Source organism: Pantoea sp. (genome assembly GCF_032114055.1).
Classification (GTDB): Bacteria; Pseudomonadota; Gammaproteobacteria; order Enterobacterales; family Enterobacteriaceae; genus Pantoea.
Genome location: NZ_DAMCTB010000002.1, coordinates 402,030 through 459,497, shown reverse-complemented (window position 1 = coordinate 459,497; position 57,468 = coordinate 402,030). Strand labels below are relative to the sequence as shown.

The 57,468-nt window shown below is 56.6% G+C and carries 54 protein-coding genes (2 of these 54 running past the window's edge); 28 read left to right on the top strand and 26 right to left on the bottom strand.

The features are described from left to right. The 7 genes from dksA to panD all read left to right on the top strand — a co-directional run. Positions 1-380 carry the 3' portion of an RNA polymerase-binding protein DksA gene (gene dksA, locus RT657_RS06260; protein WP_111140281.1) on the top strand. 76 nt of this gene lie to the left of the window's left edge, so 380 of the gene's 456 nt are visible here — the last part of the coding sequence; its start codon lies beyond the left edge, outside the window; its stop codon occupies positions 378-380. 73 nt (positions 381-453) lie between these two features. Continuing rightward, positions 454-1,332 (top strand): tRNA glutamyl-Q(34) synthetase GluQRS, encoded by an 879-nt coding sequence (gene gluQRS / locus RT657_RS06255; RefSeq protein WP_313653135.1) that lies wholly within the window; start codon positions 454-456, stop codon positions 1,330-1,332. 86 nt (positions 1,333-1,418) lie between these two features. Next, positions 1,419-2,837: a polynucleotide adenylyltransferase PcnB gene (pcnB, locus tag RT657_RS06250; RefSeq protein WP_313653217.1), complete on the top strand. Its 1,419-nt coding sequence runs from the start codon at positions 1,419-1,421 to the stop codon at positions 2,835-2,837. Beyond that, the gene (folK, locus tag RT657_RS06245) at positions 2,834-3,319 is read left to right on the top strand and encodes a 2-amino-4-hydroxy-6-hydroxymethyldihydropteridine diphosphokinase (protein ID WP_313653133.1); all 486 of its coding nucleotides are present in this window, start codon (positions 2,834-2,836) and stop codon (positions 3,317-3,319) included. The genes pcnB and folK overlap by 4 nt, the downstream gene beginning before the upstream one ends. An 83-nt stretch (positions 3,320-3,402) precedes the next feature. Further along, positions 3,403-4,197 carry a 3-methyl-2-oxobutanoate hydroxymethyltransferase gene (gene panB / locus RT657_RS06240; protein WP_313653132.1) on the top strand — a complete coding sequence of 265 codons (795 nt, stop codon included), beginning with the start codon at positions 3,403-3,405 and terminating at the stop codon, positions 4,195-4,197. Between the two features lie 15 nt (positions 4,198-4,212). Further along, positions 4,213-5,067, top strand: coding sequence for a pantoate--beta-alanine ligase (gene panC / locus RT657_RS06235; RefSeq protein ID WP_313653130.1), 855 nt, complete (start codon positions 4,213-4,215; stop codon positions 5,065-5,067). A 47-nt stretch (positions 5,068-5,114) separates the two neighbouring features. Continuing rightward, positions 5,115-5,495 (top strand): aspartate 1-decarboxylase, encoded by a 381-nt coding sequence (gene panD, locus RT657_RS06230; RefSeq protein WP_090964354.1) that lies wholly within the window; start codon positions 5,115-5,117, stop codon positions 5,493-5,495. 52 nt (positions 5,496-5,547) lie between these two features. Here the strand turns inward: panD and RT657_RS06225 are convergent, their stop codons facing one another. From RT657_RS06225 to RT657_RS06215, 3 genes are all read right to left on the bottom strand, one after another. Next, on the bottom strand, positions 5,548-6,561 hold the full coding sequence (locus RT657_RS06225) for an acyltransferase family protein (RefSeq protein WP_313653129.1): 1,014 nt from the start codon (positions 6,559-6,561) through the stop codon (positions 5,548-5,550). 421 nt (positions 6,562-6,982) lie between these two features. Continuing rightward, on the bottom strand, positions 6,983-7,753 hold the full coding sequence (locus tag RT657_RS06220; protein WP_313653127.1) for an ABC transporter permease: 771 nt from the start codon (positions 7,751-7,753) through the stop codon (positions 6,983-6,985). Next, positions 7,750-8,679, bottom strand: a complete 930-nt coding sequence (locus RT657_RS06215; RefSeq protein WP_111140290.1) for an ABC transporter ATP-binding protein — start codon at positions 8,677-8,679, stop codon at positions 7,750-7,752. The genes RT657_RS06220 and RT657_RS06215 overlap by 4 nt, the downstream gene beginning before the upstream one ends. Positions 8,680-8,787: 108 nt before the next feature. On the opposite strand from RT657_RS06215, the gene can reads away from it, so the two are divergent. Then, on the top strand, positions 8,788-9,444 hold the full coding sequence (gene can / locus RT657_RS06210) for a carbonate dehydratase (RefSeq protein ID WP_313653126.1): 657 nt from the start codon (positions 8,788-8,790) through the stop codon (positions 9,442-9,444). 82 nt (positions 9,445-9,526) lie between these two features. Here the strand turns inward: can and hpt are convergent, their stop codons facing one another. Then, positions 9,527-10,063 carry a hypoxanthine phosphoribosyltransferase gene (gene hpt, locus RT657_RS06205; protein WP_313653125.1) on the bottom strand — a complete coding sequence of 179 codons (537 nt, stop codon included), beginning with the start codon at positions 10,061-10,063 and terminating at the stop codon, positions 9,527-9,529. A gap of 234 nt (positions 10,064-10,297) precedes the next feature. On the opposite strand from hpt, the gene RT657_RS06200 reads away from it, so the two are divergent. Continuing rightward, positions 10,298-11,581, top strand: a complete 1,284-nt coding sequence (locus RT657_RS06200; protein ID WP_313653124.1) for a cystathionine gamma-synthase family protein — start codon at positions 10,298-10,300, stop codon at positions 11,579-11,581. On the opposite strand, the gene cueO is transcribed toward RT657_RS06200, so the two are convergent. Next, positions 11,582-13,192, bottom strand: a complete 1,611-nt coding sequence (gene cueO / locus RT657_RS06195) for a multicopper oxidase CueO (protein WP_313653123.1) — start codon at positions 13,190-13,192, stop codon at positions 11,582-11,584. Positions 13,193-13,373: 181 nt separating this feature from the next. On the opposite strand from cueO, the gene RT657_RS06190 reads away from it, so the two are divergent. The 3 genes from RT657_RS06190 (at position 13,374) to speD (ending at position 15,525) form a co-directional block, all read left to right on the top strand. After that, positions 13,374-13,721, top strand: a complete 348-nt coding sequence (locus RT657_RS06190) for a YacC family pilotin-like protein (protein ID WP_111140856.1) — start codon at positions 13,374-13,376, stop codon at positions 13,719-13,721. 102 nt (positions 13,722-13,823) lie between these two features. Beyond that, on the top strand, positions 13,824-14,687 hold the full coding sequence (gene speE / locus RT657_RS06185) for a polyamine aminopropyltransferase (protein ID WP_313653121.1): 864 nt from the start codon (positions 13,824-13,826) through the stop codon (positions 14,685-14,687). Positions 14,688-14,715: 28 nt separating this feature from the next. Next, the gene (gene speD / locus RT657_RS06180) at positions 14,716-15,525 is read left to right on the top strand and encodes an adenosylmethionine decarboxylase (RefSeq protein ID WP_313653120.1); all 810 of its coding nucleotides are present in this window, start codon (positions 14,716-14,718) and stop codon (positions 15,523-15,525) included. A 43-nt stretch (positions 15,526-15,568) separates the two neighbouring features. On the opposite strand, the gene RT657_RS06175 is transcribed toward speD, so the two are convergent. The 3 genes from RT657_RS06175 to dtnK are packed head-to-tail and all read right to left on the bottom strand — an operon-like array spanning position 15,569 to position 18,572. Continuing rightward, a complete protein-coding gene (locus RT657_RS06175) occupies positions 15,569-16,333 on the bottom strand; it encodes a DeoR/GlpR family DNA-binding transcription regulator (protein WP_313653119.1) in 765 nt (254 codons plus the stop codon). A 6-nt stretch (positions 16,334-16,339) separates the two neighbouring features. After that, the gene (locus RT657_RS06170; protein WP_313653118.1) at positions 16,340-17,320 is read right to left on the bottom strand and encodes a D-threonate 4-phosphate dehydrogenase; all 981 of its coding nucleotides are present in this window, start codon (positions 17,318-17,320) and stop codon (positions 16,340-16,342) included. Then, positions 17,313-18,572: a D-threonate kinase gene (dtnK, locus tag RT657_RS06165; protein ID WP_313653117.1), complete on the bottom strand. Its 1,260-nt coding sequence runs from the start codon at positions 18,570-18,572 to the stop codon at positions 17,313-17,315. The genes RT657_RS06170 and dtnK overlap by 8 nt, the downstream gene beginning before the upstream one ends. A gap of 187 nt (positions 18,573-18,759) precedes the next feature. On the opposite strand from dtnK, the gene RT657_RS06160 reads away from it, so the two are divergent. The 5 genes from RT657_RS06160 to RT657_RS06140 all read left to right on the top strand — a co-directional run bounded on the left by RT657_RS06160 (position 18,760) and on the right by RT657_RS06140 (position 24,189). After that, the gene (locus tag RT657_RS06160; RefSeq protein WP_313653116.1) at positions 18,760-19,908 is read left to right on the top strand and encodes an iron-containing alcohol dehydrogenase; all 1,149 of its coding nucleotides are present in this window, start codon (positions 18,760-18,762) and stop codon (positions 19,906-19,908) included. A gap of 11 nt (positions 19,909-19,919) precedes the next feature. Further along, on the top strand, positions 19,920-20,804 hold the full coding sequence (locus RT657_RS06155; RefSeq protein WP_313653115.1) for a dihydrodipicolinate synthase family protein: 885 nt from the start codon (positions 19,920-19,922) through the stop codon (positions 20,802-20,804). A gap of 79 nt (positions 20,805-20,883) precedes the next feature. Continuing rightward, a complete protein-coding gene (locus tag RT657_RS06150) occupies positions 20,884-22,305 on the top strand; it encodes a sodium:solute symporter family protein (protein ID WP_313653216.1) in 1,422 nt (473 codons plus the stop codon). A 1-nt stretch (position 22,306) separates the two neighbouring features. After that, positions 22,307-23,509 carry a sialidase family protein gene (locus RT657_RS06145; RefSeq protein ID WP_313653114.1) on the top strand — a complete coding sequence of 401 codons (1,203 nt, stop codon included), beginning with the start codon at positions 22,307-22,309 and terminating at the stop codon, positions 23,507-23,509. Continuing rightward, positions 23,509-24,189 carry an SDR family oxidoreductase gene (locus RT657_RS06140; RefSeq protein WP_313653214.1) on the top strand — a complete coding sequence of 227 codons (681 nt, stop codon included), beginning with the start codon at positions 23,509-23,511 and terminating at the stop codon, positions 24,187-24,189. Before RT657_RS06145 ends, RT657_RS06140 begins: the two co-directional genes overlap by 1 nt. Positions 24,190-24,219: 30 nt before the next feature. Here the strand turns inward: RT657_RS06140 and yacL are convergent, their stop codons facing one another. The 3 genes from yacL to RT657_RS06125 all read right to left on the bottom strand — a co-directional run bounded on the left by yacL (position 24,220) and on the right by RT657_RS06125 (position 28,457). Continuing rightward, complete coding sequence (gene yacL / locus RT657_RS06135) at positions 24,220-24,603, bottom strand: protein YacL (RefSeq protein WP_313653113.1); 384 nt, start codon at positions 24,601-24,603, stop codon at positions 24,220-24,222. A 190-nt stretch (positions 24,604-24,793) separates the two neighbouring features. Next, positions 24,794-27,391, bottom strand: a complete 2,598-nt coding sequence (gene acnB, locus RT657_RS06130; RefSeq protein ID WP_313653112.1) for a bifunctional aconitate hydratase 2/2-methylisocitrate dehydratase — start codon at positions 27,389-27,391, stop codon at positions 24,794-24,796. Positions 27,392-27,947: 556 nt separating this feature from the next. Beyond that, positions 27,948-28,457 carry a phenolic acid decarboxylase gene (locus RT657_RS06125; RefSeq protein ID WP_313653111.1) on the bottom strand — a complete coding sequence of 170 codons (510 nt, stop codon included), beginning with the start codon at positions 28,455-28,457 and terminating at the stop codon, positions 27,948-27,950. A 105-nt stretch (positions 28,458-28,562) separates the two neighbouring features. Between RT657_RS06125 and RT657_RS06120 the strand changes: the two genes are divergently transcribed. Continuing rightward, positions 28,563-29,468, top strand: coding sequence for a LysR family transcriptional regulator (locus RT657_RS06120; RefSeq protein ID WP_313653110.1), 906 nt, complete (start codon positions 28,563-28,565; stop codon positions 29,466-29,468). A gap of 200 nt (positions 29,469-29,668) precedes the next feature. On the opposite strand, the gene RT657_RS06115 is transcribed toward RT657_RS06120, so the two are convergent. The 6 genes from RT657_RS06115 to pdhR all read right to left on the bottom strand — a co-directional run bounded on the left by RT657_RS06115 (position 29,669) and on the right by pdhR (position 37,519). Beyond that, complete coding sequence (locus RT657_RS06115; RefSeq protein ID WP_313653109.1) at positions 29,669-30,094, bottom strand: type II toxin-antitoxin system HicB family antitoxin; 426 nt, start codon at positions 30,092-30,094, stop codon at positions 29,669-29,671. Between the two features lie 24 nt (positions 30,095-30,118). Further along, positions 30,119-30,298 (bottom strand): type II toxin-antitoxin system HicA family toxin, encoded by a 180-nt coding sequence (locus tag RT657_RS06110; protein WP_313653108.1) that lies wholly within the window; start codon positions 30,296-30,298, stop codon positions 30,119-30,121. Positions 30,299-30,479: 181 nt separating this feature from the next. Next, on the bottom strand, positions 30,480-31,904 hold the full coding sequence (gene lpdA, locus RT657_RS06105) for a dihydrolipoyl dehydrogenase (protein ID WP_313653107.1): 1,425 nt from the start codon (positions 31,902-31,904) through the stop codon (positions 30,480-30,482). 160 nt (positions 31,905-32,064) lie between these two features. Continuing rightward, positions 32,065-33,972, bottom strand: a complete 1,908-nt coding sequence (gene aceF / locus RT657_RS06100; protein WP_313653106.1) for a pyruvate dehydrogenase complex dihydrolipoyllysine-residue acetyltransferase — start codon at positions 33,970-33,972, stop codon at positions 32,065-32,067. A 14-nt stretch (positions 33,973-33,986) separates the two neighbouring features. Further along, the gene (gene aceE, locus RT657_RS06095; RefSeq protein ID WP_313653105.1) at positions 33,987-36,653 is read right to left on the bottom strand and encodes a pyruvate dehydrogenase (acetyl-transferring), homodimeric type; all 2,667 of its coding nucleotides are present in this window, start codon (positions 36,651-36,653) and stop codon (positions 33,987-33,989) included. Between the two features lie 101 nt (positions 36,654-36,754). Beyond that, positions 36,755-37,519, bottom strand: a complete 765-nt coding sequence (gene pdhR, locus RT657_RS06090; protein ID WP_313653104.1) for a pyruvate dehydrogenase complex transcriptional repressor PdhR — start codon at positions 37,517-37,519, stop codon at positions 36,755-36,757. 515 nt (positions 37,520-38,034) lie between these two features. Here pdhR and aroP point away from each other — a divergent pair. The 3 genes from aroP (at position 38,035) to RT657_RS06075 (ending at position 41,956) form a co-directional block, all read left to right on the top strand. Next, positions 38,035-39,390 (top strand): aromatic amino acid transporter AroP, encoded by a 1,356-nt coding sequence (aroP, locus tag RT657_RS06085; protein WP_313653102.1) that lies wholly within the window; start codon positions 38,035-38,037, stop codon positions 39,388-39,390. A gap of 197 nt (positions 39,391-39,587) precedes the next feature. After that, positions 39,588-41,000, top strand: a complete 1,413-nt coding sequence (locus RT657_RS06080) for an MFS transporter (RefSeq protein ID WP_313653101.1) — start codon at positions 39,588-39,590, stop codon at positions 40,998-41,000. Continuing rightward, positions 40,997-41,956, top strand: a complete 960-nt coding sequence (locus tag RT657_RS06075) for a family 43 glycosylhydrolase (RefSeq protein WP_313653100.1) — start codon at positions 40,997-40,999, stop codon at positions 41,954-41,956. The genes RT657_RS06080 and RT657_RS06075 overlap by 4 nt, the downstream gene beginning before the upstream one ends. Here RT657_RS06075 and ampE read toward each other — a convergent pair. Beyond that, entirely contained in the window at positions 41,938-42,792 is an 855-nt protein-coding gene (gene ampE / locus RT657_RS06070) for a beta-lactamase regulator AmpE (RefSeq protein ID WP_313653098.1), read from the bottom strand. The two genes, RT657_RS06075 and ampE, sit on opposite strands and share 19 nt — an antisense overlap. 16 nt (positions 42,793-42,808) lie before the next feature. Further along, positions 42,809-43,360 (bottom strand): 1,6-anhydro-N-acetylmuramyl-L-alanine amidase AmpD, encoded by a 552-nt coding sequence (gene ampD, locus RT657_RS06065; RefSeq protein ID WP_313653097.1) that lies wholly within the window; start codon positions 43,358-43,360, stop codon positions 42,809-42,811. Positions 43,361-43,557: 197 nt separating this feature from the next. Here ampD and nadC point away from each other — a divergent pair, with 197 nt between their 5' ends. From nadC to hofC, 4 genes are all read left to right on the top strand, one after another. After that, the gene (gene nadC, locus RT657_RS06060; protein WP_313653096.1) at positions 43,558-44,454 is read left to right on the top strand and encodes a carboxylating nicotinate-nucleotide diphosphorylase; all 897 of its coding nucleotides are present in this window, start codon (positions 43,558-43,560) and stop codon (positions 44,452-44,454) included. A gap of 174 nt (positions 44,455-44,628) precedes the next feature. Next, positions 44,629-45,084: a prepilin peptidase-dependent pilin gene (gene ppdD, locus RT657_RS06055; RefSeq protein WP_313653095.1), complete on the top strand. Its 456-nt coding sequence runs from the start codon at positions 44,629-44,631 to the stop codon at positions 45,082-45,084. Then, on the top strand, positions 45,071-46,456 hold the full coding sequence (gene gspE / locus RT657_RS06050; protein ID WP_313653094.1) for a type II secretion system protein GspE: 1,386 nt from the start codon (positions 45,071-45,073) through the stop codon (positions 46,454-46,456). The genes ppdD and gspE overlap by 14 nt, the downstream gene beginning before the upstream one ends. Next, entirely contained in the window at positions 46,449-47,648 is a 1,200-nt protein-coding gene (gene hofC, locus RT657_RS06045; RefSeq protein ID WP_313653093.1) for a protein transport protein HofC, read from the top strand. The genes gspE and hofC overlap by 8 nt, the downstream gene beginning before the upstream one ends. A 27-nt stretch (positions 47,649-47,675) precedes the next feature. Here the strand turns inward: hofC and RT657_RS06040 are convergent, their stop codons facing one another. After that, positions 47,676-48,716, bottom strand: coding sequence for a GMP reductase (locus tag RT657_RS06040; RefSeq protein ID WP_313653091.1), 1,041 nt, complete (start codon positions 48,714-48,716; stop codon positions 47,676-47,678). Between the two features lie 234 nt (positions 48,717-48,950). Between RT657_RS06040 and coaE the strand changes: the two genes are divergently transcribed. From coaE to yacG, 3 genes are read left to right on the top strand one after another with little or no spacing between them, the layout of a single operon-like run. Continuing rightward, positions 48,951-49,559 carry a dephospho-CoA kinase gene (gene coaE / locus RT657_RS06035; protein ID WP_313653090.1) on the top strand — a complete coding sequence of 203 codons (609 nt, stop codon included), beginning with the start codon at positions 48,951-48,953 and terminating at the stop codon, positions 49,557-49,559. 4 nt (positions 49,560-49,563) lie between these two features. Continuing rightward, positions 49,564-50,307: a cell division protein ZapD gene (zapD, locus tag RT657_RS06030; RefSeq protein ID WP_313653089.1), complete on the top strand. Its 744-nt coding sequence runs from the start codon at positions 49,564-49,566 to the stop codon at positions 50,305-50,307. 8 nt (positions 50,308-50,315) lie between these two features. Beyond that, complete coding sequence (gene yacG, locus RT657_RS06025) at positions 50,316-50,513, top strand: DNA gyrase inhibitor YacG (protein WP_313653088.1); 198 nt, start codon at positions 50,316-50,318, stop codon at positions 50,511-50,513. A 30-nt stretch (positions 50,514-50,543) separates the two neighbouring features. Here yacG and mutT read toward each other — a convergent pair whose 3' ends face one another. The 6 genes from mutT to ftsA all read right to left on the bottom strand — a co-directional run. Then, positions 50,544-50,939, bottom strand: coding sequence for an 8-oxo-dGTP diphosphatase MutT (mutT, locus tag RT657_RS06020; protein WP_313653087.1), 396 nt, complete (start codon positions 50,937-50,939; stop codon positions 50,544-50,546). A gap of 167 nt (positions 50,940-51,106) precedes the next feature. Continuing rightward, positions 51,107-53,809 carry a preprotein translocase subunit SecA gene (secA, locus tag RT657_RS06015; protein ID WP_313653086.1) on the bottom strand — a complete coding sequence of 901 codons (2,703 nt, stop codon included), beginning with the start codon at positions 53,807-53,809 and terminating at the stop codon, positions 51,107-51,109. Between the two features lie 74 nt (positions 53,810-53,883). Beyond that, positions 53,884-54,390, bottom strand: coding sequence for a secA translation cis-regulator SecM (gene secM / locus RT657_RS06010; RefSeq protein ID WP_409520974.1), 507 nt, complete (start codon positions 54,388-54,390; stop codon positions 53,884-53,886). 299 nt (positions 54,391-54,689) lie between these two features. Then, positions 54,690-55,607 (bottom strand): UDP-3-O-acyl-N-acetylglucosamine deacetylase, encoded by a 918-nt coding sequence (gene lpxC, locus RT657_RS06005; RefSeq protein WP_313653083.1) that lies wholly within the window; start codon positions 55,605-55,607, stop codon positions 54,690-54,692. 101 nt (positions 55,608-55,708) lie between these two features. Beyond that, a complete protein-coding gene (gene ftsZ, locus RT657_RS06000; protein WP_111139411.1) occupies positions 55,709-56,863 on the bottom strand; it encodes a cell division protein FtsZ in 1,155 nt (384 codons plus the stop codon). Positions 56,864-56,934: 71 nt separating this feature from the next. Next, positions 56,935-57,468: the final stretch of a cell division protein FtsA gene (gene ftsA / locus RT657_RS05995; RefSeq protein ID WP_313653081.1), read on the bottom strand. The gene runs 723 nt beyond the window's last position; only the last 534 of its 1,257 coding nucleotides appear in the window; its start codon lies off the right edge, out of view; it ends in the stop codon at positions 56,935-56,937.

The window sequence follows — 57,468 nt, the reverse complement described above, 5'->3', positions numbered from 1 at the left end:
AGGCTGGCGAAGAGTATATGAACGACGCGCAGCTGACCCATTTTCGTAAGATTCTGGAAGCCTGGCGTAATCAATTGCGGGACGAAGTCGATCGTACTGTATCGCACATGCAGGATGAAGCTGCCAACTTCCCGGACCCGGTTGACCGTGCCGCACAGGAAGAGGAGTTCAGCCTGGAGCTGCGTAACCGCGATCGCGAACGTAAACTGATTAAAAAGATCGAGAAGACGCTGAAGAAAGTCGAAGATGACGACTTCGGTTATTGCGATTCCTGTGGCGTTGAGATTGGTATTCGCCGTCTCGAAGCACGTCCAACGGCCGATCTCTGCATCGACTGCAAGACGTTAGCAGAAATTCGTGAGAAACAAATGGCCGGCTGATGCCGCGTCCAGCCTGTTACCACGCAGTGGAGTACCTGCTGTTTCGCTCCCTGCGTGGTCACTTCTGAAACCTATGTCATCCTCCTGTATCGGCCGTTTCGCCCCCTCCCCCTCTGGTGAACTTCACTTTGGCTCGCTGATTGCTGCGCTGGGCAGTTACCTGAGCGCGCGCGCGCAAAACGGTATCTGGCGTGTGAGGATTGAAGATATCGATCCGCCACGGGAAGTACCGGGTGCCGCCAGCCGTATCCTGCAGCAGCTTGAACACTATGGCTTAACATGGGATGGCGAGGTGCTCTGGCAGTCTCAGCGTCATGATGCCTATCGTGAGTCACTGGCCTGGCTCCGGGCCCAGCGTCAAAGCTATTACTGCACCTGTACCCGGCGCCGCATCCAGCAGATCGGCGGCTTCTATGATGGCTACTGCCGTGACCGTCAGCGCGGGCCAGAGAATGCCGCGCTGCGTTTACGCCAGCATGCGCCGGTGCTGGCCTTTGAGGATCGGCTGCGCGGCCGGATAGAGGCAGAGCACGCGCTGGCGCAGGAAGATTTTATCATTCACCGCCGGGATGGCCTGTTTGCCTATAACCTGGCGGTCGTCGTCGATGACCACTTTCAGGGCATCACCGAAGTGGTGCGCGGCGCAGATTTAATTGCGCCGACGGTGCGCCAGATTGCACTCTATCAGCAGTTTGGCTGGCCGGTGCCCGCCTGGATGCATCTGCCGCTGGCACTGAATCGCGATGGCAATAAGTTATCGAAGCAGAATCACGCGCCCGCCCTGCCGGAGGGCGATGCCCGACCGCTGCTGGTGGCGGCGTTGCGTTTTCTCGGCCAGCCGGTTTCCTGCGGCTGGCAGGATTTAACGCAGGAGAAACTGCTGTCTGATGCGGTGGCACAGTGGAATATCGCTTTGATGCCGCAGGAGAACGCCCTGAAACCGGATGCATAGACAACAGCATTCTCAAACGGTTCTCAACAGGCTATGATTAGCCGCTGATTTTACCTACACCCTTATTGCCACTGTCGAGGTGTCCCATTTTTACCCGAGTAGCTAATTTTTGCCGGAAAGTCCTGAAGCGAGATGAAGAGGAAGCCCCAGCAGAGGTTGAACCAGAGCGTCTTATGACCATCATCCCTCGTGAAAGCCACACCATCTCACGTAAAGACATCAGCGAAAATGCCCTCAAAGTGCTCTATCGCCTGAACAAAGCCGGTTATGAAGCCTATCTGGTAGGCGGTGGCGTGCGCGATTTGCTACTGGGGCAAAAGCCCAAAGATTTCGACGTCACGACCAATGCCACGCCTGAGCAGATGCGCAAGCTGTTCCGCAACTGTCGCCTGGTCGGTCGCCGTTTCCGTCTGGCTCACGTGATGTTTGGCCCGGAGGTGATCGAAGTCGCCACCTTCCGTGGTCACCATCAGGCAGACGAGCCCGATGAGGATCGCAACAGTTCGCAGCGCGCCCAGAGCGGCATGCTGCTGCGCGACAACATCTTTGGCTCTATCGAAGATGACGCCCAGCGCCGCGATCTGACGATCAACAGCCTCTACTACAGCGTGGCCGATTTCACCGTCCGTGACTATGTGGGCGGCATCAGCGATCTGGAAGCGGGCATTATCCGTCTGATTGGCGATCCGGAAACCCGCTATCGGGAAGATCCGGTCCGGATGCTGCGCGTCGCGCGCTTCGCCGCCAAACTCAATATGCGCATCGCGCCGGAAACGGCCGAGCCGATTCCGCGTCTGGCTTCGCTGCTGCGGGATATCCCACCAGCACGCCTGTTTGAAGAGTCTCTGAAACTGCTGCAGGCGGGTTACGGCTACAGCACCTATCTCAAACTCTGTGAATATCAGCTGTTCCAGCCGCTGTTCCCGACGCTGGCACGTAACTTTACGGAAAACAGCGACAGCCACATGGAGCGGATGGTGGCGCAGGTGCTGAAAAATACCGATAACCGCATTCACAATGAGATGCGCGTTAATCCGGCGTTTCTGTTTGCCGCGATGTTCTGGTATCCGCAGCTCGAAGCGGCAGAACGCATTGCGCAGGAGAGCGGCCTGACCTACTTCGAAGCCTTTGCGATGGCGATGAACGACACGCTGGATGAAGCGTGCCGCGCACTGGCGATTCCAAAACGGATTACCTCGCTGATCCGCGATATCTGGCTGCTGCAGCTGCGCATGTCGCGTCGTCACGGTAAACGCGCCTGGAAGCTGATGGAGCATCCGAAGTTCCGCGCCGCGTACGATCTGCTGGCGCTGCGTGCAGAGGTGGAGAACAACCCGGAACTGCTGCGTCTGAGCCAGTGGTGGGGCGAGTTTCAGGTGGCGGCTCCGCCACAGCAGAAAAACATGCTGAATAACCTGGGCGATGATCCGGTGCCGCGCAACCGCTCACGCCGTCCGCGCCGCCGCTCTTCTGCACCCCGTCGCGATAAACACAACGTCTCATGACACGGGTTTACCTCGCGTTAGGCAGTAATCTGGCCGATCCGCTGCATCAGGTTGATGCAGCACTGACCGCACTTGATGCGCTGCCGCAGACGCAGCGCATTGCGACGTCGCCCTTCTATCGCACGCCGCCCTATGGCCCACCCGATCAGCCCGATTTTCTCAACGCCGCCGTGGCGCTGGAGACCGGTCTCAGCGCAGAGGCTCTGCTGGATCATACCCAGCGCATCGAACATGAGCATGGCCGGGTGCGAAAAGCGGAACGCTGGGGACCGCGCACGCTGGATATCGATCTGATGCTGTTTGGCGATGCCCGAATCAACACGGCGCGTCTGACTGTACCGCATTACGATCTGCTGAATCGCGCCTTTATGCTGGTGCCACTGCTGGCGATTGCACCGGATCTCTGTCTGCCGGATGGCCGCCCTCTTCGCTCCTTCCTGACCTCTCTTGACGCCCGCAGCATCGTGCTGTGGCATGGCTGAAGCGACAAACGCACATCTGTGATTCCGCTCGTTCACGCTATCCAGTAAACTGCGCGCATCAGAATTCCTGAGTTGAGAGCGCCATGAAACCCACCACGATTTCACATCTGCGTCAGGCCAAGGCCAGCGGCAAAAAGTTTGCCACGCTGACCGCGTACGATTTCAGTTTTGCTCGTCTGTTTGCCGAGGAAGGCATTCAGGTTCTGCTGGTTGGTGACTCGTTAGGAATGACGGTGCAGGGGCATGACTCCACGCTGCCGGTTACGGTCAGTGACATTGCTTATCACACCGCGGCAGTCCGCCGTGGTGCACCGCAGGCCCTTCTGCTCGCCGACCTGCCGTTCATGAGTTACGCCACGCCAGCGCAGACTTTCGACAGCGCCGCGCAGCTGATGCGCGCCGGCGCCAACATGGTGAAGCTGGAAGGCGGCAGCTGGCTGGCTGAAACCGTGCAGATGCTGACGGAGCGGGCAGTGCCGGTATGCGGCCATCTCGGCCTGACACCGCAGTCTGTGAATATCTTCGGCGGCTATAAAGTGCAGGGCCGTGACGACGCGGGCGCTGAGCAGCTGCTGGCGGATGCGCTGGCGCTGGAGGCCGCAGGCGCGCAGCTGATGGTACTGGAGTGCGTTCCGGTTTCTGTGGCGCAGCGTATTACCGACGCGCTCTCCATTCCGGTGATTGGCATCGGGGCGGGTAACGTCACCGACGGACAGATTCTGGTGATGCATGACGCGCTGGGCGTGACGGGGGGGCATATCCCTAAATTTGCCAAAAATTTCCTGGCGGAGACTGGCGACGTTCGCGCAGCCATCCGCCGCTATATTGCCGATGTCGAAGCCGGAACCTATCCGGCGGCAGAGCACAGTTTTCAGTAATCCGGGAGAATCATCGTGTTGATCATTGAAACGTTGCTGATGCTGCGCCAGGAAGTTCGTCGCTGGCGTCAGCAGGGTAAACGCATTGCGCTGGTGCCCACCATGGGCAATCTGCATGAAGGGCATCTGACGCTGGTGGATGAAGCCCGGGCGCGTGGCGACGTCGTCATTGTCTCGATCTTTGTGAATCCGATGCAATTTGATCGGGCCGACGATCTGGCGCGTTACCCGCGCACGCTGCAGGAGGATTGCGAAAAGCTGAACCGTCATCAGGTTGATGTGGTCTTTGCCCCCTCCCCGGCCGAAGTCTATCCCCGGGGCGCGCAGAATCAGACTTTCGTTGAGGTTCCGGTGCTCTCTTCCCTGCTGGAAGGCGCCACTCGCCCTGGCCATTTCCGCGGCGTTGCCACCATCGTCAGCAAACTGTTTAATCTGGTCCAGCCCGATATTGCCTGTTTCGGCGAAAAGGATTTTCAGCAGCTGGCCATCATTCGTAAGATGGTGGCCGATATGGGTTTTGACATTGAAATTGTTGGCGTGCCAACCGTGCGGGCAGAAGATGGTCTGGCGCTGAGTTCGCGCAACGGTTACCTGACCGCTGAGGAGCGCAAGCTGGCACCGGTGCTGAGCCAGGTGATGAAACAGATGGCGACGCGGCTGGAGAACGGCGAGCGTCACGTCGAAGAGATCGTTGAGGCAGCCAGTGAGGCCCTGCAGGCACAGGGACTGCGTCCGGATGGTCTGGCGATCTGCGACGCGGAAACACTACAACCGCTGACGGTAGACAGCCAGCGTGCGGTAGTGCTGATGGCCGCGTGGCTGGGGAACGCGCGCCTGATCGATAATCAAACTGTTGACCTGACGCAGTAATTACGCCCGCGGCAGGTTATTTTCTTTCTCTGACAAGGTTTCTGGCTATGATTCGCACAGTTCTGCAAGGCAAATTGCACCGCGTCAAGGTGACACAGGCGGACCTCAACTATGAAGGCTCCTGCGCTATCGATCAGGATTTTCTGGATGCCTCCGGCATTCTGCAATATGAAGCGATCGATATTTATAACGTCACCAACGGTCAGCGTTTTTCTACCTACGCTATCGCGGCTGAACGCGGCTCTAAAATTATTTCGGTCAACGGTGCTGCCGCCCGCTGCGCCTGTGAAGGCGATATTTTAATTATCTGCTCTTACGTGCAGGTTGAGGATGCCGAAGCGCGTCAGTGGCAGCCCAAAGTCGCCTATTTTGAAGGCGATAATCAGATGAAGCGTCTGGCAAAAGCCCTGCCGGTGCAGATTGCCTGATAAAAAAAAGGCCGGCCCGTTAAACGGCCGGCCTTTTTCATGACCTCATGTATTACGCTGTTTTGCTGGTCATCGGCTTCGATGATTTCTTCATCGTAAAGAGGAAATTGAACCAGCCGCGTTTTCTCATCAGACACAATGTCCACGGCAACGCCAGCGCGACCAGAAATGCCGAAATAAACTTCACATCATTTACCCAGGCTGACGGGCTTTCAAATTTCACAATCTTACTGAAGAACTGAATCGCCAGATAATGCGACAGGTAAAAAACAATCGAGTTCACGCCAATGTAGTAGACCAGTTCTGACTTCAGCTTCAGTGCAATCCAGACAAACAGCGGCACCGACAGCAGCGCCAGCGGTGACAATAACGCCTGAGCGTGACGATCCAGCACAAAGATATTCAGGCAGGAGAGCACGATAAAACTGACCAGAGAAATAAGCAGCGTCGGGCCATGCTGAACTTTTTCCGCAATATCAACCTGCTTTCTGACCACGTAATCCCCGAGATAGAAGAAAACAAACAGATAGAGTGACTTGTTGATATGGGTATTATCGAAGCTGGCAAACACGCCATCAGGATCGATCGCCGGCAGAGCCCAGCTCAGCGTCATACAGATGGCAAACACCAGCAGAAACGGCAGGTGACGCGCAAAAATAATCACAATAAAGAAGATAAATAGCGAATGCAGGAACCAGGTCATATCGCCGCCACCGGTCAGGTGGGAGAGAATAATATTCATCGGTGATTGTGGTGTATTCGCCATCGAGCTGAACAGAATTTTTAATCCGCCATAAACCGCAACCCAGACCACAAACGGATAGAGAATACTGCGCACTTTGTTATTAAAAAAAGGACCCAGACCTTTTCTTAATCCCGCATCGACAAATAATCCCGATACAAAGAACATCAGCCCGAGTCTGACCGGCGCCAGCATCTCATTTAACAGCGTGCTGAAGGCGGTAAAATGTCCTGCATTGTTATGTACGGCGATAGTACTGTGCAAAAAAATGATTGCGAGAATGCTCAATCCCCGCAGATTATCGATCCACGTTATACGATTCATCTTACCCTGCCTTTGATTAAAAACTGGCCCTGACTCGCGAGCCATTTTTATTATTGAAAACACCCCGGTTCCACCCTTTTTCCCTGAGCGGAGGAATAAGCTTATTCGCGTCGTATTCTGATAACTCAGATAAAAATAAACAACCGCCTGGCGTTAGGGCTAATCTTAAAAAAAATTTACCATTTTAGAATCATTAAGATAGGGATATGCCCTGTTGTAATATCAGATAAAACTTAGGGTTATTTTCTTGTCATCCGGCAGCAAAGCGAGACAGAGAGCAGCAGCAGGGGAAAAAAGTGACAGATGAACCTGAAGCGAAGGCGATTTTTAAGGCCAGCGACAACCGCACTGATTGCTGTTTTAACAGACAAAAAAAAGCCACGCGCTTATCGCTGCGTGGCCCTGTCATTATTCTTTGTTGTCAGGTGCGTAATCCACGACCGCGCTGAATCAGCGCATAGACCAGCCCGTAAAAGACCACAATGAAAGCCACCAGTACCGAGAGGGTAAAGACCAGCGGCACGTCATTAATGCCGAGAAAACCGTACCGGAATCCGCTAATCATATAAACAATCGGGTTGAGCTTAGAAATTGCCTGCCAGATTGGTGGCAGCAGGCTCAGCGAGTAAAATACCCCGCCCAGATAGGTCAGCGGTGTCAGCACAAAAGTCGGGATCAGGCTGATATCGTCAAAGGTTCGCGCAAAGACGGCGTTCAGCAGACCCGCCAGTGAAAAGAGAATCGCCGTCAGCAGCAGGGTCACTGCCACCATCACCCAGGAGTGGACATGGAACGGTACGAAAAACAGCGAGATTGCCGTGACCAGTATGCCTACACAGACCCCGCGCGCGACGCCGCCACCGACATAGCCCGCAATGATAATGTGAGTAGGAACCGGCGCGACCAGTAATTCTTCGATATTGCGCTGGAATTTGGCGCTGAAGAACGAAGAAGCCACGTTGGCATAGGCGTTGGTAATAACCGCCATCATAATCAATCCCGGCACGATGAACTGCATATAGCTGAAGCCGTGCATCTCACCGATGCGCGAGCCGATCAGGTTGCCAAAGATAATGAAATAGAGCGTCATGGTAATCACCGGCGGCACCAGCGTCTGAATCCAGATGCGGGCGAAACGGTTAACCTCTTTGGCCCAGATGCTTTTCAGCGCCACCCAGTAGAGATGTGTCATGCTTTAACTCCTGTTTTTCCCTGCGTCGTCAGACCCACAAACAGCTCTTCCAGACGGTTGGCTTTGTTACGCATACTCAGTACCTGCACGCCCTGCGCACTGAGCTGGCTGAAGACGCTGTTAAGCCCCTGCTCACGCAGCACTTCGACTTCCAGCGTTGAGGTATCGGTCAGACGATACTGGAACCCCTCCAGCGTCGGCAGTGGACTGCGCGGCGCCAGGTCGAGAATAAAGGTTTCTGATTTGAGCTTGGAAAGCAGCGCTTTCATGGAGGTGTTCTCCACCAGCTCGCCGCTCTGAATGATGCCGATGTTGCGGCACAGCATCTCCGCCTCTTCCAGATAGTGGGTGGTCAGAATGATCGTCGTGCCTTTGGCATTAAGATCTTTCAGGAAGACCCACATCGAACGGCGCAGTTCAATATCGACCCCGGCGGTCGGCTCATCCAGAATCAGCACCTTCGGTTCATGCATCAGCGCACGGGCGATCATCAGACGGCGTTTCATCCCGCCCGAGAGCATCCGCGCACGTTCACCGCGCTTGCCCCACAGGTCGAGCTGTTTAAGGTATTTTTCCGCCCGCTGGTTGGCCTCGCGACGCTCAACGCCGTAGTAGCCTGCCTGATTCACGACGATCTGCATCACCGTTTCAAACGGATTGAAGTTAAACTCCTGCGGGACCAGACCCAGCTGGCGTTTAGCATTGACCACATCTTTTTCCAGATCGTAGCCAAACACCCGCACGCTGCCGCCGGATTTGTTCACCAGTGAACTGATAATCCCGATAGTGGTCGATTTACCAGCGCCATTTGGCCCCAGCAGCGCATAAAAATCACCGGCTTCAACATTAAGATCGATGCCCTTCAGCGCCTGCACGCCGCCAGCATAGGTCTTGGTCAGCCCGGAAAGTTCCAGTGCATAAGTCATTCTGCATCCATACCCTGTTTTGATGGCATTACAATGCCGTTTAAATTTATCAGGCCCTGGCCTATAGTACGCGCGCGCACTCTGCGCAGTAACCGGTCGCTCAATGCCATGACAGATATCAATACCCTGATCAGTAACAACCGTGAATGGTCGAAATTACTGATTGAAGAAGATCCCGGCTTTTTTGAGCGGCTCGCTCAGACACAAAAACCGCGCTACCTGTGGATTGGCTGCTCTGACAGCCGCGTTCCCGCCGAACGTCTGACCGGACTGGAGCCGGGCGAACTTTTTGTTCACCGCAACGTGGCCAATCTGGTGATCCACACTGACCTGAACTGTCTCTCAGTGGTGCAATACGCCATTGAGGTGCTGGAAGTGGAACACGTTATTGTGTGCGGCCACTACGGCTGCGGTGGTGTGCAGGCCGCAATGGATAACCCGGAGCTGGGATTAATCGACAACTGGCTGCTGCACATCCGCGACCTCTGGTACAAGCATAGCGTGTTGCTGGGGGAACTCCCGCCGGATAAGCGCCTGGACAAACTGTGCGAAATCAACGTTATTGAACAGGTTTACAACCTGGGGCACTCAACCGTGCTGCAGTCGGCCTGGAAACGCGGACAGAATGTCTCCCTGCACGGCTGGGTTTACGGTATTCAGGACGGCTGTCTGCGTAACCTTGATGTCACCGCCAGCAGCCGGGAGATCCTTGAACAACGCTACCGTCATGGCATAGCTAACCTGCAGATGAACAGCAACGTCTGAGTTAATCGCGGCATAAAAGCGCGATATAGCCTACACCAGGCAACGGCTGCAGGCCTTGGAAGAATGTGCGGTTAAGGCAGTATCAGGATTCCAGCGGGACCACTTTGCCGATGTAAGGCAGATGGCGATAGTGCTGCGCATAGTCGATACCAAAGCCCACCACGAATTCATCGGGAATGGCAAAGCCCACATACTCGACACTGACCTCAACTTCACGGCGCTCTGGCTTATCCAGCAGAGTACAGATCGCCAGGGATTTGGGCTGACGCAGCTGCAGGATTTCACGCACTTTGCTCAGGGTGTTGCCGGAGTCAATGATATCTTCGACGATCAGCACATCTTTGCCACGAATGTCTTCATCCAGATCTTTCAGGATCTTCACATCGCGCGAGCTGGACATGCCGCTGCCGTAACTGGAAGCCGTCATGAAGTCGACCTCATGCGGCACGTCGATAGCGCGGCAGAGATCCGCCATGAACATAAACGAGCCGCGCAGCAGCCCCACCAGTACCATGTCGCTGCCGCTGTCGCGGTAGTGGTCGTTAATCTCTTTGCCCAGTTCAGCGATGCGCGCGGCGATTGCCTGTTCAGGGATCATCACTTCAACAGTGTGTTTCATTGCGTTCAGCCCGGTTACGTCAGAAAGCCCCGCAGTCTACCACAGACGCCGCCGCGTCGGTGCGGCAGCGCCAGAAGCAAACGATTACGTCGAAAAAATTCTCGTCCGTTTCGCGCGTCTGGCTGGAATGCGCATGACCTTAGAACATTCCGGCATTTACCCGCATGATTTGCTGCGTGGTAGCCTTCTTCCAACCGATCGTTACCCTACTCGTCCCGCTGGCCGGAGATCACAATGACTTCATATTCAGGCAAAAAAACGCATATCGGCGACAGACCGCTGCATCCGGAAACCCAGATGCTGAACTATGGCTATGATCCACGTCTCTCTGAGGGCGCGGTGAAGCCGCCAGTCTTTCTGACCTCCACTTTTGTTTTCGACAGTGCCGAAGAGGGGCGGGATTTTTTTGATTACGTTTCTGGTCGCCGTGAACCGCCGGAAGGCAAATCGGGCGGGCTGGTCTACTCCCGCTTTAACCATCCCAATAGCGAGATTGTTGAAGATCGTCTGGCGATTTATGAGCAGGCCGAAAGCTGTTCACTCTTCTCATCCGGCATGGCCGCGATCTCAACCACCCTGCTGGCGTTTACCCGTCCGGGTGAGGTGATCCTGCACTCGCAGCCGCTCTATGGCGGCACCGAAACCCTGATGAGCAAAACGCTGCACAATCTGGATATCAAAGCCGTTGGTTTCAGCGACGGCTTTGATGAGAAGAACATCCGCGAGGCGGCGCAGCAGGCCATGAGCCGGGGTCGGGTGGCGGTGATCCTGATTGAAACCCCGGCGAACCCGACAAACAGCCTGGTCAATATCCGCCTGATCGCGCGGATTGCCGATGAGATTGAGCAGCAGCAGGGTTCACGCCCCGTTATCGCCTGCGACAACACTCTGCTCGGCCCGCTGTTCCAGCAGCCGCTGGCGCTGGGCGCGGATCTGTCGCTCTACTCGCTGACGAAATATGTGGGCGGCCACTCTGACCTGATTGCCGGTGCGGCGATGGGCAGCCGGACGCTGATGGCAAAAGTGCGTGCGCTGCGCAGCGCCATCGGCACCCAGCTCGATCCTCACTCCAGCTGGATGCTCAGCCGCTCGCTGGAAACCCTGTCGCTGCGCATGGAGAAAGCCTTTCACAATGCGGAGGCGGTCGCGGCGTTTCTGCGCGATCACCCGAAAGTGGCGAAGCTGCACTGGCTGCCCTATCTGGATGCGGAAAGCGCCGAAGGAAAAACGTATCGCGAGCAGTGCAGCGGCGCCGGTTCAACCTTCTCGTTTGATATCATCGGTGGTCAGCCCGCTGCGTTCCGTTTTCTTAATGCCCTGACGCTGTTTAAACAGGCGGTCAGCCTGGGCGGTACGGAGTCCCTGGCCAGCCACCCCGGCAGCACCACCCACTCCGGTGTGCCGCAGGCGGTGCGTCAGCGCATTGGCATCACGGATGCCACGGTGCGGCTGTCAATTGGCATCGAGAACGCCGGTGACCTGATTGAGGATGTGAAGCTGGCGCTGGAACAGGCGTAATCAGCCCACGGTAAAGCCCAGCATCATGCCGGTGTCTTCATGCTCCAGCAGATGGCAGTGGGCCATGTAAGCGTGCCCGGCGGCGGCGACATAGTCGAAGCGAACCAGTACTTCGCTGCGCCCGCCGTCGACATTGACCATATCTTTCCAGCCCTGCCGGTGCGCGGCGGGCGGCTTGCCGTTCTCGGAGAGGATGCGGAACTGCGTTCCGTGAATGTGGAACGGATGCAGCATCGCGTCGCCCTCCCCTGAAATCGTCCACTTCTCATACTGACCCAGCTTTACGGCGAATGACGGTTTCGTCATATCAAAGGCTTTGCCGTTGATCTTATTGCCGTTGTGGAAATCGTACCCGGCGGGCTGTGCCATGCCAGGCATGTCATGCATGCTGTGATCGCCATGGTCCATCGACGGCATCGGCTCCGCTGCGGCTTTCGCCTGCTTCTGCGGCATCGCATGATGCCCGTGCCCGCCCTTGCCCATCGCTTTCTCACCGTAGCGCTGCATCAGCGCCTGCATGCCCTGCTGGTCCAGCTGCGGGTCCATCATCAGCTGCAGCCAGCGCGTGTTCAGCCCGTCGGTGGCCGGCAGCGCAGGCAGCGTCGCCAGCCGATCCGGCAGCGTGGCGCTCGCCATCACCCGCAGCGGCAGGATCTGCACCAGCGGCAGCGGCTGATCAAACGGCGGCAGCGTCATGCCCATCTGCTCGGTGGGCAGCGTCACCAGGTCAAAGGCCTGACCGTCCGAGGTATCGATCATCACCTCAAAGCGTTCGCCCGGCAGGATCGGCAACGCGTCGAGCTTTACCGGCTCGGCCAGCAGGCCGCCATCGCTGGCGATCGCATAGAGAGGACGGCGATCGCTGGCGGCGATCTGCAGTGACCGGGCATTGCAGCCGTTGAGCAGGCGCAGCCTCAGCCAGCCGCGCGGCACCGCATGTTGCGGATACTGCACGCCGTTGGTCAGCATCATGTCGCCAAACCAGCCTACCGCGGCGCGCATGACGTCGAGCTGATAGTCGATTCGGCTGCCATCCCGGGTGAGCTGCTTGTCCTGAAAAATCAGCGGCACATCATCCACGCCCCACTGCGCGGGCAGCCGCAGCGTGCCACTCTCTTTATCCTCCAGCAGGATCATGCCGGCCAGCCCCTGGGCCACCTGATGCCCGGTTTTGCCATGCAGATGCGGATGATACCAGCAGGTCGCGGCGGGCTGATCGGGGGTAAACGAAACCTGACGTGAGCCGCCCGGCGCAATCATCGCCTGCGGTCCGCCATCTACCGCGCCCGGAATTTCCAGCCCGTGCCAGTGCAGCGTCGTCGCTTCACGCAGCCGGTTATGGATGTTCACCGTCACCGGTTTGCCACTCTGCAGCTTCAGCACCGGCCCCAGCAGGCTGCCGTTGTAGCCCCAGGTCGGCACCGCTTTGCCATTCCATTGGGTCGAGCCCTGCATCGCCGTCAGGCTGTAGCTGCCGCGGGCATCGGGTTCCAGCAGCGAGGGGATCGGTAACAGCGGGCGGCTGGCCGCCATCAGCGAACGGCTCCAGAGTGGTAAAGCGCCGGCTGCACTCAGGGCGGCGGTGAGTTTCAGGAAATGGCGACGTTGCATGGGAGTCATCCTTGTGGCATCGGAACAGACAGCCTAAACCCTGACCTTATGGGAAGGTCAAGTCCCCCTGTGAGAATCTGACGAAAAAAAGGCGGCACCGCGGCCCGGCGCGGCAAATTAATCGAAAACCTCACAGCAACTGTGCTAACGTCATGAGTAATATCCCTTGAAGAGAATGACTATGAAGCAAAGCATCAAGGTCCTGCTGTTGACGGGACTTCTTGGCTTCTCCTCCACCAGCTTTGCCCTTAGCGAATCCGAAGCGGAAGATCTGGCCGATCTGACGGCGGTTTTCGTCTATCTTAAGAATGATTGCGGTTATCAGGATCTCCCGGATGCGCAGATTCGCAAGGCGCTGGTCTTTTTTGCTCAGCAGAACCGCTGGGATTTAAGCAACTACAGCAACTACAACATGAAGGCACTGGGCGAAGAGAGCTATCGCGATCTCAGCGGCATCGCCATTACCAACGACAAAAAGTGCAAGTCGCTGGCCCGGGATTCACTGAGCCTGCTGGCCTACGTCAGGTAACCGGCCCGCCCTCTGCAGCCGGACATTGACCGTGCAACCACGGTCACTGTTAGCTATCATGTGCCGCCCATCTTCATGGCGATGTCATCAGAGGAGAGCACGATGGCCCATAATGAGACGTGGTATGAAACTCTTCATGCCGGTTTTGGCCAGTACTTCACGGTAGATAAAGCGCTGTACCGTGAAAAGACTGCGCATCAGGATTTAATCATTTTCGAAAATGCGGCGATGGGCCGGGTTATGGCGCTGGATGGCGTCGTACAGACCACCGAACGCGACGAATTTATCTACCATGAAATGATGACCCATGTTCCGCTGCTGGCTCATGGGGCGGCGAAACACGTTCTGATCATTGGCGGCGGTGATGGCGCCATGCTACGGGAAGTCTCGCGGCATCCTGAAGTCGAAAAGATTACCATGGTAGAGATTGATGCAGGTGTCGTAACGTTCTGCCGCCAGTATCTGCCGAATCACAGCGCCGGCGCCTATGACGATCCGCGCTTTACGCTGGTGATTGATGACGGAGTGAACTTCGTTAATCAGACGCAGGAGACGTTCGATGTGATCATCTCTGACTGCACCGACCCGATTGGGCCGGGGGAAAGTCTGTTTACGTCGGAATTTTATGCAGGGTGCAAAGCGGCCCTTAATGAAAATGGCATCTTTGTAGCGCAGAATGGCGTCTGCTTCCTGCAGCAGGATGAGGCCGTGAACAGTCATCGTAAGCTGGGCCATTACTTTGCGGATGTCAGCTTCTATCAGGCGGCGATCCCGACCTATTACGGCGGCATCATGACCTTTGCCTGGGCCAGTGATAATCCGGCGCTGCGCCAGCCTGATCTCGCCACGCTTCAGTCGCGCTTTGCGCGCGCAGACCTGCGCTGCCGTTACTACACGCCAGCGATCCATACCGGCAGCTTTGCCCTGCCACAATATCTGTTAGATGCGTTATCTGCCGCGAGCTGATAGTGCATCTCTAAGGAGGTGAACGAAATTGCAAAAGCTAAAACTACATGGCTTCAATAACCTGACAAAAAGCCTGAGTTTTTGTATTTACGATATCTGCTATGCGAATACTGAAGCTGAACGCGATGGTTACATTGCCTATATCGATGAGCAATATAATGCTAACCGTCTGACGGAAATCCTGACGGAAACCTGCTCTATCATCGGCGCTAACGTCCTGAATATCGCCCGCCAGGATTATGAGCCGCAGGGGGCCAGCGTCACGATTCTGGTCAGCGAAGAGCCTATCGATCCCAGAGATATCGATAACTCTGAGCATCCTGGCCCACTGCCCAACTCGGTCGTGGCCCATCTCGATAAAAGTCATATCTGCGTACATACCTACCCGGAAAGCCATCCGGAAGGCGGACTCTGCACCTTCCGCGCGGACATCGAAGTTTCGACCTGTGGTGTGATCTCACCGCTTAAGGCGCTGAACTACCTGATCCATCAGCTGGAGTCCGATATCGTCACCGTCGATTACCGGGTGCGCGGTTTCACCCGCGACGTGAAGGGGATGAAGCACTTTATCGATCATGAGATCAACTCGATTCAGAACTTCATGTCAGAGGATATGAAAGGGATGTATGACATGGTTGATGTGAACGTTTATCAGGAAAACATCTTCCATACCAAGATGTTGCTGAAAGAGTTCGACCTGAAACACTATCTGTTTAACACCCGCCCGGAAGATCTTACACCTCAGGAGCACAAGCGCATTACCGACCTGCTGTGGAAAGAGATGCGTGAGATCTATTACGGCAGAAACATTCCCTCCGTGGGACTGAAGACCCTGTAATAGCAGGCGCGCAGTATTACCCTCCGTAACCTGCGCGCACTGTTTATCCGGCGCTCAGCGTCAGTGTAATCCCGCGTTCGCGCAGCGTGCGGCAGACAGCCTCATCCAGCCGGGGGTCGGTCACGACATCGGTCAGATCGTCCACCGGCGACGCGCAGAACAGCGACCAGGAGCCATATTTGCTGCTGTCCGCCAGCAATACCCGCCGGGCCGCATTAGCCAGCAAATCGTGTTTCAGCCCCGCTTTTTCCTCGGTGGGCGTGGTAATGCCGCGCTCCAGGCTCCAGGAGTTACAGCTGACAAAGGCGATATCAGGATTGATACTGCGCAGCAACCGGCGGCCATGCTCACCCACACAGGACTGACTGGAGTCGTCGATTCGGCCGCCGATAATCGTGACTTCGATCTGCTTAAACTCTGACAAAAATAGCGCAATGTGCAGGTCAGCGGTGATCACCCGCAACGGCAGATGCGTAAGCTGTCGCGCCAGTTCCAGCATGGTGGTCCCTGCATCCAGCACGACGGCATCTCCCGCCCGGACAAAACTGGCGGCAGACGTTGCGATTGCCTGTTTTTCCGCCAGATTACGCTGCAGCTTCTCCAGCGTGGTGGGCTGGGCAGGAATAAAACGGTTCAGCGTGACGCCGCCATGACTGCGGCTGATCACGCCCTCTTTATCCAGCTTAATCAGATCGCGCCGGATTGTGGCGGGTGAGGCGGAGATGGCATTGACCAGTTGCTCAACAGTCACCAGATTATGGCTTTTCAGGTAATCCATAATCTGGTCAAGACGGCTCTGTCCGTTCATAGTTCCCTAAGCGAGCTGCATCGCAAGTTTAATCGAGATCGCCATGCTGTCAGACTTCGCTTTACCTGTCCAGGCGATATCAAACGCCGTACCGTGGTCAGCCGAGGTGCGGATAAACGGCAGGCCTGCGGTGATATTCACGCCATCATAAAAGCCCAGCAGCTTAAGCGGGATGTGCCCCTGATCGTGGTACATCGCCACCACCATGTCATACAACCCCTCCTGGCACTGCAGGAAGACCGTGTCCGGCGGGCAGGGCCCGTAAACGTCCACGCCCTGCGCTTTCATCGCCTGAATCGCGGGCGCGACCGTGGTGATCTCCTCATCCCCGAACAGCCCGTTTTCCCCGGCGTGAGGATTCACCCCCGCAACCGCAATACGCGGGGCGCGATAACCCACACGGCGCAGGAAGGTATCCGCCATACCAATCACCGTTTTGATGCGCGTCTGGTTCAGCGTGTCGAGGAATTTGCGCAGCGCGATGTGGGTCGTGACATGGATGACTTTCAGCTTATCGGTGTAAAGCACCATCGCGTAATCTTTGGTGTCGGTCAGGTGCGCCAGCAGTTCAGTGTGTCCCGGATAGAGATGACCGGCGGCATGCATCGCCTCTTTGTTCAGCGGCGCGGTAGCAATGGCGTGAACCTCTCCCGCCAGCGCCAGTCCGGTCGCCCGCTTCACGCAGCGCCACGCCAGATCGCCCGCCTCTTTCTGCACCACGCCGGGCTTCAGGGCAGCAGGATCCGCCAGCGGCTCATCGATGACGTTAATGATGCCCGGCGCGAAGTGCGCATCCTGCACCCGATCCAGCACCCGTAATTCGGCCTGGGGCGTGATGTTCAACGCCATGATGCGACGCAGCGTGCTGGCGCAGCCAATCACCACGGCAGGAATACCATTCAGCTCACCTTCAGAGAGTGATTTGATAATGATTTCCGGACTGATGCCCGCCGGGTCGCCCATCGTAATCGCAATAATTTTACTCACTCGACTTCTCCTCAATAAAACCTATGGCTGCTACCAGCGTGTTCGCATCACCAAAGCCACCCGCTTTGGTCATTACCGGCAGAGTAAATTCACTGCTAAGCAGAACCCCGTGCGGCACACAGCCCGCCACCAGACCCTGAATGTTGAAGCCGCTGGCACCCAGCGCCTGCGCGACAGCAATCGCCACGTCCCCCCCTGACAGATAGAGTGCATGCGGTAACGCGGCGCGGCAGAGGCTTAAGGTCATCTCACCCAGCAAACGGCAGATCGCCTCACCCAGCTGCTGGCGCGTCAGACCGTGCTGCTGGCAGAGTGACGCGATCGCATGTCGCTGATCGCGATGCTGGCAGGTGCGGATCACCGTATGACGACCGGCCCGCAGTGCATCGGCCGCCTGCGCGATCCAGCGCGTCCGTTCCGGCCAGGCGGGCTGCTGAAACAGCTGAGCGATATCGACGTCCACGATCTCAATGGCCCGCTGTTGCTGCAGAGCAGCGATCTGCTGCTGCGCGCTGTCGCTCATCGATCCCACCACTGCCAGCACCGGCCGGGGCGGACGAACCGAGAGCGCAGCGCCCAGCGCATCACTTAATCCGGCAGCTCCGACCAGCAGCGGCTTCTCACGCAGTTGTGCCGCCGCGGCGATCAGCCGCGTCAGATCGGCCTCGTTTTCAGCATCCACCACGACCACGCCCTGCGCACCAGCCAGCACGGTATCGAGCCGATCGCTGCGCAGCGTCGCAAGATCGATCTCCGTGCCGTCGATCTGCATCTGATCGAGGACGCGGGCGCTAAGGATCGGGGTTTTAGGATCGCTGGCAAATTCGGTTTCCGTCAGCAAACGCTGATCGACCCACACGCTGCCCTGCCGTGTGGTGCGACCCAGCCGCGGTACGGCGGGCACGATCAGCGCCAGGGTTTTGCCACTGGCGCGCAACGCTGCCATCGTTTCCGCGCCGACGTTGCCGCGCAGCGTGGAGTCAATCTTTTTAAACAGCCAGTCTGGCTGAAACTGTGCCGTGTAGCGCTGCACCACCTGCGTGACGCGCGCTGCCGCCTGCCCGGCGCTGACAGCCCGACTGTCGGTGCTGATGACCAGCACATCCGCTGTCTCGTCCGGCAACGACGTTTCCAGGCCAAACAGCACCTGCACGCGGGCACCGGCCTGGGCCAGCCCGCTTCCTGCATCGTTGGCACCGGTAAAGTCATCAGCGATGACCAGTACCGGTGTTTTCCATCTTGATGAGCTCATCCTTACTCCTGTCAGGCAATCGCCGCTGCATTTGATTATATTCAATCATGATTGATTATATGTGAGCAAGTTCAAATTAATCACAATCGATATGCCTTATAAATTTACCCACGCCGAGTGACTTAATTCGCATTGTGCTGAGCAAAATTAATCATCTGCTCCGCCGCAAAAGTAATAAGGGGATGAAATGAACATTAACAGCACGGTGATCAGCGGCTATCAGGCGCTGAACGACATGGGCTATCTGCTGCAGGGCGTCTCTGCCGCGGTCGTGGTCACGGACCGCAACATTGAGGCGATTCCGGCGGTGCAGGCGCTGATGGGGCAACTGCGGGATCGGATTCCGCAGCTCAGTCTGGTCAACAGCGTCCCGCCTGAGCCGAGCCAGCACGATGTCGCCGCGATCCTGGCGGCGCTTCCCCACCGGCAGACCGATATGGTGATCGGCATCGGCGGTGGCAGCGTATTGGATGTGGCGAAGCTGCTCTCTGTCCTCTGCCTTGATACAGCACCGTCGCTCGACGCCCTGCTGGCGGGTGAAAAACCGCAGCGCCGCACCCGCTCGATGCTGATCCCGACCACTGCCGGAACCGGTTCTGAAGCCACGCCCAATGCGATTCTGGCTATCCCGGAGAAGGAGACCAAAGTCGGCATTATTTCCCCGGTAATGCTGCCGGATGTGGTGGCGCTGGTGCCGGAACTGACCACCAGCATGCCCGCTCATATTGCCTCTTCGACCGGCATTGATGCGCTCTGCCATCTGATTGAGTGTTTCACGGCCAACGTCGCCAATCCGGTCAGCGACAACTATGCACTGACCGGCATGAAGAAGCTGTTCACGCATCTTGAAACCACCCTGCGTGAGCCAGACAATTTACAGGCACGGCTGGAGATGCTCTGGGCCTCTTACTTTGGCGGCGCAGCCATCGCCCATGCCGGTACCCATCTGGTGCATGCCCTCTCCTATCCGCTCGGCGGCAAATATCATCTGCCACACGGGGTCGCTAATGCCATTCTGCTGGCCCCCTGCATGCGGTTTGTTCGTCCGGCGGCGGTGAGCAAGTTTGCTCAGGCCTATGACCTGCTGCCCGATGCCGACAGCCACTTAAGCGATGACGAGAAATCCCACGCGCTGGTGGATTACTTTACCGCGCTGGTTGCGCGGCTGCAGCTGCCTGCCAGTCTCGAGGCGCTGGGCATCAGCCCGGATCACCTGCCCTATCTGGTGGAAGCGGCACTCGACGTTCAGCGTCTGATGAAAAATGTGCCGATGGCAGTCAGCGCCGACGATGTGCGCGCCATCTACCTGACGCTGTTTCCTTCCTGCCAGGCGTAAAGAGGATTGATATGAATAAGAAAATTGAGGGCGTTCTGACGGCCATCGTCACCACTTTCGACCGTGAAGGGGCTTTTGATCCGGTGACGCAGCGCGAACAGGTCAGACGGCAGATCAATGCCGGTAACGGGATCTTCTGCGGCGGTACCAACGGCGAATTCTTTGTGCTGAATGAGCAGGAGAAAATTGCCGTCACCGCCACCTGCGTAGATGAAGTCAACGGCCGGGCGCCGGTGGTGGCGCATGTGGGTGAGATTTCGACCCGCGAAACCATTCGGCTCGGACAGCAGATTGGCCGTCTGGGCGTGGATGCAGTGTCCGCGATCACGCCGTGGTTTGTTCCGCTGAAACAGCAGGAACTGATTGACCACTATCAGCGCGTAGCGGATGCGCTTCCGGTGCCGCTGTTCCTCTATAACATTCCGGCGCGAACCGGCAATACGCTGCAGCCCGAAACGGTGCGCACACTGGCGGCGCATCCGAACATCATCGGCATCAAAGACTCCGCAGGCAGCTATGACAGCCTGAGCGGATTTCTGCAGGCCACTGCCGACTGTGAAGGCTTCAATGTTCTGAACGGCCCGGATTCATTGATCCATCAGGGATTCGTTGAGGGCTGTTCCGCTGCCATTTCCGGACTGGCTAACGTGGCCCCGGCGGCCATCAACGCGATCTGGGCGCGCTTCAGCGCCGGAGATATCGCTGGTTCGCATCAGGCCCAGGAGAGCGTAACCGGCCTGCGTACGGCGCTCTATAGCATCGGTTTTTCACCCGCCGCCGTGAAAAAAGCGGTCAGCCTGCAGGGCTTTGAGGTCGGTGAAAGTCGCTATGCGGTGCAGTTCAGCGCCGAAGAGCAGCAGCAGATTCGTCAAATCGTGAACCACTACCTGCAGTAACGTCCATCACCTTTGTACTCTACCGGTCAGATGAGAACGAACCTGATGGTCGCCATCTGCCAGAACAATCGAGGTAATGATGAAAGCATTTTCAACTGAAAGTACCTTACTGATCGTCGGTATGGTGGTCGCCTATATCCTGTTCACTACCTGGCTGACCTGGCGGCTGCGCAGTAAATCCAGCGGCGACTTTATGGAAGGCTCGCGCGCGATGCCCGCCTTTATTGTCGGCATCATGCTGATGTCGGAATATATCGGGGCAAAATCGACCATCGGCACGGCGCAGGCCGCCTTTGAGGATGGCTTCGCCGCCTCCTGGTCGGTGATTGGCGCGGCGATTGGCTTTCCGCTGTTTGGCCTGATTCTGGTCAGGCGCATCTATAACACCGGTAAGATCACGATCTCCGGCGCTATTGCCGAGAAATATGGCAGCTCGACCAAAAATATTATTTCGCTGATCATGATCTACGCGCTGCTGCTGGTGAACGTCGGTAACTACATCAGCGGTGCAGCGGCGATCTCCACTGTCCTGAAAATCGACCTGACGCAGGCAGCCTTTATTACGGCGGTGGTCAGCACCTTCTATTTTGCGTTTGGTGGCATGAAAGGTGTCGCCTGGGTGACGTTACTGCATAGCGCCATCAAATATGCCGGGATCCTGATTATTCTCTATGTGGCGCTGAAGATGACCGGTGGCGTCGCGCCGATGATTGAGAAAATGCCCGCGTTCTACTGGACATGGGATGGGCATGTCGGGGCCAGTACTATTGTTGCCTGGCTGATCGGCACCGTGGGATCGATCTTTTGTACCCAGTTTGTGATCCAGGCGATCTCCTCCACTAAAGATGTAAAGTCCGCGAAGCGCGCGACCTGGATCGCTTTTATCTTCTGTCTGCCTATCGGCCTGGCAATGGCGCTGATTGGCGTCGCGGCGAAGTTTGCGCATCCCGATATCAAAAGCCTCTATGCGCTGCCGGTATTTCTGCAGGATATGTCACCGTGGCTGGCCGGGATCGTCACCACTTCGCTGGTGGCCTCGATCTTCGTCAGCGTCGGCACCGTTGCGCTGGCTATCGCCTCGCTGGTCGTGAAAGATTTTTATGTTCCTTATCGTAAGCCGACCCCGGAGCGTGAATTTAAGGTCACGCGCTGGATCTCAATCGCTATCGGTTTCTTCCCGCTGCTGTTTGTCCTGTTCTTCCCGGAAGTGCTGAAGCTCTCCTTCTTTACCCGCGCGATTCGCCTGTCGATTACCGTGGTGGCCATCATGGCGTTCTATCTGCCATGGTTTAAGAGCACGCGGGGCGCAAATGCCGGTCTGATTGGCGCCTGTCTGGTTACCTCCGTCTGGTTCCTGATGGGTAACCCTTTCGGTATCGACAATATGTATGTGGCGCTGATTACTCCGGCCATCATTATGGTGATTGACCGCTGCATTCCGTCACGTCAGTCTCAGACTCAGACTCAACCGCAACACAATGCACAAAAAAGTGGAGCCTAATATGACTCAGGAAACCGTCACCGCAGAACGCACCGGCCAGCTCGCGCCGCACCCGCAGGATAGTGCGCAGCAGGTTGCGATGCTGCCCTCTTCCTGCCCGCAGAACCATGCAGCCAACCTGCTGCCGCTGCCTGATGGCGATCTGCTTTGCGTCTGGTTTGGCGGCACACAGGAGGGGATTGCCGATATCTCTGTCTGGTGCTCACGGCTGAAAAAAGGCAGCGACCGCTGGAGTGACGCAGAGAAACTCTCTGACGATCCGGGTCGCTCAGAACAGAACCCGGTGCTGTTCCTCGATCCCGATCAGGTGCTGTGGCTGCTCTGGACAGCGCAGAAGTCGGGCAATCAGGACACCGCCATTGTCCGCTATCGCCAGTCTCACGATCTGGGCCAGAGCTGGGGTGAAATCCGCACCCTGCTGGATAAGCCGGGCACCTTTATTCGCCAGCCGATTGTGGTACTGCCCAATGGCAACTGGCTGCTGCCGGTCTTTTACTGCCTGACGCAACCCGGTGAAAAATGGGTCGGCAGCTATGATGTCAGCGCGGTAAAAATTTCGGAAGATAAGGGCCGCAGCTGGCGCGACGTCAGCGTGCCTGACAGCACCGGCTGCGTGCACATGAACGTTACGCTGCTGGAGGATGGCTCCCTGCTGGCGCTCTACCGCAGCCGCTGGGCCGACCATATCTATCAGAGCCGCTCCTTCGATCAGGGTGAGAGCTGGAGCGCACCCGAGCCGCTGTCGCTGCCCAATAATAACTCCTCCATTCAGGTCACCACGCTGCGCAACGGTCATCTGGCGCTGGTGTTCAATGCCATGAGTGCGGAAGGGGCCAGCGAACGGCGTCTGTCGCTGTATGACGAAATTGAAGATGATGCAGATGAAGGGGAAAGTGACGTGGCGGTCGCCGCTGAGCCAGTGGTGCAGAGCGGACGCACCGCTTTCTGGGGCGCGCCACGCGCACCGATGACGCTGGCGATCTCCACGGATGGCGGTAAAAGCTGGCCGCTGCAGCGCAATCTGGATGAGGGCGATGGCTACTGCATGACCAATAACTCCCAGCAGAAGCTGAACCGTGAATTCTCCTACCCCAGCATCAAGCAGGGTGTGAACGGCGAACTGCATATTGCCTACACCTGGTATCGTCAGGCGATTAAGTATGTGCGGGTTGAGGAGTCCTGGGTGCAGGGAGGTGACGCGTGATGGCGCGAATGGCGCTGGTGACCGGGGCCAGTTCCGGCATCGGTCAGGCGATCGCCGATCGCTTGCTCAGTGCCGGCTGGCAGGTAACCGGTCTGAGCCGCTCGGCCATCGATCGGGCCGAAAACGGCTGGCAGAGTCATCAGGTCGATATCAGCGACAGCGCGGCCTTGCAGGCGCTACTGGCGAAGCTGCCCGTGCCGCAGGCGGTAGTTCACGCAGCAGGCATGATGCAGGCCGCGCCGCTGGGCGAGCTGGACTGCGCGGCCAGCGCGCAATTGTGGCGGCTGCATGTTGCCGCCGCCGAACAGCTGGCGAATCACTTTGCGCCGCAGATGCAGGCGGGTGGCAGGATTGTGCTGCTGGGGAGTCGTACGTCAGGCGGCGCGGCGGGCCGCAGTCAGTATGTGGCGACCAAGTCGGCGATGATCGGCATGGTCCGCAGCTGGGCCGCAGAGCTGGCGCCACGCGGTATCACGGCGAACATCGTGGCACCCGGTGCCACTGAAACCCCGATGCTGCAGCAGCCGGGCCGGGCGAGTTCACCGCCCCGCCTGCCGCCAATCGGCCGCTACATTCAGCCGGAGGAGGTCGCCGGACTGGTCGATTTCCTGCTCTCCCCGGCGGCGGCGGCAATCACCGGACAGCAGCTGGTAATGTGCGGCGGCGCGTCGCTGAGTTAGCGCCCAGGCCGGGTGACGCAGGTCGCCCGGCTATGATGACCGTACAGGCTTACCATACTGATTAACGAACTGGCGATAGGCGGCGATCACCAGCAGGAAGTCTTCAATGCCGCAGAACGAGAGGCTCTCTTCGTCGTAATAGTTCATCCCCTCCTCCATGCCATCATCTTCCAGTGCCAGCAGGTTGGCGCGGATCATCACCTCTTCTTCATCCAGCAGAATGGTGTACTCACTGCCGATGCGCTGCCACTGACGTACGCTGCCTTTCACATCTTCAATGGCGGCCTCAACTTCATCCAGCAGCCCCGGATCGTTGCTGACCTCTTCGTTGAACCAGTGGCCGACCGCTTCATGATCCATCGACATGCGGACCTTAATCTGTCCGGTCACATCGCGTAAAAATTCATATTCCATCGCCCGCTCCTCTCAACGTCGTCGCGTCACCTGATAAGTGTCCGTGCTGCCTCTGCAGCAAAGTGTGACACGTCGCGCATTATTACAGGCTGTCTGGCGAAATCCAGCGTTTGATCATCCCGCAGCCCGATCGTCAGACGTAAAAAAGGGGCGAATCATCGCCCCTTCTCTTACGCTGTCGGGTGAAGAATCAGACCGCAGTCTGGAAAATCACGCCGTCAGCTTTATCGGTGTACTGCGCCAGCTGGTCGAAATTGAGATAGCGATACGTGTCGCTGGCCGTTTTATCGACCTGCGCCATGAATTGCTGATACTCGTCCGGCGTAGGCAGTTTGCCCAGCAGAGAGGCGACCGCAGCCAGCTCGGCTGACGCCAGATAGACGTTCGCGCCGGTTCCCAGACGGTTCGGGAAGTTACGGGTCGAGGTAGAAACCACCGTCGAACCATCTGCCACACGCGCCTGGTTACCCATGCAGAGTGAACAGCCCGGGATCTCGATACGCGCACCGCTTTTGCCGAAGACGCTGTAGTAGCCCTCTTCAGTCAGCTGTGCCGCATCCATCTTGGTTGGCGGCGCCACCCACAGACGGGTTGGCAACTGGCCTTTGTGGCTGTCCAGCAGTTTACCGGCGGCACGGAAGTGACCAATGTTGGTCATGCAGGAGCCGATGAACACTTCGTCGATCTTCTCACCCTGAACGTCAGAGAGCAGACGGGCATCGTCCGGATCGTTTGGTGCACAAAGGATCGGCTCTTTGATATCGGCCAGATCGATTTCGATCACGGCAGCATATTCCGCGTCCGCGTCGGCTTCCAGCAGCTGCGGATCGGCCAGCCATTTCTCCATGCTCTCAACACGACGCTCCAGCGTACGGCGATCGCCGTAACCTTCGGCAATCATCCACTTCAGCAGCACGATGTTGGAGTTGAGATATTCGATAATCGGCGCTTTATCCAGCTTGATGGTACAGCCCGCTGCGGAGCGTTCTGCTGACGCATCGGACAGCTCAAACGCCTGCTCCACCTTCAGATCTGGCAGACCTTCGATTTCCAGGATGCGGCCAGAGAAGATGTTTTTCTTACCTTTCTTCTCAACGGTCAGCAGGCCCTGTTTGATGGCATACAGCGGAATGGCGTGAACCAGATCGCGCAGCGTGATGCCTGGCTCCATCTTACCTTTGAAGCGCACCAGCACTGATTCCGGCATGTCGAGCGGCATGACGCCTGTTGCGGCGGCAAACGCCACCAGGCCTGAACCTGCCGGGAAAGAGATACCGATAGGGAAACGGGTATGGGAGTCACCACCGGTGCCTACGGTATCCGGCAGCAGCATGCGGTTCAGCCAGCTGTGGATAATCCCGTCGCCCGGACGCAGTGAGACACCGCCACGGTTCATGATGAAGTCTGGCAGCGTGTGGTGCGTGTTCACATCAACCGGCTTAGGATAGGCGGCGGTGTGACAGAAGGATTGCATCACCAGGTCGGTCGAGAAGCCCAGGCAAGCCAGATCTTTCAGCTCGTCACGGGTCATTGGGCCAGTGGTATCCTGCGAACCGACCGAGGTCATCTTCGGTTCACAATAGGCACCCGGACGGACGCCGGTCACGCCACAGGCGCGGCCAACCATTTTCTGCGCCAGCGAGAAGCCACGGGTGCTCTCCGCAACATCTTTCGCCTGACGGAATACGGTGCTGTGCGGCAGACCCAGCGACTCGCGCGCTTTGGTGGTCAGGCCACGGCCGATAATCAGCGGAATACGGCCACCGGCACGCACTTCGTCGATCAGCACTTCGGTTTTGAGTTCGAAGTTTGCCAGCAGTTCGTTGGTTTCATGGTTGCGGACTTCGCCTTTGAACGGATAGATGTCGATGACATCGCCCATGTTCAGGTTGTTAACGTCCACTTCAATCGGCAGGGCGCCCGCATCTTCCATGGTGTTGAAGAAGATCGGTGCAATTTTGCTGCCCAGCACCACGCCGCCGCCTTTTTTATTTGGCACGTTCGGGATGTCGTCGCCCATAAACCACAGCACCGAGTTGGTGGCGGATTTACGTGAAGAACCGGTTCCGACTACGTCACCGACGTAGGCCAGCGGGAAGCCTTTGGCCTTCAGCGCCTCGATCTGTTTGATCGGGCCGATATTACCGGGTTCGTCCGGTTCGATGCCATCGCGGGCATTTTTCAGCATCGCCAGGGCGTGCAGAGGGATATCGGGACGTGACCAGGCATCTGGTGCCGGAGAGAGGTCATCGGTGTTGGTTTCGCCGGTGACTTTGAACACCGTAACGGTGATCTTTTCCGCCAGCTCTGGACGTGACAGATACCATTCGGCCTCTGCCCATGACTTCATCACCTGCTTCGCGTATTCATTACCCGCTTTTGCTTTCTCTTCGACATCATAGAAGTTGTCAAACATCAGCAGCGTGTGCGAAAGGGCTTTCGCCGCGCCAGGGGCCAGTCGGCTGTCGTCCAGCGCCTCGATCAGCGGATGAATGTTGTAACCGCCCTGCATGGTGCCGAGCAGTTCAACCGCTTTTTCAGGAGTAATCAGAGGAGAGGTTGCTTCGCCTTTGGCGACAGCCGCCAGGAAACCGGCTTTAACATACGCCGCTTCATCGACGCCAGGTGGGACGCGGTTGACCAACAGATCGGTCAAAAATTCTTCTTCACCCGCAGGTGGATTTTTCAGCAGTTCAACCAGCGCGGCCATCTGGGAAGCCTCTAAAGGCTTAGGTACAATTCCCTGGGCAGCACGCTCGGCAACGTGCTTACGGTATTCTTCTAGCACGACGTTATCCTCGCTCTCATTATGTAGGGCTTTCCGACCACCTTGCTCACTTATGGAGAACACACTTCCTTTTCTCGTCCAGGTTGAGGTGCCCGGTTTCGCGGAGGGCAGAATAGCAGGATTCCGGCTGTTTGTTAATCTGTTTACAAAAATACAACATAATCTCCTGTGTCCATTCTGCCCTTCTCTCCTCATCGTATCTGCCCGGCAGGCCTGCTGAAACGCTTCCGGCGCACTGTGGCACACAGTACAGCATTCGCCAGTTACGCATGTCCGCCAGAGTGGCGTTTTAGTGAGGATATTCAGTGAAATAGATAACCTGCCGGAATAGAAAGCCACCTGCGCAGCATTGATGGCAAAGGTGAGTACTGACAGATATGCGCAGCGGAAATTACCCGATGATGACAGCGCCAGCTTCGTTTGCCGGGGTGGTTTCCGGCCAGCGGCAGCGCACTTTCAGACTTCGCGCAGTGCGCCGGAACCGGTTTTGCAGACAGCGCAGAACGTTCCACTGAACGAATAAACAGAAGAGGCCATTCAGGCCGCTTACGGATGATTAGTTTTTCAGGCTGGCGGGCCAGTCGGCTGGCAGCTGGTCAGGCGGGCAGTCCACCACGCTTTCGTTGTTTTCACCCACATCGCGGATCAGGGTCAGCGTCGCAAACTCATCAATGATTTCGGTCGGATACGCCGGGCCCGCTTCGCGGAATGCTGCCATCTCCTCCAGATGATCGTTCTGGAAGCAGACTGTTTTTTCAGGATGATTCATTACCCAGCGCGGGAAGAAGATGGTGCCATGGAAAATTCTGTCGGTCAGGTTAACGGCCAGGCTGACATCTGTACCGGTTGGCTCAGTCCAGGAAACTTTGTAGACATCCTGCGCCAGACGCACAACATAAACATGCTGATTTTTAACCCAGCGGTTACCCACCATGCCGCTGTGAATCCGGTAATCGATGGTGCTGGCGTTTTTAACGTAAAGCTCATAGTTCCAGCCATTATCATAGGTATAAACCAGATGTTTGCCGACAATGCCTGACAGGTCATGTTTATCAAATGTGCTCATGATTAATTCCTCATCTGCTTTTGTTGTGAAGATTATTACGCGTTGCAAAATCGATTAATAACGCTATTTTTAGCGTAAAATCATTCGTTTTTTAGATGAGTTGACATGCATAAAACGACACTCGAACAGTGGGCTTTGCTCGACGCGGTGGTGAACGAAGGCAGCTTTGCGCTGGCCGCGGAAAAGAATTATCGCAGCCAGTCATCGCTAAGCTATCAGCTTAGCCTGCTTCAGCAGCGGCTGGGGATAACACTGTTAGAACAGCAGGGCCGTCGCGCTGTGCTGAGCGCGGAGGGACATCAGCTGCTTGCACAGGTTCGTCCGCTGCTGCAGGGATTCAGCGCGCTGGAGGCCAAAGCGGATGCACTGCAACGCGGCGAGCGTTCGCGCATCGATCTGATGGTCGACGCCACCCTGCCCAAGCCCCTGCTGTTTGATGTGCTCCGGGCCTTTCAGCAGCGCTATCCGCACGTCCGCATCTGGTTCAGTGAAATCGTCCGCAGCGAGACGCCGGACAGGCTGGCAGAATCTCAGGCCGATCTCTGGCTGGTCGCGCAGTATGGCGCCGAGCCGTTAGCGGGTGAAAGCCTGATGAGCGTCGATTTCATCGCTGTCGCCCATCGGGACCATCCGCTGCACCGCGAACCGGCCCCGCTGAATGCGGCCACGCTGGCACGCTGGCCCTGTGTCACCATTCTGGATCGCCAGCAACAGCAGCAGTCAGAGGTGAATGGCGAGCAGGCGGAGAACTGGTCATTCACCACGCTGTCGGCAGCGATTGAAGCGGTCCAGCATCAGTTAGGCTATGGCTGGCTGCCGGAACAGACTATTGCCGCCCTGCTGGAGAGCGGTGAACTCCGTCCTCTGCCGCTGCGCCAGGGCCGCCGGCGCAGCAGTACGCTGGTGATGTACATAAATGAAGAGAGACTGCCCGGCAACAGCGCCATTGCTGCGCTGGCACAGATGTTTATTGAGCGTGTGGCGCAGGAGAAGCAAAACGTTAAGATCTGAATAGTCGCCGTTTTTCTTTAAGCAATGCCGGAGTAGGCTGCCGGGGGTGACTTAATGGTTACTGCTCATTCTTCTTAGCCGCTTATCCAGACGGACGGCCTCCCCCTGCCCCGCGCGCTGTGCCGTCGGACAGAAACAGCGTGACAGGCCCCGCAAACTTGACCATCTGCTATCCCTGCCTTTTCAGCCGCAGTGCGGAATTACTTTTCAGGCCTGCTGGCCTGAGCCGTAATCCGCTCAAGCGCAACCTGTGCTAAAAAGCCTGAACGACTTTTGTATTCGGGTTGCGAGGCGACGCAACGGTCGATTCTGTCGATCAGGGATTTAGGCAGGGTAACGTTAATTTTTTCAGAACCGCCCAGCAGTCGAATCACATCGATATCCACCAGCGCCCAGATATAACCCTGATAGTCGGGGTGCGTTGCCAGCGCCTCAATCGTCGAGACGGCAGGGATAGCATGGCCAAGCTCGACGCATAATTCGATATGCCCGGTAATCGCCTCTTTTGCATTTTTTATCGCTTCGTCCAGCGTCTCGCCAGCGGAGAAGCATCCGGGTAAATCAGGAACAATGACGCCATAGGCATGTTCGTCATCGCCAGCTTCAATTGCAATCGGATAAAACATATCAACCTCTTCGCGCAAGCGGGATTAAATCTTCGCCTGTCTTCTGATGCTTTTTACCGTACCGATCGGTAAGTCCTTTTTAGGGTGAGGCACCGTAACCAGCCCCGGTTTAACCGGGTGAGTGAAATGGTGATGGCTACCGTTTATCCTTATCAGCACCCAGCCATCTGCCCTGATTTCCGCAATTAATCTGCTACTATCCATAGCGACGTCCTGTCCTGTACCCGTCAGAACAAAATAACCCCAATAACCCCTCCGGACAATCCTTTTATCGGGGCTGCATTGCCTTCTGTCTGGCCTGATAAATTCCGGACATCCCGCACGGCATTCGTCGCAAAAAAAAAGCCCCCGTCACGGGAGCTTTCGCTTTCACTGCGGCAGAAACTTACTTCTTCTTCGCTTTCGCATTAGGCAGATCGGTGATGCTGCCTTCGAAGATCTCTGCAGCCAGACCGACTGACTCATGCAGGGTCGGGTGAGCGTGGATGGTCAGCGCGATATCTTCCGCATCACAACCCATCTCAATCGCCAGACCGATTTCACCTAACAGCTCGCCGCCGTTGGTGCCGACAATCGCACCACCGATGACACGATGCGTCTCTTTGTCGAAGATCAGTTTGGTCATGCCTTCTGCACAATCGGAGGCGATTGCACGGCCAGAGGCCGCCCATGGGAAGGTCGCTGTCTCATAGCTGATGCCCTTCTCTTTCGCTTCTTTCTCGGTCAGACCGACCCAGGCAACTTCTGGCTCAGTATAGGCAATTGACGGGATCACTTTTGGATCGAAGTAGTGCTTCAGACCGGAGATCACTTCTGCTGCCACGTGGCCTTCGTGCACACCTTTGTGCGCCAGCATTGGCTGACCAACGATGTCGCCGATAGCGTAGATGTGTGGCACGTTGGTACGCATCTGCTTGTCGACGCGGATGAAACCACGGTCGTCCACTTCCACGCCCGCTTTACCGGCATCCAGACCTTTACCATTCGGTACGCGACCGATCGCCACCAGCACGGCGTCATAACGCTGCGCTTCGCCTGGTGCTTTTTTACCTTCCATCAAAACGTAAATGCCATCGTCTTTTGCTTCAACGGCGGTCACTTTGGTTTCCAGCATCAGGTTGAATTTCTTGCTGATCTTCTTGGTAAAGACTTTGACCACGTCTTTATCCGCAGCCGGGATAACCTGGTCAAACATCTCGACCACGTCGATCTCTGAACCCAGCGCGTGATACACGGTCGCCATTTCCAGACCGATGATGCCGCCACCCATAACCAGCAGGCGCTTTGGCACTTCTTTCAGTTCCAGTGCATCGGTAGAGTCCCAGACGCGTGGATCTTCATGTGGGATGAAAGGCAGTTCGATAGGGCGTGAACCCGCAGCGATAATGGCATTGTCGAAGTTGATGGTGGTCGCGCCGCCTTCTCCTTCAACCACCAGGGTATTAGCACCGGTGAATTTGCCCAGGCCGTTAACCACGGTGACTTTACGCCCTTTTGCCATACCTGACAGGCCGCCAGTCAACTGGTTGATGACCTTCTCTTTCCAGCTGCGAATCTTGTTAATATCAGTAGAGGGCTGACCAAACACAATGCCGTGCTCTTCAAGGGCTTTCGCCTCTTCAATCACTTTGGCAACGTGCAGCAGCGCCTTAGAGGGGATACAACCGACGTTCAGACAAACACCGCCCAGGGTGCTGTAACGCTCAACCAGTACGGTTTCCAGACCTAAATCCGCACAACGGAAGGCTGCAGAGTAGCCTGCAGGACCTGCCCCAAGTACTACGACCTGGGTTTTAATCTCTGTACTCATCATGACCTCTTAATTGATATCCGGCGGGTCAGACGTTCTTATAATGCCCTTGTTCCACCGGGACTTTCACCGCAAGAGTTTACAGAATTGTTAACAAACTGCCAACCGCGGCGCGACGAATCGTTAAAGGAAGGCCGGCATCCGCCGGCCTTCTTTACTTTTACATAACTAAACGACGAATGTCGGAGAGCATATTGCCAATAATGGTGATGAATCTTGCACCATCGGCTCCGTCGATCACGCGGTGGTCGAAGGAGAGAGAAATCGGCATCATCAGACGCGGCATAAACTCTTTGCCGTTCCATACCGGTTCCATCGCCGACTTAGAGACACCCAGGATAGCCACTTCCGGCGCGTTCACGATCGGCGCGAAGTGTGTGGTGCCCAGGCCACCCAGGCTGGAGATGGTGAAACATCCGCCCTGCATGTCGCCCGCTGTCAGTTTACCGTCACGCGCTTTCTTCGAAATCGCCATCAGCTCACGGGACAGCTCGGTGATGCCCTTCTTGTTCACGTCTTTAAAGACCGGAACCACCAGGCCGTTTGGCGTATCAACCGCCACACCGATGTTGATATATTTTTTCAGCGTCAGTTTCTGCGCATCTTCAGAGAGTGAGCTGTTGAAGCGTGGCATCTGCTCCAGCGCCGCTGCCACGGCCTTCATGATGAACACGACAGGCGTGTACTTCACGTCCAGCTTGCGCTTTTCCGCTTCCGCATTCTGCTGCTTACGGAAGGCTTCCAGCTCGGTGATGTCGGTTTTGTCGAAATGCGTAACGTGCGGGATCATCACCCAGTTACGGCTCAGGTTCGCGCCAGAAATTTTCTGGATACGACCCAGTTCGACTTCTTCCACTTCACCAAACTTGCTGAAGTCCACTTTTGGCCACGGCAGCATGCCTGGCAGGCCGCCGCCGCTGGCAGCCGCTGGTGCTGCTTCAGCGCGCTTCACAGCCTCTTTCACGTAAGTCTGCACGTCTTCTTTCAGAATGCGACCTTTACGACCGGTGCCTTTGACTTTCGCCAGGTTCACACCGAATTCACGCGCCAGGCGACGGATCACCGGGGTGGCGTGAACGTAAGCGTCATTCTCTGCGAACTCACCTTTGCTGTCCGCTTTCGCTGCGGCTGGCGCAGGCGCTGCAGCTTTCGCTTCAGATTTAGCAGCCGGTGCCGGCGCCGCATCCTGTTTCGCCGCCGCAGGTGCCGCTGGCGCAGCGCCTTCGACTTCGAACACCATGATCAGTGAGCCGGTGCTGACTTTATCGCCGGTTGAAACTTTCAGCTCTTTGACCGTACCCGCAAACGGCGCAGGCACTTCCATTGAGGCTTTGTCGCCTTCCACCACGATCAGTGATTGTTCGGCGTCGACTTTGTCGCCGACTTTCACCAGAACCTCGGTGACTTCAACTTCATCACCGCCGATGTCCGGGACCTTAACGTCTTTCGCGCCCGCGGCAGCAGCAGGTGTCGATGCAGCTTCTTCTTTCATGGCTGGCTTCGCGTCAGAGGCCGGTGCGGCGCCTTCTGCTTCAAAGACCATGATGGCTGAACCGGTGCTGACTTTGTCGCCAGTCGCGATGGTGATTTCTTTAACCACACCCGCGAACGGTGCCGGGACTTCCATTGAAGCTTTGTCGCCTTCCACTACGATCAGTGACTGCTCGGCTTCCACTTTATCGCCGACCTTCACCAGAATCTCAGTGACTTCCACTTCGTCGCCACCGATATCCGGCACGGCCACTTCTTTGCTGGCCGTGGCCGCAGCCGCAGCTGGAGCAGGCGCCGCATCCGCTTTTTTCTCTTCAGCAGCGGCCGGGGCAGCTTCCGCAGCACCCTCTGCTTCAAACATCATGATCAGTGAGCCGGTTTCAACTTTGTCACCGGTAGAGATCTTAATCTCTTTCACTACGCCAGCCTGTGGCGACGGCACTTCCATTGAGGCTTTGTCGCCTTCCACGGTGATCAGCGACTGCTCGGCTTCCACCTTGTCGCCAACTTTCACCAGAATCTCGGTGACTTCAACTTCGTCAGACCCGATATCCGGTACCTTAATTTCGATAGCCATTACTCTCTTACCTCTTAAGCCAGACGCGGGTTAACTTTATCGGCATCGATATTGAATTTGGTGATCGCGTCGGCCACCACTTTCTTCTCGATCTCGCCACGTTTAGCCAGCTCACCCAGCGCGGCAACCACCACATAAGATGCATCAACTTCAAAGTGATGACGCAGATTCTCACGGCTGTCAGAGCGACCAAAACCATCTGTACCCAGTACGCGATAATCGCTGGAAGGCACATAGCTACGAACCTGCTCAGCGAACAGTTTCATGTAGTCGGTTGAGGCGACTGCTGGCGCGTCGTTCATCACCTGAGCGATGTAAGGTACGCGCGCTTCTTCTGTCGGATGCAGCATGTTCCAGCGCTCACAATCCTGGCCATCACGCGCCAGTTCGGTGAACGAGGTCACGCTGTAGACATCGGAGCCGATACCGTAATCTTTCGCCAGGATCTGCGCCGCTTCACGCACGTGACGCAGGATAGAACCTGAGCCCAGCAGCTGCACTTTACCTTTGCTGCCGTCTACCGTTTCCAGCTTGTAGATACCCTTACGGATACCCTCTTCCGCGCCCTGCGGCATGGCTGGCATGTGGTAGTTTTCGTTCAGCGTGGTGATGTAGTAGTAAATATTCTCCTGCGCTTCGCCATACATACGCACCAGACCGTCGTGCATGATAACAGCGACTTCATAGGCGTAAGATGGATCGTAAGAGATACAGTTCGGGATAGTCAGCGACTGAATGTGGCTGTGACCATCTTCGTGCTGCAGACCTTCACCGTTCAGGGTTGTACGACCCGAGGTACCGCCGACCAGGAAGCCGCGCGCCTGCTGATCGCCAGCCAGCCACATCAGATCGCCGATACGCTGGAAGCCGAACATCGAGTAGTAGATGTAGAACGGAATCATCGGCAGGTTGTTGGTGCTGTATGAGGTCGCCGCCGCCAGCCAGGATGAACCTGCGCCCAGCTCGTTGATCCCTTCCTGCAGAATCTGGCCTTTCTCATCTTCTTTGTAGTATGCAACCTGCTCACGGTCCTGCGGCGTATACTGCTGGCCGTTCGGGCTGTAGATACCAATCTGACGGAACAGACCTTCCATACCAAAGGTACGCGCTTCATCCGCGAGGATCGGAACCAGACGATCTTTGATCGACTTGTTCTTCAGCATCACGTTCAGGGCACGCACAAAGGCGATGGTGGTGGAGATCTCTTTGTTCTGCTCTTCCAGCAGCGCACCGAACTCTTCCAGCGCAGGCATTTCCAGCTTTTCACTGAACTTCGGCTGACGCGTTGGCAGGTAGCCACCCAGCTTCTCACGCTGCGCATGCAGGTAAGTGTGCTCTTCTGAGCCTTTTTCGAAGGTTACGTACGGCAGCTCTTCGATTTTATCGTCAGCAACCGGCACGTTAAAACGATCACGGATATAGCGTACGCCATCCATGTTCATCTTCTTCACCTGGTGAGCAATGTTTTTGCCTTCCGCGGTGTCGCCCATACCATAGCCTTTGATGGTATGCGCCAGGATCAGCACAGGCTTGCCTTTGGTGTCCTGCGCTTTTTTCAGCGCCGCGTAGATTTTCTTCGGATCGTGACCGCCACGGTTCAGTGACCAGATCTCATCGTCGGACATATCTTTAACCAGCGCAGCGGTTTCCGGATATTTACCGAAGAAGTGCTCACGCACGTAGGCACCATCACGGGATTTGAAGGTCTGGTAGTCACCGTCGACGGTTTCGTTCATCAGCTGAATCAGCTTGCCGCTGGTATCTTTGCGCAGCAGCTCATCCCAGCGGCCGCCCCAGATGACCTTGATCACTTCCCAGCCAGCACCGGCAAAGATGCCTTCCAGCTCGTTGATGATCTTGCCATTACCGGTGACCGGGCCATCCAGACGCTGCAGGTTGCAGTTAATGATGAAGACCAGGTTATCCAGTTTTTCACGGGTGGCGATGGTGATCGCACCTTTTGATTCTGGCTCATCCATCTCGCCGTCACCCAGGAAGGCGTAAACGGTCTGTGCCGAGGTATCTTTCAGACCACGGTGTTCCAGATATTTCAGGAACTTCGCCTGATAGATAGCAGACAGCGGGCCCAGGCCCATAGAGACCGTCGGGAACTGCCAGAATTCCGGCATCAGTTTCGGATGCGGATAAGAAGAGAGGCCTTTGCCGTCTACTTCCTGACGGAAGTTATTCATCTGCTCTTCGGTCAGGCGACCTTCAAGGAACGCACGGGCATAGATGCCCGGAGAGATGTGGCCCTGGAAATAGACCAGATCGCCGCCATCCTTGTCACTGCGCGCACGGAAGAAGTGGTTGAAACAGACTTCATAGATCGTGGCAGAAGACTGGAAGGAGGACATGTGACCACCCAGTTCCAGATCTTTCTTGGAGGCGCGCAACACCGACATGATGGCGTTCCAGCGAATTGCGGAACGGATACGACGTTCAAGAGAGGTGTTACCCGGATAGTCGGGTTCATCTTCAACGGCAATAGAGTTGATGTAGTTGCTGATTGCAGACGAACCTGCAGCCACATTGACGCCGCCTTTGCGGGCTGCACCCAGTACCTGATCAATCAGATACTGCGCACGTTCAACACCTTCTTCACGGATGACCGATTCGATCGCCTGTAGCCAGTCACGAGTTTCGATCGGATCCACGTCATTGTGTAAACGTTCTGACATGGGTGTGTTCCTTATCTGTGTCTAATACGTTGAATAATCGGGAGCCTGTTAAAGCAGATGCCGGCAGACTCGTCTGAAGTCCGTACGATCTTTGTCGCACGTTATTCCTTACGTTGCTGTAAACGACGCAGGGAGCGTTCACGACGGCTCTGCTCCCGACTTCTGTCCAGCAAGATTTCCTCTATGAACGCCAGGTGACGGTGTGAAGCCTCGCGCGCTTTTTCTGGCTCACGGGCCACAATCGCCTCAAAGATTCTGGCGCGGTGACCGCTCACTTTTGCCAGCATTTCCCGGCGCGAGTAGAGCAATTCGAAATTCTGACGGACGTTTTGTTCCAGCATAGGGCCCATTGAGCGTAGCAAATGCAAAAGCACAACATTATGGGCTGCTTCTGTGACAGCGATCTGATACTGCATCACTGCGTCCGCTTCGGCGTCTAAGTCGCCGCTGTCCTGCGCCTGCTGAATGTGGAGATGACAGTCGCGAATACGCAACAGGTCCTCTTCCGTGCCGCGCAGTGCCGCGTAATAAGCGGCGATACCCTCCAGGGCATGGCGCGTTTCCAGCAGATCAAACTGTGATTCCGGATGGTCGGCGAGAAGCTCAACGAGTGGGTCGCTCATGCTTTGCCAGAGATTCTCCTGAACAAATGTTCCGCCACCCTGTCGGCGTAGCAATAATCCTTTGGCTTCCAGGCGCTGGATTGCTTCACGAAGAGATGGACGTGAGACATCGAATTGTTTAGCGAGTTCGCGCTCAGGGAGCAGCTTCTCTCCCGGACGCAGGGTCCCTTCCATGATCAGGGATTCGAGCTGATGCTCAATTGCGTCAGAGAGCTTGGGTTGGCGTATTTTACTGTAAGCCATCATCCCTTCTTATCAGACCAATCGTCCGGAGTAAATTGGTAATACCAATTGCCATAAGGCGCCCGTAAAGTAACAAAGTATTCACCTTGTGTCTATATGGTGTCAGCGACAATCCCTTCTCCCCAGGCCCTGTGCTGGCGCTAACGTACGGTAAAAAAGATGAAAATTCACTGTTACCGAAAATGTTAAATAAATGCACTTTTACCAAACCTTACACCCGGTCAGCCGTCAGGCGCAGCGGCAGCTATAAGTGAAAGCTATTCGTCATGCGCGAAATTTCATGGCAAAAATTTTTCTGGCCGGACGTGACGGGGATGGCGTTTTTTCAGTCAACTCTCAGCACAAAAGGCGAAAGCAGGTGCAAAGCGATTCGCTTATCACTATTCTTGTCGCCAGGGTAGCGCATGGCAGCATTCGGCAAGCCAGATACCGTAAAATTATCAATACGTTATTGTAACCACTTCATTACAGCGAACAGCGCTGCGAACGAAGAATAAAAACATCACGAGGTTTGTATGGAACAACAGCAAGGCGAAGCGCTGAAGCGTGGTCTTAAGAACCGCCATATTCAGCTCATCGCGCTGGGTGGTGCAGTGGGAACCGGGCTGTTTCTGGGCAGCGCATCGGTTATTGAATCGGCCGGACCGGCCGTTATTCTGGGCTATGCGATTGCCGGTTTTATTGCCTTTTTAATCATGCGCCAGCTGGGTGAAATGGTGGTGGAAGAGCCGGTCGCCGGCAGCTTCAGCCACTTTGCTTATAAATACTGGGGTAACTTTGCCGGCTTTGCCTCAGGCTGGAACTACTGGGTGCTCTACGTGCTGGTCGCGATGGCGGAACTGACCGCCGTGGGCAAATATATCCAGTTCTGGTGGCCCGATTTTCCGACCTGGGCCTCCGCCGCTATCTTCTTCGTAATGATTAACGCCATCAACCTGACCAACGTTAAAGTATTTGGTGAGATGGAGTTCTGGTTTGCCATCATTAAAGTGCTGGCCGTGATTGGTATGATCCTGTTCGGTGGCTGGCTGCTGTTTGGCGGTCATGCAGGTCCGCAGGCCACCGTCCGCAACCTCTGGGAACAGGGCGGCTTCTTCCCGCACGGCATCGGCGGGCTGGTGGCCGTCATGGCGATTATCATGTTCTCATTTGGCGGGCTGGAGCTGGTCGGTATTACTGCGGCCGAAGCTGACAATCCGGAAGTGAGTATCCCAAAAGCAACCAACCAGGTACTGTGGCGTATCCTGATCTTCTACATTGGTTCGCTGGCCGTGCTGCTCTCTCTGATGCCGTGGAATCGCGTCACCTCTGAAGTCAGCCCGTTCGTCTTTATTTTCCATGAGCTGGGCGATGCGATGGTGGCGAATGCGCTGAACATCGTGATCCTGACGGCCGCCCTGTCGGTCTACAACAGCTGCGTCTACTGCAACAGCCGTATGCTGTTTGGTCTGGCTCAGCAGGGCAACGCCCCCAAATCGCTACTGAAAGTCGATCGTCGTGGCGTTCCGGTGTTAACGATTCTGGTTTCGGCCGTGGCCACTGCGCTCTGCGTGCTGATCAACTATCTGATGCCGGGTGAAGCCTTTGGTCTGCTGATGTCGCTGGTGGTTTCTGCGCTGGTGATTAACTGGGCGATGATCAGCCTGGCGCACCTGAAGTTCCGCCGTAAGAAAGATCAGCAGGGTGTGACCACCCGCTTCAGAGCCCTGCTCTATCCGGCAGGAAACTGGATTTGCCTGATCTTCATGGCGGCGATTCTGGTGCTGATGGCCACCACGCCAGGCATGGCGATCTCGGTCTGGCTGATTCCGGTCTGGCTGGTGATTCTGGCCGTGGGTTACTTCGTTAAGAACAAAACACAGAAAGCCTGATGCGCTTTTCCGGGCGGTGATCTCTCTGAGAGGTTGCCGCCTGCCTCCTCGCCGCTCTATCGTTCTGCTCTGGCCTGATCAAGCTCACATTTCTTTCTCCGCACCTGTTTAGTCCATCTCCATGACGAATTACTCCGGTTTGTTCTGCTGACTTAATGCCAATAATTCCTGTTCACACTGATGCGCAGGAGAAAACCATGAAAGGTGCAGCCCTCTCGTTTCGGGAAAAGCTGGGATATGGCATGGGCGATGCCGGGTGCAACATGATTGGCGGGGCCATTATGCTGTTCCTGAACTACTTCTATACCGATGTATTTGGTCTCGCCCCGGCGCTGGTAGGCATCCTGCTGCTGTCGGTCAGGGTACTGGATGCCGTCACCGACCCGATTATGGGCGCGATCGCTGACCGCACTAAAAGCCGCTGGGGTCGCTTTCGCCCCTGGCTGCTATGGGTTTCTGTGCCCTATGTGCTGTTCAGCATCCTGATGTTTACTACCCCCGACTGGACATATCACAGCAAGGTCATCTGGGCCTTCGTCACCTATTTCCTGATGTCGCTGACCTATACCGCCATTAACATCCCCTATTGCTCTCTGGGTGGTGTGATTACCAACGATCCCGGCGAGCGCGTCTCCTGTCAGTCTTACCGCTTTGTGATGGTCGGCATCGCCACGCTGATTCTCTCTATGTCACTGCTGCCGATGGCGGAATGGTTCGGCGGCGCAGACAAAGCCCGTGGTTATCAGATGGCAATGACGGTCCTCGCCACCATCGGCCTGGCAATGTTCCTGTTCTGCTTTGCGACGGTACGCGAACGTATCCATCCTGCTGTACCGAGTAACGATGACCTGAAAAAAGATCTGCGTGATGTCTGGAAGAATGACCAGTGGGTTCGCATTCTGCTGCTGACCTTCTGTAATGTCTGTCCCGGCTTTATCCGCATGGCGGCCACTATGTATTACGTGACCTGGGTGATGGGTCAGTCAACGCACTTTGCCACACTGTTTATCAGTCTGGGCGTGATTGGCATGATGTTCGGCAGCACGCTGGCGAAACTGCTCACCGACCGCTGGTGCAAACTCAAAGTCTTTTTCTGGACCAATATCGCGCTGGCGCTCTTCTCCAGCGGTTTTTACTGGCTCGATCCGCACGCCACGGTGATGATTGTTATCGCCTATTTTGTGCTGAATATTCTGCATCAGATCCCGTCACCGCTGCACTGGTCACTGATGGCTGATGTGGACGACTACGGCGAATGGAAAACCGGCAAACGCATCACCGGCATCAGCTTCTCCGGCAACCTCTTCTTCCTCAAAGTCGGGCTGGCCGTGGCCGGTGCCATGGTCGGTTTTCTGCTGTCGTTCTATGGCTACAATGCCGAAGCTAAACAGCAATCACCGGAGGCAATTAACGGTATCATGCTGCTGTTTACCATCATTCCGGGTGTCGGTTATCTGATTACCGCTGGCGTGGTCAGACTGCTGAAGGTTGACCGCAACATGATGCTCACCATTCAGCAGGATCTCGCGCTGCGTCGCCAGAACTTCCGTGAGTTACACCCTGTTCACCTGCGCGACGATACGGCTACCCCAACCGGAGAGGTAAAATGATGACAGCCTGGCCAAATCCCTTTATTACACAGCGGGCCGACCCCTTTATCCTGCAGCACGACCAGCACTACTATTTCGTCGCCTCAGTGCCGGAGTATGACCGGCTTGAGATCCGCCGCGCCACAACGCTGGCAGGCCTGCGCAACGCCGCGGCGGTGGAGGTCTGGCACAAGCCGGAGAGCGGCCCCTGCAGCGAATTAATCTGGGCGCCCGAGCTGCATCATATTGAGGGGCAGTGGGTGATCTATTTCGCTGCAGCACCGACACGCGACATTAAAGAGGGCCTGTTTCAACATCGGATGTATGCGCTGGTCTGTGACGCGGACGATCCCCTGCTGGGGCCCTGGCAGCCCTGCCGCCGGGTCTTCAGCCAGTTTGACAGCTTCTCGCTGGATGCCACGCACTTCGTTCATCAGGGGAAAAACTGGTATCTCTGGGCGCAGAAGGATCCGTCCATTCCCGGTAACTCCAACCTCTATCTGGCCGAGTTACTCAATCCCTGGACGCTGAAAGGCACCCCGGTCATGCTGAGCCGGCCGGAATATGAGTGGGAATGCGCAGGGTTTAGCGTCAACGAAGGGCCGGCGGTAATCCGTCACGGGAATCGGCTATTTGTGACCTACTCCGCCAGCGCCACCGATGAGAATTACTGTCTGGGTATTCTGTCCATTGCCGCTGATGCAGACCCGCTGGATACTTCTGCCTGGCAGAAATCTGCCCGGCCGGTCTTTGTCTCCAGCTGGGACAACCATCAGTATGGGCCGGGTCACAACAGCTTCACCCGCGATGAAGAGGGACGTGATGTGCTGGTTTACCACGCACGCAATTACACTGAAATTGAGGGCGATCCGCTCTGGGATCCGAACCGCCATACCCGCCTGAAATACTTTAGCTGGCGGGAGGATGGCACACCCGATTTTGGTGTGCCACCCGCCGATTACACCAGCGTGCCGTAAATCGTCAGCAACGCGACGGCGACCACCAGCACCAGTGAGGTCCGCTTCGCTAACGCCACGGCAACCCGTGGCGTTTCAACTTTATCGGTATGGGGATCGCGAGACAGAGAGAACTGGGCCAGCGTCGTCAGCACCTGATACTGAGAGCGGCGCCGGTCGGTCAGCGAGGCAAACCAGGCAGGCAGAGCTTTCTCACCATGGCCCAGCAGCGCGTAGGCCACGCCTGCCAGCCGCACCGGGATCCAGTCGAGCAGATGCAGAATCGCATCCACGCCCGATTGCGCGCGCGCCATAGGCGTTTCCCGTTTTGCCAGCCAGCTTTGCCAGGCGCGCAGGAACGCGTAGCCCACCAGCAGCACCGGCCCCCAGGGGCCACCCACCACCAGCCAGAACATCGGCGCCAGATAGAAGCGAAAGTTTATCCAGATCAGGGCATTCTGCAGTTCACGCAGAAATTCGCGCTCGCTGCACTCCACCGGTACACCGTGAATGAGCGTCAACTCGGCCGCCATCGCCTGATGCGCCGCCTCGTCATCATGACTGGCCGCTTTCAGATAGTGATGATAATGCTGACGCACCGAACCGGCACCAATACAGAGCAGACCGGTCAGGATCCAGAACAGCAGTTGCAGCACGCCAAACAGCAGCCCTTTCAGGCTCCAGATCACCAGCGCGGTCAGCGCCATCGCCAGCACGGTCATCAGCACTGTTCGCACCAGTGAGAAATGATGGCGATGGCGAAAAACCGGCTCCAGCCGATGGTCGAGCTGCCAGTGCTCGCCCAGCTTAAACAGGCGCTCCCAGCCTAAAACCAATAACAAGGTAAACAACGTCATACTGACCCCGCAAAAATCAGGATATGGGCTGCGTTAACAGCTGTCTGTAGTAGTCCCAGTCAAAAGCAGGCCCGGGATCGGTTTTACGTACCGGCGCGATATCGCTATGCCCCGTGATACGCGAAGGTGTTAATGGATAGTGTTGCAGCAGCAGCTGTGTCACCTGCTGCAGGGCCAGATATTGCGCGCCGGTGTAAGGCTCACTGTCTGTCCCTTCCAGCTCAATACCGATGGAGAAGTCGTTACAGTTTTCCCGTCCTCCAAACTGTGACACACCCGCATGCCAGGCGCGCTTGTCAAAAGAGACATACTGCACAATCTCCCCGTCGCGACGAATCAGGCAGTGTGCCGCCACTTTCAGCGCGGCGATATCCGCAAAATAGGGATGAGCCTCAGGCGGCAGCGTGCCGGTAAAGAGTTTATCGATCCAGGGTCCACCAAATTCACCCGGTGGCAGGCTGATATTGTGGATCACCAGCAGTGAAGGCGCCTCATCGTCAGGGCGTTCGTTGTAATGTGTTGATGGCACGTGACGCACACCGGTCAGCCAGCCCTGTTTGATTTTCATACCGGATTCCTTATTCTGCCTGGCTGAGAATAGCATGAATAATAAAGGATTCTTGCCTCTTAGTGTGTCCGGGGCGCAACGAAAAAGCGCCGCATGTTAAGGATACTAAACAAAATCATCGTCAGCACTGGTACAGCGTAACGGTTCAGGCTATTGTGACCGCCTCTGTTGCTGCACTTTTATGAGGTAAAACGACTATGTCATCTCGTGGTTACGATGCGGACAGCCGCCGTCAGGCGTTGATTAAACGCGTTGAAAGTGACATTCCGGATGCGGTTGCGCTGGCGTTAAAAGAGGATCTCGGCGGCGAGATTGACGCTGACCGTGACATTACCGCTCAGCTGTTGCCAGCCGATACGCAGGCCCATGCGCAGGTGATCACCCGCGAAGAGGGCGTTTTCTGTGGTAAACGCTGGGTGGAAGAGGTCTTTATCCAGCTCGGTGCCCACGCGACCCTGAACTGGCATGCAGAAGATGGCGATAAGGTGAAAGCCGGTCAGCTGCTGTTTGAGATCGCCGGTCCGGCCCGGCTGCTGCTGACCGCAGAGCGTACGGCGCTTAACTTCGTGCAGACGCTTTCAGGCGTGGCAACGGAAGTGAGCCGCTATGTGGCCCTGCTGGCGGGCAGCCAGACGCAGTTACTCGACACGCGCAAAACCCTGCCCGGTCTCCGTACCGCGCTGAAATATGCCGTACTGTGTGGCGGCGGGCAGAACCATCGGCTGGGCCTCGCCGATGCTTACCTCATCAAAGAGAATCATATTATCGCCAGTGGTTCGATCCAGCAGGCGGTGGAAAGAGCGCAATGGCTGCAGCCCGACGTGCCGGTCGAGGTCGAGGTGGAATCGCTGCAGGAGCTTCAGCAGGCGCTGGAGGCCGGCGCCGATATCGTTATGCTGGACAACTTCAGCCTGGACGACATGCGTGCCGCCGTTGCGCTCAATCAGGGGCGTACACTGCTGGAAGTCTCCGGCAACGTGACAGAAATCACCCTGCCACAGATTGCTCTGACCGGCGTGGATTACGTGTCGGTTGGCGCACTGACCAAACATGTGCGGGCGCTGGACCTCTCCATGCGTTTTAAACAGCAGTAATCCGCCCCGCCGTCATCCGTGACGGCAATTTTGCGACCCTGCTTCCAGCGCAGTTTCGGCTGCGCTGCAATGCTGAAATCTCCCTGCAGCCCGCTTTCCGGTTCGCTTCTCGCGGACTGTCTTTCACCACTCACGATTTTTACCCTGTCGGCTTCTTAATCAGGAGACGATGTGATGACGAATCAACGTGGATTTACACTGGTGGAATTGATGATTGTGGTGGGGATCGTGGCGATCTTAAGCGCCATCGGCCTGCCCGCTTATCAGAACTATCTGCAGCGTGCAGCCCTGACCGACATGCTGCAGACGATGGTGCCCTACAAAACTGCGGTAGAGCTCTGTGCAATGGAACGCGGCGGGCCTGCGCAGTGCCAGGCCGGAGAAGCGGGCATTCCTGCCGCCCGCGGCTCGCGTTATGTCTCCGCGCTCAGCGTGACTGCCGGGGTAATCACTCTGACCGGTCAGGAGAGTCTGAATGGCCTGCGTGTTGAAATGGTGCCGATCTGGGAGAGCAGCGAAGGTGGCATCAGCTGGCAACGCAGCTGCACCAGCAGCAACAGCAGCCTCCGTGACAATTGTCTGGCGCAGTTCCGCTTTGCGGATAAAGGTGGCAGCGATGGAGAAGCCTGATGCCGCCATTGCGGCACTCTGTCAGCGTTATCGCGCCGTGGTTCTGCACCATGATGCCACTCAGCTGCGCGTGGCCGTGGCGGAGAGCGCGCCGCCGGGCCTGGCTGAGGCGCTCCATTTTGCCAGCCAGTGCCAGATTGAGATCGAGTGCTGGCCGCAGGCCCGGCTTGATCAGCGTCAGCATGCTGACACCCCTCTGGTCGCGCGCGAAACGTCCCCCGCTGAATCGGCGGTTGAGGCGACACACTTGATCCTGCGTCAGGCCCTGGAGCGTCGTGCCTCGGATGTCCACATTGAACCCGATCGGGGAGGCATGCGGATACGACTGCGCATCGACGGTGTTCTGCATCCGCTCTCCGCTCTGCCCGCCACTCAGCCTGCGGCGCTGCTGGCACGCCTGAAGATCCTCGCCGGCCTGGATATCGCCGAACGCCGGTTGCCGCAGGATGGTCAGTTCAGTCTGGAGATCGCCGGGAAACCGGCCTCCTTTCGCCTGGCGACGCTACCCGTCTGCGGCGGTGAAAAAGCCGTGGTAAGGCTGTTACAGAGTGAAAGCGCAGCCCTGTCGCTGGATAAGCTTGGGCTTCCCGCGCCCCAGCTGCGGCTGCTCTGCGCCGCGCTGGCCCAGCCGCAGGGGCTGATCCTGGTGACCGGCCCCACCGGCAGCGGCAAGACGTTTACGCTTTACAGCGGCCTCAGCGCCCTGAATACACCGGAAAGGAATCTGTGCAGTGTGGAGGACCCTATCGAGATTCCGTTACCCGGCATTAACCAGACGCAGATCCATACCAAAAAGGGTCTCGATTTTAATCGCGTGCTGCGGGCGCTGCTGAGACAGGACCCGGACGTGATTATGGTGGGCGAAATCCGGGATGCGGAAACGGCAGAGATTGCGGTGAAAGCCGCGCAGACCGGCCATCTCGTCCTGTCGACGCTACATACCAACTCCACTGCCGAAACCCTGACGCGACTGCGCCAGATGGGGATTCCTGGCTATCTTCTGGGCCCGGCGCTGAAACTGATTGTGGCTCAGCGTCTGGTCCGGCGCCTCTGTCCGCACTGCCGCCAGCCTGCTCAGGCCGTTGCACACTACCCTGCCGAACTCTGGCCCGGTACGCTGCAAACCTGGCGTGCGCCCGGCTGCGATCACTGTTTTTCCGGCTATTTTGGCCGGCTGGCGCTGTTTGAGCTGCTGCCCGTCAATGCCCGGCTGCAAAATGCAATTGCCGCCGATATGCCGCTGGAAAATCTGCTTACGCTGGCGAAGCAGCAAGGCCTGCGTACTCTGCTGGCTTCTGGCCTGGAAGCGGTGAGCCGGGGCGATACCTCGCTGGAAGAGATGCAGCGTGTGATGGGACTGGACGATGGATAACACCTGTTTATTTCGCTGGCAGGCGGTCGATAGCCAGGGGCAGTTATGCAGTGGAGAACTGCTGGCAATCGACAGTGACAATCTGCTGCTGATGCTGGCCCAGCGTAATCTTCTGCCGGTGAGCTGGAAGAGAGAGAAGGTCTGGCCTCAGAAGGCGTGGAAATGGCAGCACAGGATTGACCTGTTCAGGCAGCTGGCCACCCTGCTTAAAGCCGGGCTGCCACTGGCAGAAAGTCTCACGTTACTGGCTGAAGGCCATCCGCATCCCGGCTGGCAGGCACTGATGCGCGCGCTGCATCATCGGGTACTTAGCGGCGCGCCTTTTTCGCAGGCGTTGCGGGAATGGCCGCAAATCTTTCCGGCACTCTATCCGGCGCTGATGGAGATCGGCGAACTGACCGGTCAGCTGGATGTCTGCTGCAGCGAACTGGCCCGGCAGCAGAGCCGGCAGCAACAGTTACGCCTTCAGGTCAAAAAGGCGCTGCGCTATCCCCTGTTTATCCTGCTGGTGGCCCTGGCCGTCTCCTGCGGCATGCTGCTGTTTGTCCTGCCGGAGTTTGTTGCCGTCTATGACTCTTTCGATGCGCCGCTGCCTGCCTTTACGGCCGCTGTCATGCAGCTATCTGCGGGACTTCAGGCGTGGGGCTCGGTGGCAGCTTTCTTTATCCTGCTGTTGCTGACAGTCTGGCATCAGCTGCGACAGCACTCGGCGGCCTGGCAGCGCCGTGAACAGGCTATCTTTCTGCGTATTCCACTGCTGTCCGGGCTGTGGCGGGGCGCGCAACTGACGCAAATCTACAGCCTCCTTAACCTGACGCAGCGCGCAGGCTTAACGCTGTTACAGGGCCTGACTGCCGTTGAAGTGACGCTCTCCTCACTGCTATGGCGGGAGGCGATCGCTGGATTGCAGCAGCATATTGCTCAGGGGAACCCGCTGCATCAGGCGCTGATTCATCATCCCCTGTTTACGCCCTTATGCAGTCAGCTGATACGGGTGGGCGAAGAGGCCGGTGCACTGGATCTGATGCTGGCCCGTCTGGCGGAGTGGCACGAGACGGAAACCCGCGAGCGCGCAGATACGCTGGCGGCTTCACTGGAACCGATGATGATGATAGTGATTGGTGGCATTGTCGGTACGCTGGTAATTGCGATGTACCTGCCGGTCTTTGGACTGGGCGATGTGATGCATTAAGGGGCGTCGCGTGCGCGCCCCTGATTGCTATCGGTTAAAGACGCGGTTTTCCTGCTCGTTCACGCGGATAAAGGTGGTGCGCTTGGTCAGCTCTTTCAGCCGTTCCGCCCCGACGTATGTACAGGCGGAACGCAGCCCACCCAGAATGTCGCGGGCGGTGTCATCCACAGCCCCCCGCAACGGCAGCTTCACCGTTTTGCCTTCCGCTGCGCGATACTGCGCGACACCGCCGACGTGACGCTTCATCGCGGATTCAGAACTCATGCCGTAGAAGAGCATAAAGCGTTCGCCATTTTCTTCGACGATCTGCCCTTCACATTCATCATGCGCCGCCAGCATTCCCCCCAGCATTACGAAGTCTGCTCCGCCGCCAAACGCCTTGGCGATATCGCCAGGCACAGAACAGCCGCCATCGCTGACGATCTGCCCGCTTAAGCCATGCGCCGCATCGGCACACTCAATAACCGCTGAAAGCTGCGGATAACCGACGCCGGTCTTCACGCGGGTGGTGCAGACCGAGCCGGGCCCGATGCCGACCTTAACGATATCCGCGCCAGACAGAATCAGTTCTTCCACCATTTCGCCCGTGACTACGTTACCGGCACAGATCGTTTTAGTCGGGAACCGTTCACGCGCCCGCTGCAGAAAATCGACAAAATGTTGCGAATAGCCGTTGGCTACGTCAATGCAGATAAACTGCAAATCCGGCGACAGCGCCATGATCGCGACCAGCTTACTCAGATCCGCTTCGGAGGTGCCGGTTGACACCATGACCTGCTTCAGTACCGCTGCCGGCACGCGCTGAATAAAGGCGCGCCACGCATCGACGCTGTAATGTTTGTGAACTGCCGTAAGGAGATTGAAGCTGGCCAGCGCCTCGGCCATCGAAAAGGTGCCGACAGTATCCATGTTGGCGGCAATAACCGGCACGCCGCTCCAGCGCAGTCCCGAATGGCGGAAGGTAAAGCTGCGTTCCAGCTCAACCTGCGAACGGCTTTTCAGCGTGGAGCGTTTGGGGCGGATTAATACATCTTTAAAGCCCAGTTTCAGATCTTCTTCAATACGCATAAACAGTGTCCTGGTAAGTGGCAATGAATCGTTCTTCACGAAAAAAGCACAGCTCCAGTGACCTTATGATACGCGCCTCCGGCTTTGCGACAAGACTGCGAATTTCACTTTATTTACGCTACAATCCGTTAAATTTAGTTGTGTTTTATCGGTGTGATCTGACGCCCACTTTTGCGTTTTTTTGTCAGATCGTTACCCTGAAACCCGGCCCGGATAAGAAATCAGGTGAAAAACATGCCCTATATCGTCGCGCTTACCGGGGGAATCGGCAGTGGAAAAAGTACGATTGCCCGGGCATTTGCCGCGTCTGGCGTGGACATTATTGACGCGGATTTGATTGCCCGTGAAGTGGTTGAGCCGGGTACACCCGCTCTGCAGGCTATTCAGGCGCGCTATGGTTCATCGATCGTCACGCCACAGGGCGGGCTCGATCGCGCCCGGCTTCGCGAGATTATTTTTCAGCAGCCGGAAGAGAAAAGCTGGTTAAACGCGCTACTCCACCCACTGATCAATGCCCGGACGCGCCAGCTGATCGCGCAGGCCACCTCACCTTATGTGCTCTGGGTCGTGCCGCTACTGGTGGAAAACCAGTTACAGCACCAGGCTGACAGAGTGCTGGTGGTGGATGTCGATGAGGCGACACAGTTAGCGCGCACGCAGCAGCGTGATGGCCTCTCCGTCGCCCAGGCTCAACGAATTCTTGCGGCACAGGCCACACGCCAGCAGCGCCTCGCCTGTGCCGATGACATTATTGATAACAGTGGCAAGCCCGATGACGCCTTGCCACAGGTTGCCGGACTTCATGAGCGCTACCTCAGGCTGGCGGCAACGAAACAGGATTAATACCATGAACACACCCGTTCTGTTCGAACACCCACTGAATGAAAAAATGCGGACCTGGTTACGGGTTGAATTTCTGATTAATCAGTTAGATGAAACCACGCCGCTGGATAAGACAGTCAATGCGCTGACCTTTTTCCGTGTGATTGCCGAACTGCTCGACATCTTCGAGCGGGGAGACATGCGTACAGAACTGCTGAAGGAGCTGGAGCGCCAGCAGCAGAAGCTGCGTGCCTGGGCTGATGTACCCGGTGTCGATATGACACTGGTTAACGCGCTCAGCGATAAACTCCGGATTCAATCAACCCAGCTGATGAATGCGCCGCGGATGGGCCAGCAGCTGCGCGAGGATCGGCTTATTGCCCTTGTGCGCCAGCGGCTCAGCATCCCTGGCGGCTGCTGCAGCTTTGATTTACCCGGCCTGCACATCTGGCTCCATCTGCCTCAGGAGACCCGCGATGCCCAGGTTGAAGCCTGGATGCAGACGCTGGCGCCGCTGCATCATGCACTGGCGATGGTACTGGATCTGATTCGCCAGTCCGGTACTTTCCATCTGCAGACCAGCCTCAATGGCTTTTATCAGGACAATGCCGAAGGGGCCGATCTGCTGCGGTTGCAACTGTCACTGGACGATGCGCTTTATCCACAGGTATCCGGCCACAAGAGCCGTTACGCCATCCGTTTTATGCCATTTGATAGCGAGCACGGTGAAGTCCCGGCCCGCCTTAATTTTCAACTGGCCTGTTGTTAGAGGTAACCATGCAGCAAGATGTAATGACCGTTTCCTGTCCGCAGTGCGGCAAAGATGTGATCTGGGATGAGCTGAGCCCCTGGCGTCCCTTCTGCAGTAAGCGCTGCCAGCTTATTGATTTAGGCGAATGGGCCGCAGAAGAGAAACGGATCCCCAGCAGCGATGATATGAATGACAGTGACAGCTGGAGTGAGCAGGATCACTGATTAAAGGATGGGGCGCACGGCCCCACTCCCTCAGAGCTCGCCTGCCACCAGGCGCGCAATCAGCGGGTGATTGGCTGGCGGGAACTCGTCTGCCACCAGCGCCTGCTGATCGACCCAACGCTGTGGCTGCCCCTCTCTGCCCCACGGCTCGCCTTTCCACCCTTCCACCAGGAAAAAGTGCAGCGTCACACGCAGATCGTCATAGGTATGATCTGCATGACCAATCGGATGCGCTTCGGTGACCTCAATGCCCGTCTCTTCGTGCAGCTCCCTGATCAATCCCTGTTCGGCACTTTCGCCCGCTTCGATCTTACCGCCAGGAAACTCCCATTTGTTCGCCATGTAAGAACTCGCCGCACGCTGGGCAAGGAAAATCTGTTTATTGGCATTGCGAATGATGCCAACTGCAACCTGCAGGTGCTTCATGAAGACTATCCGGTTGTAATCGATGAATGAGTGATGATTTTAGAGCATGCCTCTGCGGAAGTTAACCGCTTTAGCCCGGTGCAGCCGTGTCCGCTCAGGCAGTGCCGGATGCTGCAGGAAGGCATAAAAAAAGGAGCCAGCGGCTCCTTTTTATTCAGCGTTTAGTCTCAGGCGATACGGCCATGACACTGCTTGTACTTTTTACCGGAACCGCATGGGCAGGGATCGTTGCGGCCCACTTTGCGTTCGCCGCTTTGCTGCTGCTCCGGCTCTGCCAGCAGATCTTCTTCAACATGGCTCAGCTGCTGCTGCTGTGCCAGACGCTCGGCTTCTTCGCGACGCTGCTGCTCCATCGCTTCCACTTCTTCCGGCATACGCACCTGAACTTTGCTCAGCGTACTGATCACTTCATACTTCAGTGACTCCAGCATCGCTGCAAACATGGCGAAGGATTCACGCTTGTACTCCTGCTTCGGATCTTTCTGCGCATAGCCACGCAGATGGATACCCTGACGCAGATAGTCCATCGCGGCCAGATGCTCTTTCCACAGCGAATCCAGCGTCTGAAGCATTACGCCTTTTTCGAAGTTACGCATCATCTCTGCGCCCACGATCTCCTCTTTCTCAGCATAGCTCTCGGTCGCGCGGGCCATGATGCGTTCACGCAGCACTTCCTCATGCAGATCCGGCTCTTTATCCAGCCACTCCGCAATCGGCAGGTCGAGATCGAAGTCGGCACGCAGACGCTCTTCCAGCCCTGGCACATCCCACATCTCCTCCAGCGACTGCGGCGGAATATAGGTGTCGATGGTCACTTTATAGACATCGTGGCGAATACTGTTAATGGTTTCGCTCACGTCGGAGACATCCAGCAACTCATTACGCTGACTGTAGATTGCACGACGCTGGTCGTTCGCTACATCATCATATTCCAGCAGCTGCTTACGAATATCGAAGTTACGGCTTTCAACTTTGCGCTGGGCATTGGCAATCGCTTTGGTGACCCACGGATGCTCAATCGCTTCGCCCGGCTTCATGCCCAGTTTACGCATCATATTAGAGACGCGATCCGAGGCAAAGATACGCATCAGCGCATCTTCCATCGACAGATAGAAGCGTGATGAGCCGGCGTCACCCTGACGGCCTGCACGACCGCGCAGCTGGTTATCGATACGACGCGATTCGTGACGCTCGGTTCCCACGATGTGCAGACCGCCCGACGCCAGAACCGCATCGTGGCGGATTTTCCACGCCGCTTTGATCTCTTCAATCTGCGCTTCGGTCGGATTCTCCAGCGCCGCGACATCGGCATGCCAGCTACCGCCCAGCATGATGTCTGTACCACGCCCCGCCATGTTGGTGGCGATGGTAACCGCACCCGGCTGACCCGCCTGCGCCACGATATCCGCTTCGCGGGCGTGGAACTTGGCGTTCAGCACGTTGTGTTTGATACCCGCACGGGTCAGTTCGTTGGAGACCACTTCCGATTTTTCAATCGAGATTGTCCCCACCAGCACCGGCTGACCGTTAGCAGTGCGCTCACGGATATCTTCAATGATGGCGTCGATCTTCTCTTTCTCAGTCATGTAGACCAGGTCAGCCAGATCTTTACGCACCATCGGACGGTTGGTCGGCACGACAATCGTGTCGAGCTTATAGATGGAGCTGAATTCAAACGCTTCAGTGTCTGCAGTACCGGTCATACCGGCCAGCTTCTCGTAAATACGGAAGTAGTTCTGGAAAGTGATAGAGGCCAGCGTCTGGTTCTCGTTCTGAATCTCTACCCCTTCTTTCGCTTCAATCGCCTGATGCAGACCATCGGACCAGCGACGACCCTGCATGGTACGGCCGGTGTGTTCATCAACAATCACGACCTCGCCATCTTTGACGATATAGTCCACGTCGCGGGTAAAGAGCGCGTGCGCACGCAGCGCCGCCGTAACGTGATGCATCAGCATGATGTTGGTCGGTGAATAGAGTGACTCTCCCGCTTCCATGATGCCCTGGCTGACCAGCAGCTCTTCCACCTTAACCAGACCGCGCTCGGACATGTGCGCCTGACGTGCTTTCTCATCGACCCAGAAGTCACCTTCACCCTGATGAGTTTCGTTATCTTCCTTATCCTGACGAACCAGATGAGGGATGATTTTGTTCACTTTGGTGTAGAGGTCAGAACTGTCTTCTGCCGGACCGGAGATAATCAGCGGCGTACGCGCTTCATCGATCAGGATGGAGTCGACCTCATCCACCAGCGCGTAGTGCAGTTTACGCTGTACGCGCTCTTCCGGGCTGAAAGCCATATTGTCGCGCAGGTAGTCGAAGCCGTACTCGTTGTTGGTACCGTAGGTAATGTCTGCAGCGTAGGCTTCGCGCTTCGCTACCGCAGGCAGGCCCGACATGTTGATACCAATGCTCAGGCCAAGGAACTCGAACAGTGGACGGTTGTTTTCCGCATCGCGCTGAGCCAGATAGTCGTTGACGGTCACCACGTGAACGCCCTTGCCGGAGAGTGCGTTCAGGTAGGCTGGCAGCGTCGCGGTCAGGGTTTTACCCTCACCGGTACGCATCTCTGCGATGCAGCGATCGTTCAGCACCATGCCGCCAATCAGCTGCACGTCGAAGTGGCGCATTCCGAATACACGTTTACTGGCTTCACGCACGGTGGCAAACGCTTCCGGGATCAGGCTTTCCAGGGATTCCCCTTTTTTCAGGCGCTCGCGGAATTCATCGGTTTTCGCTTTCAGTTCATCATCAGAAAGCTTCTCGAAGTCAGGCTCCATTTTGTTGATGACGTCCACCACTTTGCGCATACGGCGCAGAGTACGATCGTTACTGCTACCAAAAACCTTGGTTAATATTTTGCTTAACATAATAAATATATTCTCAATTCAGCCGGCACATTGCGGGCTGCGAAATCTAAACAGAGTGAATAAAACAAAAAATATTAGCAGAACAATCGGGCAGGTCCGGCGCGGATGCCATGCACGCTGGCATGCCATTCGACCCAGGAGCGGGTAACGGCCATAAAGAGCGGGGGAACAGCGAGCTGCTGCGGCACGGTGTGCAGCGCAGAGTGAGATGTCAGTAAATTGTGCAGCGAGTCAATCAGTGCCAGCTTTTGTGCCGCCAGCGGCAATGGCTGCTGCTCCGCCTGCGCCTGTGGCGTCAGCGTAAAAGAGAGATGACGGATAACGGTGCGGATAGCGTGCTGGTGCCAGTAGTCAACGCTGAAGCTCGGGCGCCGGGACGTATCCTGAAACCGGATCAGGTGGTCAAAACGCGTAGCGTTGCCCAGGAACAGGCTGCTGGCGGGCGATTCAGACGACGCGTTGAGTTCTGAGCTTTGCGCGCAGGCTGGCAGGCCAAAGCTGGCCGCAACCATCCCCAACAGGAGATGAGGCCAGAAATAGCGTCTACCTAATTGTCGCCAGCGCTGAAGAATCCCGATCACAACCTTTCCGTCGCGCATACCGTGCTGCGCTCATGTTTTATGTACCCGCCGCAAAGCGCAACGGATTTAAGCCTGTAAAAGTGCCACAGATAGTAACATTAATGTGGGGCATCCACACCTGAGATTAAAGTGGCGGTGTGAGAAAACACGCATGATTGCTCAGCAATTCAGCAGCGTAAATCGCGTTTTGCAGCCGCAGTCGCAGCGTTCGGAAGAGACAGGCGGGGCGAAAAAAAACGGCTGGTGCCGCTGACCGGAGAGGGTGTCAGCATAACCAGCCGTTTCACGTTCCAGGGCAGTTAAGCCAGAACCAGATTCGGTGCTTTGAATGCCAGCGGCAGTTCCGCTTCGTCTTCGAAGGTTGCCCATTCCCAGGCTTCCTGCTTCGCCAGAACCGCCTGCAGCAGCTTGTTATTCAGCGCGTGACCCGATTTGAACGCAGTGAATGCGCCAATGATGTTATGGCCACACATAAACAAGTCGCCGATGGCGTCCAGCATTTTGTGACGGACGAACTCGTCTTCAAAACGCAGGCCTTCTTCATTCAGTACGCGGAAATCATCCAGACCTATCGCACAATCTAAGCTACCGCCCAGGCACAGGCCTTTAGACTGCAGATATTCGATTTCACGCATAAAGCCAAATGTACGCGCCCGGCTGATTTGACGAACAAAGGCGTCAGCAGAGAAGTTCATCGCATAGCGCTGTGAGCTGGAGTCGATCGCCGGGTGTTTGAAATCGATGGTGAAGTCGAGCGAGAAACCGTTGTACGGCTTGATCTCAGCCCATTTATCACCCTCTTCCACACGCACGGCCTGCTTAACGCGCACAAATTTCTTCGCGCTGTTCAGCTGCTCGATACCCGCATCCATCAGCAGATAGATGAACGGTGCTGCGCTGCCATCCATGATCGGGATCTCTGGCGCATCGACTTCAACAATAATGTTGTCGATACCCAGACCCGCCAGGGCGGCATTGAGGTGTTCAACCGTTGAAATACGCACGCCATCATCGTTCACCAGGCAGGTGCTCAGCATGGTGTCGCGCACGTATTTTGCATCAGCCGGAAAATCTACCGGTGGATTCAAGTCGGTGCGACGATAGATGACCCCGGTGTTAGCCGACGCAGGGCGTAGTGTCAGGGTGACTTTCTTGCCGGTATGCAAACCGACGCCAGTCGCCTGAACAATACGTTTTAATGTCCTTTGTTTGATCATCGCATTATCTCGCAGTATCACCTTTCCGACCGCCAGTATACTTTACCAGCGGGCAGACACTTTAGCACAAAGAGCGGAGAATCCCAATTATAGGGTTAATCCTAATCGGCCTGCTTACGTAAAAAGGCCGGGATATCAAGATAGTCGGGCTCTTTATTCGACTGTGCTGGCTGCTCGTTAACCACTTTAGCCGCCGGTTTCTGCTCCTGCGGCAGCGGTGACATACCGTGCTGCTGATAGCGATGATCCATCACGGGCTGGCTGGCTGGCTTGTTGGTGACCAGCGTGATTTCAGGACGCTTGTCCATGCCGATACCGGTTGCCACGACGGTGACGCGCAGTTCGTCATTCATTTCCGGATCCAGTGAGGTACCGATCACGACGGTCGCGTTATCAGACGCGAAGGCGCGGATGGTGTTACCCACGGTTTCGAACTCATCCAGACGCAGGTCGAAGCCCGCGGTAATGTTGACCAGCACGCCGCGTGCGCCAGAGAGATCGATATCTTCCAGCAGTGGGCTTGAGATGGCCATTTCAGCCGCTTCTTCTGCACGATCTTCACCGCACGCGACGCCGGAACCCATCATCGCATAGCCCATTTCGGACATCACAGTGCGTACGTCAGCAAAGTCGACGTTCATCAGGCCCGGACGGGTGATCAGCTCGGCAATACCCTGGACAGCGCCTTTCAGCACGTCGTTCGCCGCACCAAATGCATCCAGCAGAGAGATACCACGACCCAGCACTTTCAGCAGCTTGTCGTTTGGAATGGTAATCAGTGAATCGACATGCTTAGAGAGTTCAGCGATCCCCTGCTCGGCAAACGCCATGCGTTTTTTGCCTTCGAAATTGAACGGCTTGGTGACGACAGCCACCGTCAGGATACCCAGATCCTTAGCCACTTCAGCGACCACAGGTGCAGCACCGGTTCCGGTACCGCCGCCCATGCCGGCTGCGATGAACACCATGTCTGCCCCTTCCAGCGCAGAACGCAGTGCTTCGCGATCTTCTTCTGCAGAGTTACGGCCCACTTCCGGGTTCGCACCCGCACCCAGACCCTTGGTAATGTTATTACCGATCTGGATGGTCTGGCCGACGGCTGTTTTACGCAGCGCTTGCGCGTCGGTATTCACAGCAAAGAATTCCACACCTTCGATACGCTCGCGTACCATGTGCTCTACGGCGTTGCCGCCGCCGCCACCGACGCCGATGACTTTAATCACCGCGTCGTTGGTTAATTCCATAGGTTCAAACATGATTTCTCTCCGTTATGTGCCTGTCGCCTGGAGATCACAAAAGAAAACAGCATGATCCCCTTTCACAAAAATTAAAACTCTTTTTTCAACCAACTGTTAATGCGCTTGAACCAGTTGCCTACTGAGACACGTTTTTCGGTCTCTGCATCACCGTTCAGATGCGACTCTTTGCCATAGTGCAACAGTCCCACCGCGGTGGAGTAGTACGACTCCTGCGCATAGTCAGTCAGGCCGGTAATATTCAGCGGCTGTCCGATACGCACCTGCGTATGGAATACGCGTTGCGCACAGGCCGCCAGTCCTTCGATTTGCGCAGCGCCCCCGGTCAGGACAATGCCTGCGGCCAGGTGATGCTTCACGCCCTGCTGACGCAGTTGTTCCTGTAACTGCAGAATCTCGTCATTGACCAGATTCAAAAGTTCGGTGTAACGCGGCTCAATCACTTCGGCCAGCGTCTGACGCTGCAGGCTGCGCGGTGGACGTCCGCCCACGCTTGGCACTTCAACGTTCTCATCTTTGCCGACAATCGAGCCCAGCGCGCAGCCATGGCGCACTTTGATCGCTTCAGCATCCGTCGGCGGTGTACCAAACGCATAGGCGATGTC

Excerpts from the sequence above, each read along its gene's own strand:
- RT657_RS06120 (WP_313653110.1), top strand. The coding sequence starts at position 28,563 with ATGCATAAAACGACACTCGAACAGTGGGCTTTGCTCGACGCGGTGGTG.
- RT657_RS06215 (WP_111140290.1), bottom strand. The coding sequence starts at position 8,679 with ATGACTTATGCACTGGAACTTTCCGGGCTGACCAAGACCTATGCTGGC.
- RT657_RS06125 (WP_313653111.1), bottom strand. The coding sequence starts at position 28,457 with ATGAGCACATTTGATAAACATGACCTGTCAGGCATTGTCGGCAAACAT.
- ftsZ (WP_111139411.1), bottom strand. The coding sequence starts at position 56,863 with ATGTTTGAACCTATGGAATTAACCAACGACGCGGTGATTAAAGTCATC.
- RT657_RS06115 (WP_313653109.1), bottom strand. The coding sequence starts at position 30,094 with ATGTTTTATCCGATTGCAATTGAAGCTGGCGATGACGAACATGCCTAT.
- folK (WP_313653133.1), top strand. The coding sequence starts at position 2,834 with ATGACACGGGTTTACCTCGCGTTAGGCAGTAATCTGGCCGATCCGCTG.
- lpdA (WP_313653107.1), bottom strand. The coding sequence starts at position 31,904 with ATGAGTACAGAGATTAAAACCCAGGTCGTAGTACTTGGGGCAGGTCCT.
- pdhR (WP_313653104.1), bottom strand. The coding sequence starts at position 37,519 with ATGGCTTACAGTAAAATACGCCAACCCAAGCTCTCTGACGCAATTGAG.
- cueO (WP_313653123.1), bottom strand. The coding sequence starts at position 13,192 with ATGCAACGTCGCCATTTCCTGAAACTCACCGCCGCCCTGAGTGCAGCC.
- ampD (WP_313653097.1), bottom strand. The coding sequence starts at position 43,360 with ATGAAAATCAAACAGGGCTGGCTGACCGGTGTGCGTCACGTGCCATCA.
- aroP (WP_313653102.1), top strand. The coding sequence starts at position 38,035 with ATGGAACAACAGCAAGGCGAAGCGCTGAAGCGTGGTCTTAAGAACCGC.
- RT657_RS06145 (WP_313653114.1), top strand. The coding sequence starts at position 22,307 with ATGACTCAGGAAACCGTCACCGCAGAACGCACCGGCCAGCTCGCGCCG.
- gluQRS (WP_313653135.1), top strand. The coding sequence starts at position 454 with ATGTCATCCTCCTGTATCGGCCGTTTCGCCCCCTCCCCCTCTGGTGAA.
- RT657_RS06175 (WP_313653119.1), bottom strand. The coding sequence starts at position 16,333 with ATGAACGGACAGAGCCGTCTTGACCAGATTATGGATTACCTGAAAAGC.
- RT657_RS06140 (WP_313653214.1), top strand. The coding sequence starts at position 23,509 with ATGGCGCGAATGGCGCTGGTGACCGGGGCCAGTTCCGGCATCGGTCAG.
- RT657_RS06160 (WP_313653116.1), top strand. The coding sequence starts at position 18,760 with ATGAACATTAACAGCACGGTGATCAGCGGCTATCAGGCGCTGAACGAC.
- RT657_RS06150 (WP_313653216.1), top strand. The coding sequence starts at position 20,884 with ATGAAAGCATTTTCAACTGAAAGTACCTTACTGATCGTCGGTATGGTG.
- RT657_RS06225 (WP_313653129.1), bottom strand. The coding sequence starts at position 6,561 with ATGAATCGTATAACGTGGATCGATAATCTGCGGGGATTGAGCATTCTC.
- RT657_RS06040 (WP_313653091.1), bottom strand. The coding sequence starts at position 48,716 with ATGCGTATTGAAGAAGATCTGAAACTGGGCTTTAAAGATGTATTAATC.
- nadC (WP_313653096.1), top strand. The coding sequence starts at position 43,558 with ATGTCATCTCGTGGTTACGATGCGGACAGCCGCCGTCAGGCGTTGATT.
- can (WP_313653126.1), top strand. The coding sequence starts at position 8,788 with ATGACAGATATCAATACCCTGATCAGTAACAACCGTGAATGGTCGAAA.
- speE (WP_313653121.1), top strand. The coding sequence starts at position 13,824 with ATGGCCCATAATGAGACGTGGTATGAAACTCTTCATGCCGGTTTTGGC.
- aceF (WP_313653106.1), bottom strand. The coding sequence starts at position 33,972 with ATGGCTATCGAAATTAAGGTACCGGATATCGGGTCTGACGAAGTTGAA.
- coaE (WP_313653090.1), top strand. The coding sequence starts at position 48,951 with ATGCCCTATATCGTCGCGCTTACCGGGGGAATCGGCAGTGGAAAAAGT.
- dtnK (WP_313653117.1), bottom strand. The coding sequence starts at position 18,572 with ATGAGCTCATCAAGATGGAAAACACCGGTACTGGTCATCGCTGATGAC.
- zapD (WP_313653089.1), top strand. The coding sequence starts at position 49,564 with ATGAACACACCCGTTCTGTTCGAACACCCACTGAATGAAAAAATGCGG.
- ppdD (WP_313653095.1), top strand. The coding sequence starts at position 44,629 with ATGACGAATCAACGTGGATTTACACTGGTGGAATTGATGATTGTGGTG.
- mutT (WP_313653087.1), bottom strand. The coding sequence starts at position 50,939 with ATGAAGCACCTGCAGGTTGCAGTTGGCATCATTCGCAATGCCAATAAA.
- hofC (WP_313653093.1), top strand. The coding sequence starts at position 46,449 with ATGGATAACACCTGTTTATTTCGCTGGCAGGCGGTCGATAGCCAGGGG.
- RT657_RS06080 (WP_313653101.1), top strand. The coding sequence starts at position 39,588 with ATGAAAGGTGCAGCCCTCTCGTTTCGGGAAAAGCTGGGATATGGCATG.
- RT657_RS06075 (WP_313653100.1), top strand. The coding sequence starts at position 40,997 with ATGATGACAGCCTGGCCAAATCCCTTTATTACACAGCGGGCCGACCCC.
- panD (WP_090964354.1), top strand. The coding sequence starts at position 5,115 with ATGATTCGCACAGTTCTGCAAGGCAAATTGCACCGCGTCAAGGTGACA.
- RT657_RS06155 (WP_313653115.1), top strand. The coding sequence starts at position 19,920 with ATGAATAAGAAAATTGAGGGCGTTCTGACGGCCATCGTCACCACTTTC.
- ampE (WP_313653098.1), bottom strand. The coding sequence starts at position 42,792 with ATGACGTTGTTTACCTTGTTATTGGTTTTAGGCTGGGAGCGCCTGTTT.
- aceE (WP_313653105.1), bottom strand. The coding sequence starts at position 36,653 with ATGTCAGAACGTTTACACAATGACGTGGATCCGATCGAAACTCGTGAC.
- secA (WP_313653086.1), bottom strand. The coding sequence starts at position 53,809 with ATGTTAAGCAAAATATTAACCAAGGTTTTTGGTAGCAGTAACGATCGT.
- yacG (WP_313653088.1), top strand. The coding sequence starts at position 50,316 with ATGCAGCAAGATGTAATGACCGTTTCCTGTCCGCAGTGCGGCAAAGAT.
- hpt (WP_313653125.1), bottom strand. The coding sequence starts at position 10,063 with ATGAAACACACTGTTGAAGTGATGATCCCTGAACAGGCAATCGCCGCG.
- RT657_RS06110 (WP_313653108.1), bottom strand. The coding sequence starts at position 30,298 with ATGGATAGTAGCAGATTAATTGCGGAAATCAGGGCAGATGGCTGGGTG.
- yacL (WP_313653113.1), bottom strand. The coding sequence starts at position 24,603 with ATGGAATATGAATTTTTACGCGATGTGACCGGACAGATTAAGGTCCGC.
- gspE (WP_313653094.1), top strand. The coding sequence starts at position 45,071 with ATGGAGAAGCCTGATGCCGCCATTGCGGCACTCTGTCAGCGTTATCGC.
- RT657_RS06220 (WP_313653127.1), bottom strand. The coding sequence starts at position 7,753 with ATGACACATCTCTACTGGGTGGCGCTGAAAAGCATCTGGGCCAAAGAG.
- lpxC (WP_313653083.1), bottom strand. The coding sequence starts at position 55,607 with ATGATCAAACAAAGGACATTAAAACGTATTGTTCAGGCGACTGGCGTC.
- RT657_RS06200 (WP_313653124.1), top strand. The coding sequence starts at position 10,298 with ATGACTTCATATTCAGGCAAAAAAACGCATATCGGCGACAGACCGCTG.
- RT657_RS06190 (WP_111140856.1), top strand. The coding sequence starts at position 13,374 with ATGAAGCAAAGCATCAAGGTCCTGCTGTTGACGGGACTTCTTGGCTTC.
- panB (WP_313653132.1), top strand. The coding sequence starts at position 3,403 with ATGAAACCCACCACGATTTCACATCTGCGTCAGGCCAAGGCCAGCGGC.